This is a genomic window from Acidovorax sp. GW821-FHT09B03 (genome assembly GCF_059418305.1).
The window spans coordinates 1-55329 of record NZ_JBWKPP010000011.1; the positions used below are offsets into that span (position 1 = coordinate 1).

The following is a 55329-nucleotide window of genomic DNA, read 5'->3' on the forward strand; positions in this document are numbered from 1 at the left end:
GGGGTCGCCTTTTCTTGGCCTACCTTCTTTTGGCGAAGCAAAAGAAGGTAGGTGCGCCGCCGGGCGCACACCCCGGCCTCCGCCCTATGAAAGGGCACGGAGCAACCATCACCACCCCATCAAACCTTCAACGGCGGAATCCGATAGTGGTACTGATACACCTCCACAAACCCCAACCCCGCATACAACCGCTGAGCCACCTCATTGACCGCCCGCACCTGCAGATAGGCCGACACAGCACCCGCTTCACGCCCCCACTGCAGCAGCGCACACACCAACGCGCGTCCATGCCCCAGCCCGCGCAACTCCGGGTCGACCACGATGTCATAAAGCCCGATGGCCCCGCGCTCCAGCACCGCCAGGCCGAAGCCGATGGTCCGGCCCGAGCCGTCGCGCAGGCTCGCAAATGCACAGGGCAGGGCGATGGCATACACCATGCCGTGGTGGATGGCATGGTATTGCGCACGCACCCCATTGGCCGCGGCAAAGCCATCGAGCCAGGTGGCCGAAGGCGTGGCGTTGATCTGCACGTCGGCATGGGCCTGAGCCGCGTCCAGCCCGGCGGATGCCATCACCAGCGAAGGGTCGAAATGCGTGTAGCCGGCGTCGGCGAGTTCCCGGTCGGCGTCGGGGTGCGCCAGGGGGGACATGCGGAACACGGGCGGCAGGCCGTGGCGTGCATACAGCGCCTCGGCCGCAGCGCGCACACCGGTGAACGACGCGCCGGCCTCGACGGCATTCACCGAATTGGCGCGCTTGGTGAAGCCACCCGACAGACGGAACACCCAGCCGCCATGCAGCACGCTCTGGCGTGCGGGCCAGGCGTTGAAGGCGCGCTCTTCGAGGGTGCGGACGAGGATAGGGTTCTCGGGGCTGGCGAGATCGCCGGGAGCAGGGGTGGCCAGGGGCAATGCGAAAGACATGGCCATTTATACCAACCGCCACCGACAGCCCTGTGTCACGCGCCCAGCCGGATGCCCGCGATGCCTGCGAACACCAGCACCGCTGCCGCGATGCGGCCCGGCCCCACGCGCTCCTTGAGCAGCCAGGCCGAGACCAGCGCCACCAACAGCACGCTGGTCTCGCGCAGGGCCGATACCTGGCCCATGGGCGCGCGGGCCAGGGCCCACACGGCGGTCCAGTAGGCGCCCATCTGCATGGTGCCCGCGGCAGCGCACAGCCACAGGGCACGGCGGTCCACCACGAAGGCGCGCCGCCCCTTCCACCCCAGCACGATGAGCGCTGTGGCAATGCCGTCGCCCAGCGTGATCAGCACCGCGAAACCGATGGCCGTGCCGGACTGCCGGGCGCCGAGCGCATCCACCACCGTGTAGGCCGCGATCAGCGCGCCGGTGAGCAAGGCGTAACCCACCGCTTTTCGACTGCTGCTGGTGCCACCGCCCTTGGGTGTCTTGAGCAGCGCCAGCGACAGCACCCCGGCGCACAGGCACAGCACGCCCACCAGGGCGCCAGGCCCGGGCCATTCCCCCGCGAACAGGGCGCCGCCGAGCATCACCATCACCGGCGCAGAGCCGCGCGCGATGGGGTACACCTGCCCCAGGTCGCCGTGGTTGTAGGCCAGCGGCAGCGCGAAGTGGTAGGCAGTGTGGATGGCAATCGACAAGCCCAGCAGCGCCCAGGCCGCGGCGCCGGGCAAGTCCACCCAAGGCAGGACCAGCAGCGACAGCGCGCTGCCGAACAGCGTGGTGATGGCCATGGCGGTGATGCGGTCGCCGCCGATCTTGATGGCGCTGTTCCAGCCGGCATTGAGGGCGGCGGACAGCAGCACGATGAAAAAAACGTCGTTGGTAAGCATCCGGAGATGGTGTTGCGCGCCCAGACATCTGTAAAGTTGAATTCAATGACTGCTCGATTCAGGATTTCTGATGCGTAACCTCAACCTCGACCAGGTGCAGACCCTGGTGGCCATTGCCGACCTGGGCACCCTGGCGGCCGCGGCGCAGGCGCTGCACCTGGCGCCGCCCACGGTGAGCCTGCACATCAGCGAACTGGAGTCGCGCCTGGGGGCGCAACTGGTGGTGCGCGGGCGCCGGCAGGCCGGCCTGACGCCTGCGGGCGAGGCCCTGGTGGCTGGCGGCCGTCGCCTCCTGGCCGGGGCCGACGAAGTGCTGGAGCAGGTGCGCCGCCGCGCCCAGGGCCTCGAAGGCCTGGTGCGGCTGGGCACCACGGCGGGCGTCAGCCCGCACCTGTTGCCGCGCCTGGTGGACACGCTGGCCCTCCAGAGCCCGGGGGTGGACGTGCGGCTCGATGTGCTCGGCTCTGCCGAGGCCATGGCGCGCCTGGCGGCGGGCACGCTGGACCTGGCCATCGTCGCCCTGCCGCAGGCCGCCACCGGCCAGGTACAGGTGCTGCACTGGCGCAGCGACCCCATGGTGGCGCTGCTGCCGCCGGGCTGGAAGGCGCCCCGGCGCATCACGGGCGAATGGCTGGCCGAGCACCCCTGGATGTCGTTCGGCCCGGCCACGCAGATGCACCGCTTGATCGCGGCCTGGTTCGCCCAGGCAGGGCTGCACGGGCGCCCGCGCATGGAGCTCAACCACCCGCTGGCGTTGCGCAGCCTGGTGGCCGCAGGGCAGGGCGCGGCCCTGCTGCCGCTGGAGCAGCCCGACGTACGGAGTGGCGATCCCGACAACGCCGGCCTGCAGGTGCGCCCGCTGCACCCGCCGCTACTGCGCGAACTGGGCCTGGCCTACCGCACCGACCAGGCGCACGGCGCAGCCACGCGCGCAGTGCTGGATGCGCTGCAGGGCCTGGCGGCGCGTGGCGTCAAAGCTGCTTGAAGAAAAAGGTGGTGCCGCAGAAGGCACCGTCGGGCATCAGTGCGTAGCGCGGCACCGCGCCCACGCGCTGCCAGCCAGCGCGCTCGTACAGGCGCTCGGCATCGCCGCCGGTCACCGTGTCCAGCACCAGCACGCTCTTGCCCTCGCTGCGCGCGGCATCGTCGAGCGCGGCCATCAGGCGCTGGGCCACGCCCCGGCGGCGCGCCTTGCGGTGCACCAGCATCTTGGCCACGTCGGCCCGGTGGGGCTGGTTGTCGGGCATGGCGGTGATGAGCTGCACGGTGCCCACGATGCCCTCTGCCGCATCCTCGGCCACCAGCAGCACGCGCTCGCCCTGCGCCACACCCTCGGCCACGCCGCGCCAGAAGGCCAGGGCCTTGTTCTGCGGCAGGGGCGCCATGAAGCTCACCGACGCGCCACCGTGCACGCAGTCGATCAGCACCTCGGCCAGGGCCTGCGCGCTGGCAGCGGCTTCGTTGGCGCCCAGGCGGCGCACGGTGATGGTGGGCGTGGTGTCGGTGGTGGCATTCATGGGTTTCTCCGGGTGGGGATGGGGGTGGAGGGCAGGGTGGCCAGCGCCACCAGGTAGCGCGCGTCCTGCCCCGTGGGGTTGTGGAACACGATGGGCTGGTTCAGGCGCATGGCCAGGCAGTCGCCGGCCTTGAGGTGCCAGGTGGTCTCGCCCACGGTGAGGTCCATGGCGCCTTCGACGAGCCAGACCTGCTGGTGGATGTCGGCGTCGTGCACGGCCGAGTCCAGCGCCACGCGCTGGCCCGCGGGGAAGACCACCTCCACCAACTGCAGCGGCGATGGCGCCGGGGGCGACAGCCGGCGGCGCACATAGCCCGAGGCCGGGTCCTGCCATACCGGCTGGTCGCCGGCGCGGATCACGGGGGAAGGCGGTTCCGCGCCCGGGATGCCATCATCGAAGAACGAGGCCAGCGCCACGCCCAGGCCGATGGCCAGTTTGTCGAGCACGGCTGCCGTGGGGCTGCTCTGGCCGCGCTCGATCAGCGAGATGTTGGAGCGGCTCACGCCGCTGCGCTCAGCCAGCGCTTCGAGGGAGTAGCCGCGCACGTCGCGCAGTTCGCGCAAACGCGTGGCAATGCGGGTGTGGATGTCCATGATTCCAGTTTAATAGATTTTTATTCCAGTATGCTGGATTGATGTGCAAACATGCCTTCGCGGCGATACTTGGGTACAAGACATACCTATAAGGAGACACCGTGACGACGACGCCGCTGCCACTGCAACCGCTCGATGCCGACCTGCTGGCCCGCGCCTTGCCCCTGCTCGACGAGGAATGGCTGGCCCGCGACGCCGACCTGGCCCCCGTGCTGCCCACCGTGCTGGCGCGCAATGTGGGGCAGGACTGGCACAAGGCCGGCACCTTCCGCCACCACCTGGTGGGTGTGGCACGCTCGCTGGCCATGTGGCAGCAGCCGCGCGACGTGCGCCTCCTGGGCCTCTTGCACAGCGTGTACGGCAATGCCTTCGTGGACCTGGTGAAGTTCGACCCCGCCAAGGAACGCGCCCGCGTGCGCGAGATAGCTGGCGATTCGGCCGAGCACCTGGTCTACCTGTTCTGCACCCAGTCGCGCACGCAGTTCGTGCAACGCGTGCTGGCCGGCGCATTCGAAGCCGACGGCAGCCTGGTGCTGGAGAAGGACGGCAAGCCCCACACGCTCACGCCCTACGAGGTGGCGGCCTTCATCATCGTGAGCATGGCCGACACCATCGAGCAGTGGTTCAGCTGGCAGGACGACATCTACTCGCGCTTTCCCACGCTGCAGCAGCGGCCGCAGGCCGTGCACTGGGCGGCCTCGCTGTGGCCGGGCCCCATGCGCCCCAGTGGCCGCATGGTCAGCCAGATCAATGCGCTGGGCCTGGCGCTGCAGCACCCGGGCCTCAAGGGCTTGCTGCCCATGCCGCCCGTGTTCAACGGCTGCACGGCCGAGCTGTCGGCCACCGACGAAGCGGCGGCCACCTCGCTGTACTGGTCAGTGATCCAGCAGGACCAGCCCCTGGCCGACCTTGACGTGGCCACCGCCGTGCTGGAGAGCGCCGTGCGCCACAACCCCTGGGTGGGCGAGCCGCAGATGGTGCTGGCCCAGCTGTACCTGTCTGCCGGCCGCGATGCGGAGGCCGCCGCCGCGGCCTCCAGCGCGCTGCAGCAGTTCAGCGCCTGGGGCAACTCCTGGGACAAGCGCGTGCAGTGGGATGCCTGGGTGGCGTGGACACGCATCCTGCTGCAGTCGGCCACCGAGGGCACCTGGCCCGAGCGGCTGGACAAGCTCAACAACGTGGCCTTGCGTGGTTGACACTTGCTTGACTTCTTTATATCAATTGAACCTAAGGTAATTAAAAGTTATTCTTTTGAGTTTTAAAGGGCAAACCCTATAGTGGAAACATCTCATAACGAAAGGTGTTTTCCGTGAATAAGCGCTCCCTCCTGCAGTCCGCTCTTGCCCTGGCCCTCGCCACTGGTTTTGCCACGGGCGCCATGGCGCAGGACAAGCCCCTGAAGATCGGCGTGACGGGCGGCCCCCACGCGCAGATCTTCGAAGTGGTCAAGAAGGTCGCCGAGAAGGACGGCCTGAAGATCCAGGTCGTCGAGTTCAGCGACTATGTGCAGCCCAACGCCGCCCTGGCCTCGGGCGACCTCGATGCCAACAGCTACCAGCACAAGCCCTACCTGGACAACCAAGTCAAGGACCGTGGCTACAAGATCGTGCCCGTGGGCTACACCGTCAACTTCCCGATCGGCCTGTACTCCAAGAAGGTCAAGAAGCTCGAGGACCTCAAGGAAGGCGCCAAGTTCGGCATCCCCAACGACCCGACCAACGGCGGCCGCGTGCTGCTGGTGCTGCAGGACAAGGGTCTGATCAAGCTGCGTGAAGGCTCCGACCTCAAGGCCACGCCGCTGGACGTGGTGAGCAACCCCAAGAAGATCAAGTTCGTGGAACTCGATGCCGCCCAACTGCCCCGTTCGCTCGACGACCTGGACGCCTCGGCCATCAACACCAACTTCGCGCTCTCCGCCGGCCTGAACCCAGGCAAGGATGCGATTGCGCAAGAGAACGCCAAGAGCCCCTACGTCAACCTGATCGCCGTGCGCGAAGCCGACAAGGACAAGCCCTGGGTGGCCAAGCTGGTGAAGGCCTACCACTCGGAGGAAGTGCGCAAGTTCATCCAGACCGAGTTCAAGGGATCGGTGCTGCCAGGCTTCTGATCCTGGTGAGCAAAGGGGCGGCCTGTGCCGCCTTTTTTCATTGGCGACTCCATCGCCGGGGTCGCCCGTTCCATCCGCCTGCCGACACGAACTACAGAGACACTCCATGAACTTCCAGCAACTGCGGTCCGTGCGCGAGACCGTGCGCAGCGGCTTCAACCTGACCGAAGTCGCCTCCATCCTCTACACCTCGCAGCCGGGCGTGAGCCGCCAGATCCGCGAGCTCGAGGAAGAGTTGGGCATCGAGATCTTCGTGCGCGCAGGCAAGCGCCTCACGGGCCTCACCCCGCCGGGCGAGGCCGTGCTGCCCATCGTGGAGCGCCTGCTGCACGACGCCGACAACCTGCGCCGCGCGGGGCAGGACTACAGCGCCAGCCATGAAGGGCGCCTGTCGATCGCGGCCACCCACTCGCAGGCGCGCTATGCGCTGCCGCAGGTGGTGCGCGACTTCCGCGCCATGTTCCCGCAGGTCTCGCTGCACCTGCACCAGGGCTCGCCCAAGCAGGTGGCCGAGATGCTGCTCAGCGGCGAGGCCGACATCGGCGTGGCCACCGAGGCGCTGGCGCACTACGACGCGCTGGTCACCCTGCCGTGCTACCGCTGGACGCACAGCATCGTCGTGCCGCCCGACCACCCGCTGCTGGAATTGACCGAGCCGGTGACGCTGCAGCAGCTCACCGAGTACCCCATCATCACCTACGAGCTGGGCTACACCGGCCGGGCCCACATCGACGAGGCCTTTGCGCGCGAAGGCCTGCGCCCGGACGTGGTGCTCTCGGCCATGGATGCCGACGTGATCAAGACCTATGTGGAGTTGGGCATGGGCGTGGGCATCGTGGCCTCCATCGCGGTCGACCCCGAGCGCGACCGCCAGCTGCGCATGCTCGACGCGCGCCACCTGTTCGAGGTCAACGTCACCCGCCTGGCCGTGCGCAAGGGCACCTGGCTGCGCGGCTATGCCTACAGCTTCATCGAGACCTTTGCGCCCACGCTGCAGCGCGAGGCCGTGGAGAAGGCGGTGCGCGCCACGGGCACGCCGCTGGAGTAGGGCGGTGCTGCCGCCCACATGAAGTTGCGCATGCAGCGGGTGCGGGCCAAGGCCAGCTTTCTCATAAGTTCAGAATGATTCGTTCGTTGCCGCACGGGCCGCTGGGCGCCAGACTCAGCCCATGGCCACGGTTCGACGACAACAACAAGCATCCATCGGCGTGCACGCCCCGCAGGGCGGGGGCACGGGCGATGCCGACACCCTGCAGCTGGACCGGGTGGTGGGCTGGCTGCTCGACGGCCTGGATTGGGGCGCCCAGCTGTTCCATGTGGGGCAGTACTGCGGGCGCTGGAAGGCGTCCACCGCAGGGCATGCGCAGGCCAGCTTCCACCTGATCCTGGAGGGGCGCTGCTGGCTGCACATGCCGGGGCGCGCATCGGTGGCGCTGATGCCGCGCGACGGCGTGTTCCTGATGCGTGACGTGCCGCATTTCCTGTCACCTTATTCCGACCCCGGCATCGACTGCCGGCCGGTGGCCATGCAGGCGCTGGCTGCGGGCCCGACCCTGGGGGCCACGGCGCTGGCCTGCGGCTTCTTCTCGTTCGAGGGGCCGTTGCGCACACTGGTGGCCGATGTGGTGCCCGAGTCGCTGGTGCTGCGCGGCTCGGACGCCTCCATGGCCGCCGCCGCTTCGCTGTTCGACCTGATGCTGCTGGAGGCGCGCCGTACCGGCACCGAGCCCTCGGCCGTGATGGACCGGCTCACCGGCCTGCTGTTCTTCTACGCTTTCCGGCACGTGGCGCAGAGCGACCCCGGCGCGCGCGGCCTGTGGCTGCTGCTGCGCCGGCCGGGCTTTGCCGGGCTGGTGGCCGACATGCTGCAGGCCCCAGCGCACCCCTGGTCGGTGGACGACAGGCGCGCCGCGTGCACCTCTCGCGGGCCGCGTTCTTTCGCCAGTTCGGCGAGGCCTGCGGGCGCTCGCCGTTGCAATTCCTGCTGCTGCTCCGGATGCAGGTGGCCGCGCGCCAGCTCGAGCAGGGCGAGTCCATCGGCCGCGCCGCCGAGGCGGTGGGCTACGAGTCGTATGCCGCGTTCTCGCGCGCCTTCAAGCGGGTGATCGGCGAGCAGCCGGGTGCCTGGCAGCGCGCGCGTTCGCGCGACCCGCGGGGTGCAGCCGCCACCACCACAGCCGACGCCGTGCACGAACAGGCATAAAGCCGCGACCTTCGGTCATTGAGCGCGCGGCGCCGCACGGCAAGAATCCAGCCTCGACTCCCATCGCGTTCCGCTCCCCTTCACGCCACCCCTGCAAACACCCCGCTGCCATGCCCACCCGCCTCACATTGCACACCGAAGCCTCCGCCCCCGAGGGCAGCCGCCCCTTCGTGGCGCGGGCCCTGGCCAACAACGGTTTTCTGCCCAACCTCATCGGCATCCTGGCCAACTCGCCCGAGGCGCTGGAGACCTACCTCAGCGTCGCCAGGATCAATGCGCGCGGCACGCTCACGCTGGCCGAGCGCGAGGTGGTGCAGATCACCGCGGCGCGCATCCACGGCTGCGACTTCTGCGTGGCCGGGCACACGGCCGTGGCGCTCAAGCAGGCGGGGCTTGCGGTGGAGCAGGTGCAGGCCCTGCAGGCCGGCCAGGCCACCGGCGACGCCCGCCTCGATGCCGTGCGTGTTTTCGCCGAAGCCGTGATCGCCAAGCGCGGCGCGGTGCCCGACGCCGCGCTCGCCGCCTTCCTGGGCGCGGGCGGCTTCACGCAGCAGCAGGCGCTGGAAGTGGTGCTGGGCGTCAGCCTGGCCACCCTGTGCAACTTTGCCAACAGCCTGGCGCAAAGCCCCGTCAACCCCCAGCTGCAGCCCTACCTGCCGGGCAACCTGCAGGCCCCCAGCACACAGGTGGCACCCCATGCTGCATGAGGCACACAGCGCCTGGTTTGCCGACAACGCGCAGGCCCTGGACCAGGACAGCACCCTGGCAGCCGAAGTCGTGCCGCGCCTGGCCAGGGCCGGGGCGTTTGGGGCCGATGGCCAGGGCGGGCCGCTGTGGGACGCCGTCGAGTCGATTGCCAAGGTGGCTGGCCACTCGCTGACGGCGGCCTTCGCCTTCTGGGGCCACCGCGCGTTCATCGAGTACCTGCTGCAATCGCCCAATGCAGCACTGCGCAAGCGCTGGCTGCCGGCGCTCATCGCGGGTGAGCACGCAGGTGCCACCGGCCTGTCCAACGCCATGAAATACCTGGGCGGCATCGAGTCGCTGGGCATCCAGGCGACGGCCACGGCCGGTGGCTGGCTGCTCGACGGCAGCGTGCCCTGGTGCACCAACCTGCGGCCCGAGGGCTTCGTGGCGGCGGCGGTGGTGGCCCGCAGCGATGGGCCGCCGCTGGTCACGGCGCTGCCCTCGGGCCGGGCTGGTCTGGTGCGCAGCGCCGACCTGGACCTGATCGCCCTGCGCGGCAGCAACACGGCGTCGCTGGCCATCACGGCGGTGGAGGTCTCGCCCGACGACCTGCTGCACGACAATGCCAACGTCTTCCTGCCGCGCGTGCGCCCGGCCTTCCTGGGGCTGCAATGCGGGCTGTCCATCGGCCTGGCGCGCGCGGCGCTGGCCACGGCAGCCCAGGCGGCCGGCGGGGGCCGTGCCGGGCGCAGCGTGCTCGACGAGCCGCTGCAAACCCTGCGCGCGCGACTCGATGCCAGCGTGGCCGCGCTGCGCGAGGGCCTGGCCAGCGGGCGCTTTCTGGATCACCCGGCGCTGCTGTTCCAGCTGCGGCTGGACCTGGCCGACACTGTGCAGCAGGCGGTGCAGCTCGAGCTGCAGGCCAGCGGCGGGCGGGCCTACCACCGCGACCTGGCGCTGAGCTTCGCGCGCCACTGGCGCGAGGCGGCCTTCATCCCCATCGTCACGCCCAGCGTCACGCAGCTGCGCGGCGAGCTGGCGCGGCGGGCGCAGCAGCAGCAACAGGCCGATGCCGCAGCCACTCCTGCAACGCTGCCCCAGGCCTTTGCGGCCACTGCGGCGTGACCGGGACCACTGCCACCGCCGTGGACACGCCCGTGGTGCAGGCCCAGGGCCTGGGCTTTCGCTACGCGCAGGCCCCGGGCGAAGCGGTCTTTTCCGACGTGTCGCTGTCCGTGGGGCAGCGCGAAATCGTCTGCCTGCTGGGCGGCAGCGGCTGCGGCAAGTCGACCCTGCTGCGCGTGCTGGCCCGGCTGGAGGCGCCTGCGGACGCGGCTCACACCGCCGGCGAGCTGCACTTCATGGGCGCGCCGCATCTGCGCCCGCACCCACGTGCAGCGCTGGTCTTCCAGCAGCCGGCCCTGCTGCCCTGGCTCAACGCCGAGCGCAACGTGGGCTTTGGCCTCGACTTCGCGCACCAGAGTGCCATCACCCGCAGCGCCCTGCGCCAGCGGGTGGACGAGGCGCTGGCCGCCGTGGGGCTGCAGGGCCAGGGTCGGCTGTTCCCGGCGCAGCTGTCGGGCGGCATGGCGCAGCGCGTGGCGCTGGCCCGGGCCCTGGTGCGCGAGCCGGTGCTGCTGCTGGCCGACGAACCTTTTTCCGCGCTGGACGCGATCACCCGGGCCGAAATGCAGCAGCTGCTGGTGGACCTGGTGCACCGCTGGCAGACCGCCGCGCTGCTGGTCACGCACGACATCGACGAAGCACTGCTGGTGGGCGACCGCATCGTGCTCATGGGCGCGCGGCCCGGCCGCATCGTGCGCGAGTGGCGGGTGGACATCGCCCGCCCACGCAGGGCCGATTCGCCCGAGGCCGGCGCCCTGCGGCTGCAGATCCTGGGCGCGCTGCACGCTGCCCGGCAGGCCGACCCCACCCCCTCACCCTGAACGAACGAACCATCCTTGAAAGAGCCGATCACTATGACCGAGAGCACCACCGCGCGACCGCCCGCAGCCCCGCACATCTGTGCATCGAGCCACTGCGACTGCGGCCTGACGCGCCGCGACATGCTGCGCCTGGGCGCCCTGGCCACCAGCGGCATCGCCGCGCCGCTGCTGTTCGCCAACGATGCGCGCGCCCAGGCCTTCAAGGGCGACGACCAGCCTGTGAAGATCGGCTACCTGCCCATCACCGATGCCACGCCGCTGCTGGTGGCCCACGGCCGGGGCCTGTTCGAGAAGCAGGGCCTCAAGGCCGAGGCGCCCCGGCTCTTTCGCTCGTGGGCGCAGATCGTCGAGGCCTTCGTCTCGGGCCAGGTCAACGTCATCCACCTGCTCACGCCCGCCACGCTGTGGGTGCGCTACGGCTCCAAGTTCCCGGCCAAGATCGTGGCCTGGAACCACATCAACGGCTCCGCGCTCACGGTGCTGCCGGAGGTGAACAGCATCGCCGAGCTGGGCGGCAAGACGGTGGCGGTGCCGTTCTGGTACTCGGTGCACAACATCCTGCTGCAAGACGTGCTGCGCAAGGAAGGGCTCACGGCCGTGACGCGTGCGCGCGAAGCCGCCATAGGCCCCAAGGAGGTGAACCTGGTTGTGCTGGCCCAGGCGGAAATGGTCTCGGCCCTGGCCTCCAAGGCCATTGCCGGCTTCATCGTGGCCGAGCCTTTCAACGCCGCCGCCGAGCTGGCCGGCGTGGGCAAGATCCTGCGCTTCTCCGGTGATGTGTGGAAGGACCACGCCTGCTGCGTCACCTTCCTGGCCGAGCGCGACCTGGCCGAGCGGCCCGAGTGGTCGCAGCGCGTCACCAACGCCATCGTGCAAGGGCAGCTGTGGACGCGCGACAACCGGCTGGAGACCGCGTCGCTGCTGTCCAGTACAGGCGAGCGCCGCTACACGCCGCACCCGGCGCGCACGCTGGCCAAGGTGCTGGCCGCCACCGACTATGCCGACTACGAGGCCAAGGGCATCGTGCGCAACAAGGGCTGGCACCAGCGGCGCATCGACTTCCAGCCGTACCCCTACGCCTCGTACACCGAGCAGCTCGTGCGCTCCATCAAGGCCACCAAGGTCGAGGGCGACACCAGCTTCCTCGACAGGCTCGACCCGAAGTTCGTCGCGCAGGACCTGGTGGACACGCGCTTCGTGCGCAAGGCCATCGACAGCGTGGGTGGGCCCGGCGTGTTCGGCGTGCCGGCCGACTACACGCGGCGCGAAACCCTGATCGCCTGAGCGCCGTGGAGGCCCGCCTGCGCAGGTTCGTGCTGCCCCTGGTCGGCATCGCGCTGGTCGCGGTGCTGTGGTGGGTGGGCAGCCTGCTGCTGACCCGGCGCACTCCCATCGCCGCCGCCTTCGCGCCGCTGCCCTCGCTGGAGGCGCTGTGGCACCTGGTGACCGGCCCCGACATCTGGCACCACGCATGGCTGAGCCTGAAGCGCGTGGCCGTGGGCCTGCTGCTGGCCGTGGCGGTGGGCGTGCCCCTGGGCATCCTCACCGGGGTGTGGCGGCTGTTCGCGCAGGCCACCACGCCGGTGTTCCAGTTCCTGCGCATGATCTCGCCGCTGTCGTGGATGCCCATCGCCGTCATGGTACTGGGTGTGGGCGATGCGCCGGTGTACTTCCTGCTCGCCTTCGCCGCCGTGTGGCCGATCTTGCTGAACACCTCGGCAGGCGTGGCCCAGCTCGACCCGCACTGGCTGCTGCTGGCCCGCAGCGTCTGCGCCACCCGGCGCGAAACGGTGCTGCGCGTCATCCTGCCCGGCATCACCGCGCACATCCTGACCGGCGTGCGCACTGCCATCGGCATCCTGTGGATCGTGCTCGTGCCTGCCGAAATGCTCGGCGTCTCCGCCGGCCTGGGCTATTTCATCCTGGACACGCGTGATCGCCTGGCGTACTCGGAGCTCATGGCCGCCATCGTGCTGATCGGCGCCCTTGGCTACCTGCTGGACCACTGCGCGCGCTGGCTGCATGCGCGGTGGCTGCACGCCTGATTCAGGAGTTGATGCCGCGCTGCACCACCGACAGCGCGCGCCGGTAGGCATCGCGCAGGCGGTAGAGCTGCGCCGGCCGGTGCGCTCCACCGGTCTCCTGCGCGCCCGCGATGGGTTCGAGCATGTCCAGCTCGTCGATCTTGCGCCGAAAGCTCACCTTGTTGATGGGTTCGCCCAGCACCGCCTCGTACACCGCCTGCAGGCGCGGCAAGGTGATGCGCTCGCCGCACAGGTAGACCGGCAGCGACGAGTACTGGCTCTTGGCGCGCACGCGCTCCACCGCCAGCGTGACGATCTCCCGGTGGTCGAAGGGCAGGGCTGGCAGTGCGGCCACCGGCGCCAGGGTGAGCCCCTCGCGGTCGGCGGGCAGCAGCTCTGCCGGCACCAGCGCGTAGTAGACGACGGAGACCGACCAGCCGCGCGGATCCCGGTCGGCGCCGGAGTAGGTGGCCAGTTGTTCGAGGTAGGGGCTCACGATGCCGGTCTTGTCGCGCAGCACGCGCGCCGCCGCATGCCAGGCTGTGTTGTCCTCCTGCGCGTGGATATAGCCGCCCGGCAGGGCCAGTGCGCCGGCAAAAGGCGGGTTCTTGCGTTCGAGCAGCACGACGTGCAGGGCATCGTCCCGGAGCGCCATGAGCACCACGTCCACGGTGCAGATGACGGGCGGGAACAAGGTTTCTGCAGGGGTCTTGGGCATGGCGTTCTCCGTGGCGGTGGCTTGACTTAGTATTTTAATGAAACTATCATAAGTTTATCAATTAAACTAAGTCGGAGGACCCATGGCAGCCCATTTCAACAAGGACCTGGAAGGCCGCTACCGCGGCTGTTTCGTCGGCCTGGCCTGCGGCGATGCCGTGGGCACCACGCTGGAGTTCCGCCCGCGTGGCAGCTTCGAACCCATCGCCGACATGGTGGGCGGGGGGCCGTTTGGCCTGGCGCCGGGCCAGTGGACGGACGATACCTCCATGGCCATCTGCCTGGGGCAGAGCCTGCTGCACCGCGGCGGCTTCGATGCCGAAGACCAGATGAACCGCTATGTGCACTGGTGGCGCCGGGGCGATCCCAGCCCGACCGGCACCTGCTTCGACATCGGCATCACCGTGCGCGATGCGCTGTCGCGCTTCATGGCCAACGGCGAGCCGATGGCCGGCTCCACCGATCCCCAGACCGCCGGCAACGGCTCGCTGATGCGGCTGGCGCCCGTCGTGCTGCGCTACTTTCCCGACATGCAGGCGGTTGTGCGCCAGGCGCGGCTCAGCTCGCAGACCACGCACGGCGCGGCCGAGGCCGTGGAGTGCTGCAGCGTGCTGGCGCAGGTGATTGCCCATGCGCTCCAGGGAGATCCGTCGCGGGGCCCGGCCGGCCGCCGGGAGGTGCTGTCCGTGGCGCAGGCGGGCCTGGCCTGCCCGACTGTGCAGACCATTGCGGCAGGCGCCTACCTGGGCAAGCCGCGCGAGGCGATCCGGGGCAGCGGCTACTGCGTGGCCTCGCTGGAGGCGGCCCTGTGGTGCTTTGCCACCACCGGCTCGTTTGCCGATGCCGTGCTGGCCGCCGCCAACCTGGGCGACGACGCCGACACCACGGCCGCCATCACCGGGCAGGTGGCGGGGGCTTTCTACGGCATCGAGGGCATTCCCGCGCACTGGCGCGCCATGCTGTTCATGGGCCAGGAGATCGGCGAGATGGCGGCGGCCCTGCTGCACCGGGCCCGCACGCGCGCCGTGCCGGGATAAGCGGCCACGCCCGCCTGCTTTTCCGTCCATCGCCCGCGCGGCGCCCGGGTACGCTTGAGATGGGGGCCAACGCATGCCCCCGGCGGCCTGCAAGAGGCTGTTTTTGCGGCGTGTTTTTTTATTTTTTGTCCTTGTTTCCTGTCTATTTTTTTGGATGTGTCCCATGCGGTATCTCGCTGTTTTATTGCTGGCTGCGGTGACCCCGTTCGCCCAGGCTGCCAACTTCGTCTCGCTCCACCAGTCGGCGCTCAAGATAGCCCTGCCTCCGGCAGCCGGCTCCTACAACTACAAGTTCGATACCAGGATCGGCTTCAAGCAGCAGTACGCGCCGACAGGTGTCACGGGCTGCGCCATTGGCTACACCACAGGCGGTTGCGCCTTTCCGGGCGGCGGCTCCCTGGCTCTGCCCGAGTTCACCGGCTACCAGCTGCAGAACAAGGAATTCAAGATCTTCATCCCCGCAGGCACGCGCTCGTTCATGTTCTCGGGCTATGCGCCCCAGCGCACGCAATCGGCCTTTGCGCTGCGCTATGGCTCGGCACCGGTGCGCGAGGCGGCCCTGAGTGGCGCGGAGTACCAGGCCGCGCAGACCGGTGAGCGCATCGACAGCGCGTTCTCGCGCCTGGTCAACGAGCGCAGTGAACAACTCGTGGTGCACGACGGGGGCGGCACCCTGCGCTTCGTGGGCGGCCAGCTCGACGCCAAGCGGGGCAGCACCAAGGAAGGCAACTGGCTCTACGTGCGCCAGCTCAGCGGCAGCCCGCTGTACGACGTGCAGGGCGCCATCGACCTGGACATGGCCCAGTATGCGGCCGGGTACGCCAAGATCGTCTGGACCACCAGCGCCTACCCCGACCCGGTGGACGCACCGAGCGCGGGCGGCGGCACCGGCACGGTCACCCCGCCAGACAATGCGACGACCCTGCCGGTCCCGGCCACGGTGTCCACCTCGGTGGTGTCCGCTGCCGGCCAGCCGCTGCGGCTCGATATCACCCTGGCGCAGGCGACATCCGACGTGGCTGCCAGCCCGAAGATCAGCACCTGGGTTGCGGCACTCATTCCGGCCAACGGCCAGTCGTTCCAGGCGGATACCTGGTTCTTCCGCCTGGCCAACGGCAGCTGGGCCAGCCAGGTGCCGGCGGACCTGGAGGGCATCGCTTTCGCCAGCCAGGTGGGCAACGCCGCCAGCCTCAAGTTCACGCCTTCGCTGGACTTCACCGAGGCCGAGCTGCGCGCATTCAACGTGCAGGTCCACTTCGGCTACAAGACCGGCACCGGCAGCTTCGTGAGCAAGGGCAAGGTCTGGCCGCAGTGAGGGGCGTTCGCCGCTGAAGGGCGGGGCGGGTTTGTTTCGGCATGAGCTCATGCGAAATGCGGCGTTGGAAGAGAGCGGCCTGGCCGTTAAGCTGGCGCTTTGCCTCTTCGCCTGAGCCTGCATGCCCCATCATTTCGACACCATCGTCATCGGCCTCGGGGCCGTAGGCTCCGCCACCCTCTACCAATTGGCCCGGCGTGGGGCGAATGTGCTCGGGCTGGACCAGTTCCAGCCGCCGCACAGCCTGGGTTCCTCGCATGGCCAGACCCGCATCACGCGGCTGGCCGTGGGGGAGGGCGACGAATACGTGCCCCTGGTGCGCCGCTCGCACGAGATCTGGCACGAGCTGGAGGCCGCCACCGGCCAGTCCATCTACACCCGCACCCACGGCCTGGTGCTCGGGCCGCGCGATGGCGCGCCGCTGCACCAGGGGCGCCGCCTCGACTTCGTGCACAACACCATCGAGATCGCGCGCCGCCATGGCATAGACCACGAGGTGCTGGACCATGCCGACCTGCGCCGGCGCTACCCGCAGTTCCAGCTCAACGACAACGAGTTCGCCTACTGGGAGCGCGACGCCGGCTTCGTGCGGCCCGAGGCCGCCATCAGCGCCCAGCTGCAGCAGGCCCAGGTACATGGCGCCACGGTGCAGACAGGGGTGCGCGTGACCGGCCTCGCGCGTGAAGGCGGACATGTGCGCGTGGAAACCACCCAAGGCAACTACAGCGCCGGGCAGGTGGTGCTGGCGGCCGGCCCGTGGCTCCCGGGCCTGCTGGGCCAGGAGCTGCGGCATGCCTGGGCGCCCCAACTGGCGGTGTACCGCCAGGTGATGTTCTGGTTCGACGTGGGGGCCGCCACGCCCGCCTTCGGGCCCGGCGCCTTCCCGGTCTTCATCTGGACCTTCCGCGATGGGTCGGACGATTCGATCTACGGCTTTCCCACCGCGGATGCAGAGGCGCCGGCCTTCAAGGTGGCCACCGCACAGTACCTTGAGACCACCACGCCCGATACGGTGGACAGGGTCGTGGCCGACGCCGAGCGGGATTCCATGCTCCAGCGCCATGTGCTGCCGCGCTTTCAGGCCCCAGGCGCCCGCTGCACGGACGCGCGGGCCTGCCTGTACACAGTGACCCCGGACCACGGCTTCGTCATCGACCGCCTGCCCGGCTGGCCGGGCGTGCACGTGGCCTCGGCCTGTTCGGGCCATGGCTTCAAGCACTCGGCCGCCGTGGGGGAGGCCCTGGCGCAGCAGGTGCTCGATCTGCCGGAGCGCCTGGACCTGCGGCCCTTTGGGCACGCCTTGCGCGGCCTGGCGGCTGCAGGACTTGCCTGATCAACTCCAAGGATGTTTTGGTTTTATAGAAACCAATTTTTATTCTTTTGGGTTTTATGGGAAGGGTTTTAGAGTGGACCCATGTTCACAGCAGCTCCGCCCATGAGGGCTGCGACCACCCTCGTTTCAAGGACCCCTGCCATGTCTTCATCTGCCATCCAGGATACCCAGGACGCTGTGCTCGCACAGGAATTGGAATCTGCCCGCTCGGTCGCATTGGCGTCCGGCCTGCCCTATGCGGGCGGCGTTTCGCCCACCGTGGCGTGGAAACTCGTCCTGGCTGGCGACGCCGTGCTGGTGGACGTGCGCTCGGCCGAAGAGTTGAAGTTCGTCGGCCAGGTGCCCGACAGCCTGCACGTGCCTTGGGCCACGGGCACCGCGCTGCAGCGCAACCCGCGCTTCGTGCGCGAGCTGGAAGCCCGCCTGGCCAGCCACGGCGGCAAGGAGGCCACGGCGCTGCTGCTGTGCCGCAGCGGCAAGCGCTCGGCCCTGGCGGCCGAGGCGGCGGCCAAGGCCGGCTTCACCCACGTCTTCAACGTGCTCGAAGGCTTTGAGGGCGAGATCGACCAGCGCCAGCAGCGCGGCGGCTCCGATGGCTGGCGCTTCCACGGCCTGCCCTGGGTCCAGGACTGAAGAACCGACTGCCCGCGGCCAACCCCCTCACGACTGAACCACTGCTCTCTCTTCTTCCCATGGCCGTCTTCAACATCGAACCCATCGTGCAGTCGCTGCACGCCGTGCGCCGCGACTGGCGCAGCCTGCAAAAGCGCTCCCAGGAGCCAGGCGGGCGCGAGTTCCCATCGCGTGACGCGCTGGCCGACATTGTCGACAAGCTCAAGGGCGTGCTGTTTCCCATGCGCCTGGGCCCACCCGACCTGCGCCAGGAGAGCGAGGACTTCTACGTCGGCCACACGCTGGACGCCGCCTTGCATTCGCTGCTGGCACAGATCCGGCTGGAGCTGCGCTACGTGCTGCGCCACCAGCCGGTGGAAGAGCAGAACATCGAAAAGCGCGCCGTGCAGGCGGCCCGCAGCTTCGCCACCTCGCTGCCCGACATCCGCAGCCTGCTCGACAGCGACGTGCTGGCCGCCTACCACGGCGATCCGGCCGCGCGCAGCGTGGACGAGGTGCTGCTGTGCTACCCCGGCATCCTGGCCATGATCCACCACCGCCTGGCGCACCGCCTGTACCAGCTGGAGCTGCCGCTGCTGGCGCGCATCGTGGCTGAGCAGGCGCATGCGCAGACCGGCATCGACATCCACCCCGGCGCGCAGATCGGCGCGGGCTTCTTCATCGACCATGGCACGGGCGTCGTGATCGGCGAGACGGCGGTGATCGGCGAGCGCGTGCGTGTCTACCAGGCCGTCACGCTGGGCGCCAAGCGCTTTCCCACCGACGAGGAAGGGCACCTGCAAAAGGGCCTGCCACGCCACCCGGTGGTGGAAGACGATGTGGTGATCTACGCCGGTGCCACGGTGCTCGGCCGGGTCACGCTGGGCAAGGGCGCCACCATCGGCGGCAATGTCTGGATCACGCACGACGTGCCCGCAGGCGGCAATGTGACGCAGGCCCTGTCGCGCCACAACGGGCACCACGAGGGCGAAAAACCCGGGGTGGGCGTGGCATGAGCGAGGTGCTGGTACGCAGTTTCGGCACCGCCGTGCGGCGCCTGCGCGAGGCGCGCGGCTGGTCGCAGGAGCAACTGGCCGGGCACGCCGACCTCAACCGCTCCTATGTGGGCGAGATCGAGCGCGGCACGGCAATCGCCTCGCTGGTCACCATCGACAAGCTCTCACAGGCCTTCGGCGTGCGCAGCGCCACGCTGCTCGGGCACTGCGACGCATTGAGCGATGCGAATGCGCTCAAAGGCACGCGATTGGCGGCTATAGCATGTTGAAGCACTGAGGCCACCGGCGGAAACTGGCTGGGAGTTTTTCTCTCATCCCACCTTTTCTGATACGGAGCCTCACATGACGGCAACAGTGGGCGGCACGACCGCCCTGGGCGACAACGCAGCACGGCAACTTGCCAACGCGACCAAGACCACCGCACAACTCTCGACCATCTCGCCGCGCTGGCTCACGCACCTGCTGCAGTGGGTGCCGGTGGAGGCAGGCATCTACCGCCTCAACCAGGTCAAGAACCCCGAACTGATCAAGGTCACTTGCACCGCCCGCGAGGAAGAGAACCAGCTGCCGCGCACCTTCGTGGACTACGAAGAGAACCCGCGCGAGTTCTTCCTGAACGCCGTGAGCACCGTGCTCGACGTGCACACCCGCATCTCCGACCTCTACAGCAGCCCGCACGACCAGATCAAGGAACAGCTGCGCCTGACGATCGAGACGATCAAGGAGAACCAGGAGAGCGAGCTCATCAACAACCCCGACTACGGCCTGCTGGCCCAGGTGACGGATGAGCAGCGCGTGTTCCCGCTCACGGGCGCACCCACGCCGGACGACCTCGATGAGCTGCTCACCAAGGTCTGGAAGGAGCCTGCCTTCTTCCTGGCCCACCCGCTGGCGATCGCCGCCTTCGGCCGCGAAGCCACGCGCCGCGGCACGCCGCCACCCACGGTGAGCCTGTTCGGCTCGCAGTTCATCACCTGGCGCGGCATTCCGCTGATCCCTTCGGACAAGGTGCCCGTGGCCGACGGCAAGAGCAAGATCTTGCTGCTGCGCGTGGGCGACAAGCGCCAGGGCGTGGTCGGCCTGTTCCAGCCCGGCCTGCCGGGCGAGCAGAGCCCGGGGCTGTCGGTGCGCTTCATGGGCATCAACAACCATGCCATCGCGTCCTACCTGATCTCGCTGTACTGCTCGCTGGCCGTGCTCACGCCCGATGCGCTGGCCGTGCTGGACGACGTGGAGATCAACAAGTACCACGACTACCCCGACACCTACAAGTAAAGCGGCCGCGTGGTGACCATTCCATCCTCCCTTCCTGCCAGCGTGCCCGCCACGCTGCAGCCGCCGATCGATCCGGCGCTGCTGGCCGGGCTGGCGACGGCCCTGTTCGCGGCCCGGCCCGGCGAAGAGCCGCGCTTTGCCGGGCCGGCTGCAGGCCTGCCGTCCACGCCACCGGGCTCGCTGCCCGGGGCGGGGCAGGGCACGCCCTGGCCGCCTGGCGTGCAGGCGCCCGTCAACATCGCACCCGCCGGCTCGCCGCTGGTGAGCCCGGCGGGCTTTGGCCCCGGCGTGCCCGGTACGCCCATTCCGCAAGGGCTGGTGCCGGGTGCCAACCTGGTGCCGGCATCGCCCACGCCGCTGGCCTCGCTGGCGCACCGTGCGCCGGCGCTGCTGCCGCATGCGGTGGCCGGCAATGGCGTGCCCGACTCGGTGGTCAGCACCTTGCCGGCCTACGAGCCGCGCTTTGGCAGCGGCGTGCTGGGTGTGCCAGAGGCAGCGCCCGCCCAGGCCGCTCCTGCGGTGGCGCAGGGCGCTTCGCCGTACTACTTTCTCGGTGAGCGCCACGGCCACCCCCTGGCGGCCGACCGCCTGCCCCAGGTGACCCCGCCCGACGGACATGGCGCCGCACCTGGCGGGCTCGATGCCCTGGCGCGGCTGCCTTTTGCCGCACCCGAGGTGCCGCGCGTGGGCTCGCCCACGGCCGGCACCGGCGTGCCCAGCACGGTGCCATCGACCGAACCGCGCTTTTACTTTGCCGACGCGGTGGTGCTGCCCGGCGGCTACACCACGCCCGGCCATGCCCCGGCTGCCGGCAGCGTCCCCCAGGCCGACCGCAGCGCCCACCCGGCGTTCGACGTGCATGCGGTGCGCCGAGACTTCCCGGTGCTGCAGGAGCGTGTGAACGGCCGCCAGCTCGTCTGGTTCGACAACGCGGCCACCACGCACAAGCCGCAGTCGGTCATCGACCGCATCAGCTACTTCTACGCGCACGAGAACTCCAACATCCACCGCGCAGCACACGAGCTGGCAGCACGCGCCACGGACGCCTATGAGGGCGCACGCCAGCGCGTGCAGCGCTTCATCAACGCGCCCGATGTGAACGAGGTGATCTTCGTGCGCGGCACCACCGAGGCCATCAACCTGGTGGCCAAGAGCTGGGGCGCGCAGCATGTGGGCGAGGGCGACGAGATCATCGTCAGCAACCTCGAGCACCATGCCAACATCGTGCCCTGGCAACAACTGGCCGCCGCCAAGGGCGCGCGCCTGCGCGTGATCCCGGTGGACGACTCGGGCCAGGTGCTGCTCGATGAGTACCAGAAGCTCCTGAACGACCGCACCAAGATCGTCGCTGTCACCCAGGTCTCCAACGCCCTGGGCACGGTGGTGCCCGTCAAGGAGATCGTGGCCCTGGCCAAGCGGGCCGGCGCCACGACCCTGGTCGACGGCGCGCAGTCGGTCTCGCACATGCGGGTGGACGTGCAGGACCTGGGGGCCGACTTCTTCGTGTTCTCGGGCCACAAGGTCTTCGGGCCCACCGGCATCGGCGTGGTCTGGGGCAGGCGTGCGGTGCTCGAAGACATGCCGCCCTGGCAGGGCGGCGGCAACATGATTGCCGACGTGACCTTCGAGAAGACGGTGTTCCAGCCCATCCCGAACAAGTTCGAGGCGGGCACCGGCAACATCGCCGACGCCGTGGGCCTGGGCGCCGCCATCGACTACGTGAACCGCGTGGGCATCGAGAACATCGCGCGTTATGAGCACGAGCTGCTGGTCTACGGCATGCGCCACCTGGGTGCCATCCGCGGCGTGCGGCTCATCGGCACGGCCGACGACAAGGCCAGCGTGATGTCCTTCGTGCTCGCGGGCTACACCACGGAAGAGGTGGGCAAGGCGCTGAACGAGGAGGGCATCGCCGTGCGCACCGGCCACCACTGCGCCCAGCCCATCCTGCGCCGCTTCGGCGTGGAGACCACGGTGCGGCCTTCGCTGGCGTTCTACAACACCTTCGACGAGATCGACCGTCTGGTCACGGTGGTGCAGCGCCTGGCAGGGCAGCGCCGGGCGGGATGACGCCGGCCGCCAGCCCTGGCGAACTTCCCGGCGCAATCCGCTATACAAAATATAGCAATTGCGCCGGGTGAGCAGGCCATGGCGTCACGGTCTGTGGCTATCATGGCGAGTGCTTCGCGCAGCAGGGCCTGGAGACCATTCCTGCAGCGCCTTTCTCCGTGTCGTCCCCTTCACAAGGAGTTTCCATGAGCAATGTCCAGATCGCCGTCATCGTCGGCAGCCTTCGCAAGGATTCGTTCAACCGCAAGCTGGCCACCGCCATCGAGCGGCTGGCCCCTGCCGACTTCCAGTTCACGCAGCTGCGCATCGACGACCTGCCCCTGTACAACCAGGACGACGACGGCCAGCAGGCCGCCTCGGTGCTGCGCCTCAAGAGCGAGGTCAAGGCCGCCCAGGGCCTGCTGTTCGTGACGCCCGAGTACAACCGCTCCATCCCCGGCGTGCTCAAGAACGCGCTGGACCATGCCTCGCGCCCCTACGGCCAGAGTGCCTGGGGCGGCAAGCCCGCGGGCGTGATCGGTGCCTCGGTGGGCGCCATCGGTACCGCGCTGGCCCAGCAGCACCTGCGCAACGTGCTGGCCTACCTCGACGTGCCCACCCTGGGGCAGCCCGAGGGCTTCATCCACGCCAAGGAAGGTTTGTTCGACGCCGACGGCAACGTGGGCGAGGGCAGCAAGAAGTTCCTGCAAAGCTGGGTCGATGCGTATGCCGCATGGGTCAAAAAGCACATCTGAGTTTCTGACCGCACCAAGCAAAACGCCGCCCGATGGGCGGCGTTTTGCTGGGCTGACCAGAAACTGGATCAGGCCACTTGTGCGATCTGTGGCTGGTTGGCCGGCACGCTGGCGTGGGCCTGGATGTCCTTGTCGGCGCTGGCGATGGCCAGGGCCTTGGCGTCAGGGCCCATGCCCACGCCTTCGGCACGCACGAAGCGCACGTCGGTGATGCCGAAGAAGCCGAACACTACCTTGAGGTAGCTTTCCTGGTGTTCCATGGCCTGGCCACCTTCGCTGGTGGAGTACACACCGCCGCGGGTCGAGGCCACGATCACGGTCTTGCCACCGGCCAGGCCCACGGGGCCCTTGTCGGTGTACTTGAAGGTGCGGCCAGCCTGGGCGATGCGGTCAATCCAGGCCTTGAGCTGGCTGGGGATGGTGAAGTTGTACAGCGGGGCGCCGATCACGATCACGTCGGAGGCCAGGAACTGGCTTACCAGGGCTTCGGACAGGGCGTTTTCCTGGCGCTGCACTTCGGTCGCGGCGGCCTGGCCGGTGCGAAAGCCCAGGGCATCGGCGCCCAGGTGGGCCGGGGCCTGTACGGCCAGGTCCAGGTGCTGCACCGCGGTGTTGGGGTGGCCGGCCTTCCAGGCGGCGACGATGCGCTTCGTGAGTTCGCGGGAAACGGATTGTTCGCCGGTGATGGCCGAGTCGATGTGAAGCAGTTGCATGAGTGGATCTCCTGTGGGTGGTAGCCACAGCGTGTGGCCATGGGATGAATTGTGGAGACGCACTCAATTGTTGATAAGGTGTTGAACTTGCGATAGATTGTCCTATCAGTAGAACGATGTACTTTATGCAAGACCTCAACGACATGCTGTATTTTGCGGAGGTGGTCGAGCGCGGTGGCTTTGCCGCCGCCGGCCGCGCCCTGGGCATCCCCAAATCGCGCCTCTCGCGCCGCGTGTCTGACCTGGAGGCGCAGCTGGGCGTGCGCCTGCTGCAGCGCACCACGCGCAAGCTCTCGCTGACCGAGGTGGGCGAGGCCTACCTGCGCCATTGCCAGGCCATGCGCGAGTCGGCACAGGCCGCCGCCGACACGGTGGCCCAGGTGCAGACCGTGCCGCGTGGCACCGTGCGCGTGAGCTGCCCGGTGACGCTGGCGCAGACGGTGCTGGCCGAGATGATGCCGCCCTTCCTGGCGCGCTACCCCGAGGTGCGGGTGGACATGATGGTCAGCAACCGGGCGGTGAACGTGGTGGAGGAGGGCATCGACGTGGCCCTGCGCGTGCGCCCCACGCTGGAGGACAGCGGCAGCATGGTGGTCAAGCGGCTGGACATGACCAGCCAGATCCTCGTGGCCAGCCCCGACCTGCTGATACGCCAGGGCACGCCCAGCACGCTGGAAGACCTCTCGCGCATGGACAGCGTGGCCATGTCGGCCCCCGACGGCCGTGCCACCTGGAACCTGATGGGCCCGGGCGGCGCGCACCAGGTCGTGCACCACACGCCGCGCTACGTGGCCGACGACCTGCTGACCCTGAAGTTCGCGGTGCTGGCCGGCATCGGCATGGGCTGGATGCCCGACTACATGTGCCACGAGGAGATGCGCGAGCGTCGCCTGGTGCGCGTGCTGCCCGAGTGGGTGCCGCCTCCGGCCATCGTGCACGCGGTGTTCCCCTCGCGGCGCGGCCTGTCGCCCGCCGTGCGCGCCTTCCTGGATTACCTGGGCGATGCCATGCCCGGGCGCAACAGCCTGGCCACGCGCGATGGCGGGGCCGGGCTGGACGGGGCGGGCATCTAGTGTCAATACGCCGTGCGGTGAAGGCCGCTCTGGCCTGAGGTCACTTCGCCCCGCGCGTTTTCAGGCCACAATGCAACCAGTTGCAACTGACCGGATTGCCTGCGTGCCACCCCTGCGCAGGTACCCCGGGGCGCGCCGTGAAAAACCCCCACCCTATTGATACCGACCTCCAGAAGGCCCGCACCCACCCCTCCGTGCGGGCCATCGTGATCCCGCCGTGCCCGGAGTCGCTGCTGCGCCTGCAGCAGATCGTGGCCGCACCCGAGCTCGATTCGGGCGCGCTGGAACAGCTGGCCTCGTCCGACGTGGCCCTGGCGGCCGCCCTGATCCGCCAGGCCAACAGCCCGCTGTTCGGCCTGGCCCAGCCGGTGCAGACCATCGGCATGGCGCTCACCGTGCTCGGGCTCAACCCGGCGGTGGAATTGCTTTCGGCCTTCATCACGCGCAATGCGCTCATGGTGCGCTCGCCGCTGCTCGAGCATTTCTGGGAAAGCTCGCAGCGCCGCGCCATTGCCTGCGAGCACATCGGCCGCCAGCTGTACAGCTTCGACCCCGGCCTGGGCTACAGCTTCGGCCTGTTCTGCCACGTGGGCATGCCGGTGCTGGTCAAGGCCGTGCGCGGCTATGGCTCCACCGTGACCGAAGCCCTGGCCCGCAAGGACCGCACCTTCACCCAGACCGAAAACGCCAACCACCACACCGACCACGCGGTGATGGGCGCCCTGGTGGCGCGCACCTGGCACCTGCCCGGCGACGTGGCCCAGGCCATCTGGCTGCACCACGACTTCACCAGCCTGGGCGACGAGCGTTTCAACCCCACGGTGCGCCACCTGGTGGCCCTGGGCCTGCTGGCCGAGTACCTGGTGAACCACCACGACGGCCTGCAGCCCACGCGCGACTGGCTGCAGCACGGCCAGGCCTGCATGGACCACCTGGCGGTGTCGGAAGAGGAGCTGGACCACTGGGTGGACGAGTTGCACCCCGCCTTCGAGGCTGTGCGCTTCTGATCCCCTCCCTGGCCGTTAGCATGGCACCCCATGCTGCCCGCCAAACCCTATCTGCAAAGCGTCTGCATCCGCCCCGATGCCGAGGTGGATTTCGGCCGATATCCCTACAACATCCCCGCCATCCGGGAGATGGGGCGGATGGAATTCCACCCGGACGTGACCTTTCTGGTGGGGGAAAACGGCTCGGGCAAGTCCACTCTGCTGGAGGGCATTGCCCTGGCCCTGGGGTACAGCCCGGAGGGCGGCACACGCAACTTCAGCCTGTCTTCTGCGGGTTCGGAATCCTCCCTGCATGAAGTGCTGCGGCTGGCGCGCAGCTTTCGCCAGCCCAAGGATGGGTATTTCCTGCGGGCCGAGAGCTTTTTCAATGTGGCCACCTACATGGACGAAGTGGGCTACCTGGACGGCTATGGCGGCAAGTCGCTGCATGCACGCTCGCATGGCGAGGCTTTCATGGCGCTGCTCACGCACAAGTTCGAGGGCAAGGGCCTGTACCTGCTCGACGAGCCCGAAGCGGCCCTGTCGCCCAACCGCCAGCTGGCAGCGCTCTCGGCCATCCACCAGCTGGTGGAGGACAAATCGCAGTTCATCATCGCCACGCACTCGCCCATCCTGCTGTCCTACCCGCACGCGAAGATCATCCTGTTCGACGGTACAGGCCTATCCGAAGTGGCCTATGAGGACACGGAACACTATGCGGTGACGCACGATTTCCTCAACAACTACCGGGCACGACTGGACCGCCTGTTGGACCAGGACTGAGCTTTTTGGCGCCTTGATAGACGTTTTTGCGATTAAGTCAGAACAATATATTCGTTTGGGTTTTAAAGCGCGGCTCGCAGAATGGCTTCATCAGACATTGACGGAGCACATCCATGGCCACCTTGCGACTCGGCGACACCGCCCCCGACTTCACCCAGGAATCCACCGCCGGCCCCATCCATTTCCATGAATGGGCAGGCGATTCGTGGGTGGTGCTGTTCTCGCACCCCGCCGATTTCACCCCCGTCTGCACCACCGAGCTGGGCAAGACGGCGGCCCTGGCCACCGAATTTGCCAAGCGCAAGGTCAAGCCCATCGCCGTGAGCGTGGACCCCGTGGATTCGCACAACCGCTGGGTGGGCGACATCAACGAAACGCAGAACACCACCGTCAACTTCCCCATCCTGGCCGATGCGGACAAGAAGGTGGCCGACCTGTACGACATGATCCACCCCAACGCCTCGACCACGGTCACGGTGCGCAGCGTGTTCATCATCGACCCCAAGAAGGCCATCCGCACCACCTTCACCTACCCCGCCAGCACGGGCCGCAATTTCGACGAGATCCTGCGCGTGATCGACTCGCTGCAGCTGACCGACAGCCACAAGGTGGCCACGCCCGCCAACTGGAAGGACGGCGACGACGTGATCATCGTGCCCAGCCTGCAGGACCCGGCCGAGATCGCCCAGCGCTTCCCCAAGGGCTTCAAGGCCGTGCGCCCCTACCTGCGCATCACACCGCAGCCCAACAAGTAAGCCAGCCATCAAGCCAGGCGGTGGCCTGCGGCGCGTGCCCCTGCTGCAACCAGCAGGGCAGGGCGCTGCCGGGGCCATGCCGGGCGGTACCAACGTGAACCCCACTTCCATCATCATCGTCCCCGGCTGGCGCGACTCCGGCCCCGGCCACTGGCAGAGCCTGTGGGCCGAGCGGCTGCCCAACGCGCGCCGCGTGGTGCAGGACGACTGGATCACCCCTACCCGCAACGCCTGGGTCGGCACGCTCGAAAAGACCGTGCTGGCCGCGCCCCATCCGGTGGTGATCGTGGCGCACAGCCTGGGCTGCATCGCCACCACCCACCTCGGGCCCGAGGCGGCGGCCCGCATCCAGGGCGCGCTGCTGGTGGCCCCGGCAGACCCGGAGCGCCGCGCCATCCTCAACGACTTTGCGCCGGTGCCCTACGCACAACTGCCTTACCGCAGCGTGGTGGTGGCCAGCAGCAACGACCCCTATTGCCCGATCCGCCTGGCCGGAGCCTACGCCCGTGCCTGGGGCAGCGAGTTCGTGCGCATGCAGCAGGCCGGCCACATCAATGTGGAATCGGGCCATGGCGAATGGCCCCTGGGCTGGGCGCTGCTGCAGTCGCTGACGGGCGAGCAGGCCGGCGCCGGTGTTGCGCCATCCGCCGCATCGCCCGCACCGGCACCTGCCTGGCAGGCCTCGGCCTGAGCGCATCCGCGCCCGCACCTGGCTGCCGGCGTCGCAGGCCGGTGCTGCCAATGCGACTACATCTTGTTTCTTTATTCCAAAATCCGATTAATTAACAAGAATGTATTCTTTTGAGTTTTAAGGCGCTGTGCGCACAATGTGGCATCTTCCGCTTTTCCTTACGGGCTACGCCACATGACTTCTTTGAAACTCAAGACTCTCCTGGCCACTCTGGCATTGACCGCGAGCGGTATGGCGCTGGCCCAGGACTCGTTGCTCAACGTGTCGTACGACGTGGCCCGTGAGTTCTACAAGGACTACAACGCCGCGTTCTCGGCACACTACAAGAAGACCACCGGCAAGGACGTGAAGATCGACCAGTCGCACGCCGGCTCCAGCGCCCAGGCGCGCGCCGTGAACGACGGCCTGGCGGCCGACGTGGTCACCATGAACACGACCACCGACGTGCAGTTCCTCGCCGACAGTGGCGTGGTGGCCAAGGACTGGGCCAAGAAATTCCCGCACGACGCATCGCCCACCACCTCGACCATGCTGTTCCTGGTGCGCAACGGCAACCCCAAGGGCATCAAGGACTGGGACGACCTGATCAAGCCCGGCGTGCAGGTCATCGTGGTCAACCCCAAGACCGGCGGCAACGGCCGCTATGCCTACCTGGCTGCCTGGGGCGCCGTGCGCGAAAAGGGCGGCACCGAGGCACAGGCCGCCGAGTTCGTGGGCAAGCTTTACAAGAACGTGCCCATCCTGGCCAAGGGTGGCCGTGACGCCACCGCCACCTTCCTGCAGCGCAACCAGGGCGATGTGCTGATCACCTTCGAATCCGAAGTGGTCTCCATCGACCGCGAGTTCGGCGCCGGCAAGGTCGATGCGATCTACCCGTCGGTCAGCGTGGTGGCCGAGAACCCCGTGGCCGTGGTCGAGCGCACCGTGGCCAAGAAGGGCACGGCCGCACTGGCAAAGGCCTACCTGGACTACCTGTACTCCGAAGAAGCCCAGGAGATCGCGGCCAAGCACGCCATCCGTCCGCGCTCGGAAACCGTGCTCAAGAAGTACGCCGACACCTTCAAGCCCTTGAAGCAGTTCACCGTGGCCAAGTACTTCGGTTCGCTCAGCGATGCCCAGAAGGTGCACTTCAACGACGGCGGCCAGTTCGACAAGCTCTACACGCCTGGCGCCAAGTAAACCATGACCGCTGCGACCTCTGTGGCCGCGCGGGGTGCCCTACAGGCCCCTGCGCCGGCCGGCCGGCGTGCGTCCAAACGGGTGCTGCCCGGCTTTGGCCTGACGCTGGGCTACACGCTGTTCTACTTGAGCATCATCGTGCTGATCCCGCTGTCGGCACTGATCTTCAAGACCTTCACCCTCACCTGGGACCAGTTCTGGGCGGCCATCAGCGCGCCGCGCGTGGTCGCCTCGTACCGGCTGACCTTCGGCGCCTCGTTCCTGGCGGCCATCGTCAACCTGTTCTTCGGCCTGCTCATCGCCTGGGTGCTGGTGCGCTACAAGTTCCCCGGCAAGAAGATCGTCGATGCGCTGGTGGACCTGCCGTTCGCGCTGCCCACCGCTGTGGCCGGCATCTCGCTGACGGCGCTTCTGGCCAGCAACGGCTGGGTCGGGCAGTACCTGGAGCCGCTGGGCATCCAGCTGGCCTTCAAGCCTGCGGGCATCGTGATCGCGCTGATCTTCATCGGCCTGCCCTTCGTGGTGCGCACGGTGCAGCCGGTGCTCGAAGACGCCGAAAAAGAGCTCGAGGAAGCCGCCACCTGCCTGGGCGCCACGCGCTGGCAGACCTTCACCAAGGTCATCCTGCCCTCCATCACCCCTGCGCTGCTCACCGGCTTTGCCATGGCGTTCGCGCGGGCCGTGGGGGAGTACGGCTCGGTGATCTTCATCGCCGGCAACATGCCCATGGTTTCTGAAATCACGCCGCTGATCATCATCGGCAAGCTCGAGCAGTACGACTATGCCGGCGCCACCGCCGTGGCCGTGGTCATGCTGGTGATCTCGTTCATCCTGCTGCTGGTCATCAACGCGCTGCAGGCCTGGCAGCGCCGTCACGCAGGAGCACCCGCATGAGTGGCAACAACTCCCGCACGGTGCGCCGTGCGCGCGCCGGCACGACCGAGGCGCCCTGGGTGCGCTACACGCTGATCACCGTGGCACTGACCTTCATGCTGCTGTTCCTGGTGCTGCCGCTGGCCGCGGTGTTCGCCGAGGCGCTGCGCAAGGGCTTTGGCGCCTACCTCGATGGCCTGCGCGAGCCCGATGCCTGGTCGGCCATCAAGCTCACGCTGATCACCGCACTCATCGCCGTGCCGCTGAACCTGGTGTTCGGCGTGGCGGCGGCGTGGTGCATCGCCAAGTACGAGTTCAAGGGCAAGGCCTTTTTGACCACGCTGGTGGACCTGCCGTTCTCGGTGTCGCCCGTGGTGGCCGGCCTGGTCTACGTGCTGATGTTCGGCGCGCAGGGCTGGTTCGGCCCCTGGCTGCAGGCGCACGACATCAAGATCATCTTTGCCGTGCCCGGCATCGTGCTGGCCACCGTGTTCGTGACCTTCCCCTTCATCGCGCGCGAGCTGATCCCGCTGATGCAGGCCCAGGGCAACGACGAGGAGCAGGCCGCCATCGTGCTCGGCGCCACCGGCTGGCAGACCTTCTGGTACGTCACGCTGCCCAACATCAAGTGGGGCCTGCTGTACGGGGTGATCCTGTGCAATGCGCGCGCCATGGGCGAGTTCGGTGCGGTGTCGGTGGTCTCGGGCCACATCCGCGGCCAGACCAACACCATCCCGCTGCACGTTGAAATCCTCTACAACGAATACCAGTCGGTCGCCGCCTTTGCCGCCGCCTCGCTGCTGGCGCTGCTGGCCCTGGTCACCCTGGTCATCAAGTCGATTGCCGAATGGCGCAACGAGCAGGACATGAAGGCCGCGGCCGAATTGCCGCCCGAGCGCCCCGCGCCCGCCGTGGCACCGTCCACGCGCTGAAGCAAGCAAGAAAGCACACACCATGAGTATCGAAATTCGCAACGTCAGCAAGCAGTTCGGCGACTTCCATGCGCTGCGCGACGTGAGCCTGGACATCGCCTCGGGCGAGCTGATCGCACTGCTCGGCCCCTCGGGCTGCGGCAAGACCACGCTCTTGCGCATCATCGCCGGCCTGGAGACGGCCGACGTGGGCACCATCCACTTCTCGGGCGAGGACACCACCGACGTGCACGTGCGCGAGCGCAACGTGGGCTTCGTGTTCCAGCACTACGCGCTGTTCCGCCACATGACCGTGTTCGAGAACGTGGCGTTCGGCCTGCGCGTCAAGCCGCGTGGCGAGCGCCCGAGCGAGGCCCAGATCAAGAAGAAGGTCACCGACCTGCTCAAGCTGGTGCAGCTCGACTGGCTGGCCGAGCGCTACCCCTCGCAGCTGTCGGGCGGCCAGCGCCAGCGCATCGCGCTGGCCCGTGCCCTGGCGGTGGAGCCCAAGGTGCTGCTGCTCGACGAGCCCTTTGGCGCCCTCGACGCCAAGGTGCGCAAGGAACTGCGCCGCTGGCTGCGCCGCCTGCACGATGAACTGCATGTGACCAGCATCTTTGTGACCCACGACCAGGAAGAAGCCCTCGAAGTGGCCGACCGCGTGGTCGTGATCAACCAGGGCCGCATCGAGCAGAGCGGCTCGCCCCAGCAGGTCTGGGACCACCCGGCCAGCCCCTTCGTCTACGGCTTCCTGGGCGACGTGAACCTCTTCCAGGGCCGCGCCCATGAGGGCCTGGTGCACCTCGACGGCATGCAGCTCGATGCCCCCGAGCACGCCGACGCGCAGGACACCAAGGCCTTTGCCTATGTGCGCCCGCACGACCTCGATGTGCAGCGCTACTCGCCGGGCGTGGGCGTCGATGCGGCGGGTCGCCCGACCGGCATCGTGGCGCAGCTGAGCCGTGCCATCGTGGTCGGCCCGATCGCGCGGCTGGAACTTATTCCGTCCGACGATCACAAACCAGCGGACAATTCGAATCCCGAGACGCTGATCGAGGCACAGATCCCCGCGCAGCAGTTCAAGGAGATGGGTTTCAAGGAGGGTGAGACGCTGGTGGTGACACCACGCCGCGCCAAGGTTTTTCTGGACCACGCCGCCAACATCTGACGCTTGCCGCCCCATGCCCTGTGCGGGCCGGCGCAAGCCGGACGCCGGGGCATTAGGGGATGACAAGAATGATGGTGTTCAACTGGATCGACAACGCGCCGCGCCGCCTGCTTGCGCTGATCAGCTTTGCCTGCGTGGCCATGCTTGCATTCGGCATGTATTTGCAGCATGTGGTGGGGCTGGAGCCGTGCCCCATGTGCATCGTGCAGCGCTACGCACTGATCGGTGTGGCCATCTTCACCGGCCTGGCCGCCGCACGCGACTCGCGCGGCTGGTGGATGTCGCTGGCCGGCATCGCCGTGCTCATCGCCGGCTTCGGCGCCTTCGTGGCCGCACGCCAGAGCTGGCTGCAGTGGTACCCGCCCGAGGTCGCCACCTGCGGGCGCGACTTCTACGGCATGATCGAAAACTACCCCATCAGCCGCGCCATCCCCATGATCTTCCGCGGCTCGGGCGACTGCGCGGCCATCGACTGGACCTTTCTGGGCGGCTCCATCGCCAACTGGTCGTTCATCTGCTTCGTGGGCTTTGGCCTGGTGATGCTGGTGCTGCTGGCGCGCCACCTCAAGGGCGGCCGCCGCGGTGGCACGGGCTACTCGATGGCATAAACGCCACCGACCCACTATGCAAAAAGGCGCTCCTCTGAGCGCCTTTTGCTTTTTGGGGGCGGGTCTTACTCCGCCTTGATCCCCGCGTCTTCGATCACCTTCTTCCAGCGCGCCGCCTCGCTTCGGGCATAGGCCATGGCCTCTTCGGGCGTGCCGCCTGCGGGCTTGATGCTCAGCTCGGCCAGCTTGTCGGTGGTCTGCTTTTCCTTGAGCACCGCGTTCAGCGAGGCATTGAGCTTGGCCACCACATCCTTGGGCGTGCCGGCAGGGGCCAGCAGCGTGTACCAGACCACCAGCTCGAAGTCCTTGACGCCCTGTTCCGAGGCCGTGGGCAGGTCGGGGAACATGGGCGAGCGCTGCTGCGTGGTGATGGCCAGGTTGCGCAGCTTGCCCGACTTGACCAGCGGCATGGCCTCGGGTGCCAGGATCAGCATGAACTGCACCTGCCCGGCCATGACATCCTGCACGGCCGGTGCGCCGCCCTTGTAGGGCACGTGCAGGGCCTCGACTCCGGCGGCGCGCTTGAAGAGCTCGGTGGCCAGGTGGTTGGGCGTGCCGTTGCCGGGCGAGGCATAGCTCTTGTCCGGGTTGGCCTTGAGGTAGCGCTGGAACTCCGGCAGGGTGTTGGCGGGCACGCCAGGGTTCACCACGATCATGGCCGGCACATCGGCCACGCGGCCAATGGCCGTCAGCTCCTTGGTCGCATCGAACGACAGCTTGGGAAACAGCGTCGGGTTGATGGCCTGGGTGGTCATGGTCGACAGCAGCAGGGTGTAGCCGTCGGCCGGCGCCTTGGCCACCAGGCCTGCACCCACGGCCTCGGCGGCACCGGGCTTGTTGTCCACCACCACGGACTGGCCCAGGTTCTCGGACAGGCGCTGCCCGATGAAGCGGGCCAGCACGTCGGTGGTGCCGCCGGGCGCATAGGGCACGACGATCTTGACGGGCTTGGTCGGAAAGTCGGCGCCGTGCGCGGGCAGGGTGGCTGCGCACAGTGCCGTCAGGGCCAGTGCGATCTGGTGGAACACTTTCTTCATGGCTTTTGTCTCCTTGTGGTAATTGCTTTACTTGGCTCGGCTTGCTTCAGGCGGCTTGTCCCTGCCGCACGATCTGGTCGATGAGCCGGTGCGTGGCCAGGGCCTCGGCACCCGTCACCGTGGGCGCCCGGCCATCGGCCACGGCGCCAAAGAAGTCCCGGTGCAGGGCGATGTGTGCATCGGGCGAGAAGTCCATGATCGAATCGCCGCTGCCCGATTTCGCCTCGCCTTCCACGGTCTCCGAACGCCCGTCGTGGTACTGCACGCGCAGGTTCCCACCCTCCAGCGTGGCCGTGGCATGGCGACACACCAGCTCCAGCACCTCGGCCCGGCCCGGGTACATGGCCGTGGTGGCCACCAGCACACCCGGCGCGCCATTGCCCAGGGTGAGCAGGGCGCTGGCAAAGTCTTCGGTCTCCATCTCGTGGATGGCTGTGGTCGCAATCTGCGAGGCCACCACGGCGCGCACGCCCACCAGGCTGCGGAACAGGTCGATCGCATGGATGGCCTGGGTCAGCAGCACGCCACCGCCATCGCGCGCCAGCGTGCCGCGCCCGGCCTTGGCGTAGTAGCCCTCTTGCGAGCGCCACCAGGGCACCTGCAGCACGGCGCTCTGCACGGCACCCAGCGTGCTCGCATCCAGCATTTGCTTGAGGCGCTGCGCCCCCGGCCGAAAGCGGTGCTGCAGCACCACGCCCAGCTGCACACCACGGGCCGCTGCCACGCCCACCAGTTCTTCGGCCCGGGCCAGGGTCACATCGAGTGGCTTTTCCACCAGCGTGTGCTTGCCGGCTGCGAGCGCGGCCGAGGCGATCTCCAGGTGGGTATAGGCCGGCGTCGCCACGATGACCGCCTCGACCAGCGGGTCGCCCAGGATCTCCTGCAGATCGCCCGTCACCCGGGTGCTCGGCGGCACCGCCGCCCGGGCCTTGTCGGGGTTGCTGCGGGCCAGCGCCCAGCGCAGGTCCACGCTGTCCGCCAGCGTGGCCAGACTCTGCAGGTGCGGCTCGGAGCCCGGGCCCACGCCCAGGAGTGCAATGCCCAGCTTCTTCATGGAGTGGTGCTCCCTGATGTAGCCAGTGCATCCGCTTCCAGCGCCAGCCGGCTCACGGCAAACACATGCTCCTGCGGCACGGCCTTGTCCGTGCGGTTCTGTACATCGGCCACCAGATCGCGGAAGAAGGTGATGGGCTCCCGGCTGCAGTCGATGTGCCGCGTGCCCTTGCGGTCGCACAGAAACAGGTGCTCGCCGCCGGCGCGGCCCTCGATGTCCACGTACTTGCGGATCTCGATGGAGCCCTCGGTGCCCCCGATGAACAGGCGGCCATCGCCCCAGGTGGGCAGCCCATCCGGCGTGAACCAGTCCACGCGGATATAGCCACGCGCCGTGTTGTCGCGTGAGGCCAGCGCGATCTCGCCAAAGTCCTGAAAACTCACGGGCGTGGCCTGCCCGATGTGCGAGTGCACGGCATGGGCCACCGTGGCATCGGTCGAGCCGGTGAGCACCAGGAACTGGTCGATCTGGTGTGAAGCAATGTCCACCAGGATGCCGCCGTAATAAGCCTTGTCGAAGAACCAGGCCGGCCGGGTGGCCGCGTTCAACCGGTGCGGTCCCATGCTCAGGGTGTGGAACACCTTGCCCAGCGCGCCGTCCTGCACCAGCTTTTGGGCCATGGCCACTGAGGGCACGATGTGCCGCTCGGAAAAGCAGATCGCAAAGATGCGCCCGGTCTCGCGCACGGCGGCCTGCACCGCTGCCAGTTGCGCAAAGCTGGTCACGCCCGGCTTGTCGGTCAGCACGTCCTTGCCGCGCCGCATCGCATCGACGGCCAGCTCTGCGCGTCGTACTGGCACATCGGCCGTGACGATCAGCTGGATGGAGTCGTCATCGAGCAGCGCCTCTGCCGACTCCACGGCCTTCAGGCCGGGAAAGCGCGACTGCACGCCCTGCAGCACCAGCGGGTCGGCGTGCAAGGTGGCATAGCCGGCGCAGGTTGCGCCCGCGTCCAGCAGGCCCTGGATGAGGTGGTAGATATGGCGGTGTTCGATGCCCACCACGCCAAAGCGGATCGTCATTGGGGCACCTCGGGCAGGGTTTCAAAAGGACCGCGGACCACGAAGGACCCGCCTTGGTAGCGCGCCTCCGGCGAGCCGGGCAGGGCGGCCGGCAGCGCGCTGGCGCCCTCGAACGCTGCGGACGTATCGCGTGGCTCGAAGCCCAGGCGCGCCGCCTTCGCATTGCTCCACCACACCGACGGGTTGGCCGACATGCCGTAGGCGATCAAATGACCGACCTCGGGCGCCAGCAGCGACCGGCCGACCAACGCTTCAAGGTCGCCAAAGCTCAGCCAGGTCGACAGCATGCGCTGGTCCTTGGGCGCGGCATAGGCGCTGCCGATGCGCAGGCACACGGTCTCGATGCCATAGCGGTCGAAATAAAAACGCGACAGGTCCTCGCCAAACGCCTTGGAGATGCCGTAGTACCCATCGGGCCTGCGCTCGCAATCGGTCTCCAGGTGCTCGTCCTGCCGGTGGAAGCCCACCACATGGTTCGAGCTGGCAAACACGACGCGCTTCACGCCATGCCGGCGGGCGCCTTCGTAGAGGTGGAAGGTGCCCCGGATATTCGACTCGATGATTTCCTCGAACGGCCGCTCCACCGAAATGCCGCCCAGGTGCACGATGGCATCGCAGCCCGCCACCAGCGCATCGGTGCCCGCCTTGTCGGCCAGGTCGCAGACGACGACCTCGTCACTGCCTGACGCCTCCATCGGCTGGATATCTGAAACGCGCAGGACCGAGGCATGGCCCCGCATGGCCGGCCGCAGAACGCGGCCGAGCGCGCCGGCTGCGCCCGTCAAAAGCAGGCGCTTGAAAGGACGTGAACTCAATGTTGTCTCCGTGTTCTTGTGTGACCTGCAGCGCAGTGTTCACCCGTCCACGAGAAACGTCCATTCCCAATTTCGTTCAACTCCATACCTTTTCGGTAAGGAGTTTCTGAGAGTCAATCTGCGCCAGCGGCGCTGTAGGTTCGCACTGTCTCTAACATCCGCGCCAACAGCGGCGATGCCTCCTCCTTGCGGTAAAAGCAGTACAGGTCCATGGTGGCCTCGCCCCGCGCCGCCACCAGCGGCACATAGCGCACGCCGGGGAATTGCACGCTCAGCATGGAGTAGGGCACCACCGTCAGGCAGTTGCTGAAGGCGGTCAGCATCGTCGCCATGACCACATCGCTGGTCTGCGTGGCAATCTGCGGCTCGAAGCCTTCCTCGGCGCACAGCCGCAGCAGCGTGGCCGTGGCGGAGGGCGACGAGCCCACCGCCAGCGCATGGTTGCGCAACAGGGACACAGGGACCTTCTTGCGCCGCGCCAGCGGGTGGGTGTCCGACATCGCCACCCACAGCGGCTCGCTGGCCACGCGCTCCACCTGCAGGTCGCTGTCGGCCGGTAATAACCGCTCGAACACGATCAGCACCCGGCCCTGCCGCAGCGCAGTTACTTGCTGCGGCGTCTGCGCGTGGTACAGGGATATCTCCACATCGGGGTTCTCGCGCGAAAACCGCGCCAGGATGTTCGGCACGATGCCGAAGATGGCCGAGCCATACACCCCCACATCCAGCCGCCCCAGCTTGCCACGCGCCGCCCGGTGCGCCCGGTCCGCCGCCTGGTCCACCATGCCGAAAATGGCCCGCGCATCGCGCAACAGGGTCTCGCCCGCGTGGGTCAGCACCATGCCGCGGGGCGTGCGCTCGAACAGCTGGGCGCCGACTTCGGCCTCCAGGGCCTTGATCTGGCGGGTGAGCGGCGGTTGGGACAGGTGCAGGCGCTCGGCGGCGCGGCCCAGGTGGCGTTCTTCCGCTACGGCTATGAAGTAGGTTAGGCGGCGGAGGTCCATGGGCAGTTCAAGCGGCAAGATGTTGCAGCATTCTGACTGGCGTGAGTCCCGGTCGCCGGTAGGAAGCCGACTATGACGATGATACGAAGACTGCCAGTGGCCACAAGCAATGGTGGGCATGTGAAAGCCATGACTACTATAGGCTGGTACCTGCAAAGCGCGACAGCCTCGATGGCTGGCAGCTTTCGCTATTAGAGCGCTCACTTGGCGGGGTCTGTTCACTTGGCTCGGTGACGCTAAACGTTTCTGTTCCTTCACCCAACCTGTCCGCTGCAATCGTTTGGGAGAGCACAATGGCGCTCAAGCGGCTCGTTACCTGTGCGCAACGGTTCATGTGAGACGTCCGACTTAGCGCGGGTAACATAGAGAATCCAACACGAAGAACACGCGACGATCAGTAGCATTGGTCGGCGTGATCCTCAGACACTTGCAGTCATAGCGCTAGGCAAGCGCTAAAGTAAACGTGCCATAAAATGGAAAATGAATGCTAAACATTATCTGGGGCTCAAACAAAGACAAGCCTGAGGCCGCCAAAGCCTTGGCCAGCCTCCTCTCTGCAGATGCCTTTCACGCCGATGGTTATCTATATATCGGCTATCCAATCATGGGATCCCCACTTGGACCAGTGAAGTTCGACGCGCTGCTTCTCAGCAGGCAGCACGGGCTTATCGCATTCGATCTGGTGGAAGGGCTCGACTTTTCTGGGTTCGAACAACGCTTGGATGATATCGCGTCCATGCTTGAAGTGAAGCTAAAGCCCTATCCTGCGCTGAAGGTTGGGAGAGCACTCCAGTTCGCTATTCATACGTTCACATTCGCCCCTGCAAAGAAGAGCCTCCCTGACAGCGTTGAACCGTACATATTGACGAATCGGGATAACATACTGGCATCAATAGAAAGTTGTGAAGGATTATCGGAAGAGCTCTTCGCAAATTTACTAGCCGCTGTTCAAGTTGTGACATCGATACGTTCAGGAAGGCTCAAGAGGGAGCCGAAAAATGCGGCATCCAGGGGAGCTCGTCTTAAACGAGTTGAAGAATCAATCGCAAACTTGGATCAACATCAGTCGCGCGCAGTTATCGAGACCGTTGAAGGTGTTCAAAGAATTAGGGGCCTCGCCGGCTCTGGGAAGACCATTGTACTTGCGTTAAAGGTTGCTTACCTTCACTCGCAAAATCCTGACTGGAAGATTGCTGTCACATTCAATACCCGCTCTTTGAAAGAGCAGTTCAAAAGACTAATAAATAGCTTCACGATCGAGCAAACAAGCACTGAGCCAGACTGGGATAGGATTGACATTATTAATGCTTGGGGCGGTCCTGGTGATAAGGAGCAAGATGGCATTTATCACAAGTTCTGCCGTGCACATAGTATCGATTTTCTCGATTTTGGAGCAGCCAAGGCGCGCTATACGTCAAACGGTGCTTTTGGCGGCGCAGTTCAAGAGGCGCTAAAGTACGCGGGTCCTATCAATCCGTTATATGATCTGATCCTCATCGACGAAGCTCAAGACTTTCCGCCAGAATTCCTCCGTTTATGTCATCGCTTTACATCTGAACCAAAACGTTTGGTGTACGCGTATGACGAACTGCAATCACTTACGGGCAACGCAGTCTTACCGCCAGAGCAGTTATTCGGCAGCGATGCCCAAGGAAAACCAGTAGTTGAATTTGACTACTCGACTAGTGCAATCCCCCGTCAAGACATTATTTTGGAGAAGTGCTATCGCAATCCGCGACCAGTGCTGGCGGCTGCTCACGCACTTGGTTTTGGCATCTATCGTAATGGTGGGCTAGTGCAGTTTTTCGATCAGGACAAGCTATGGACTGACGTTGGATATACGATTGAGGAAGGAAATCTCGAACCTGGTCAGGAAGTTACCTTGGCACGCACTCCGGAAACATCGCCGTTGTTCCTTGAAGATCACTCACCCCTTGACGATTTACTGAGGTTCGTCACTTTCCAGGATGGAGAGTCCCAAGCACAATGGCTATTTGAAAGCATCCGAAATGATATTGAGTCCGAGGAGCTGAGACCTGAAGACATTGTTGTTATCAATCCTGATCCTATAAAAACACAGGAGGCTGTTGGGAAAGTTCGCCGGCTCCTTTTCAGTGCTGGCATCAATAGCGAGATTGCTGGTGTCAGCACTTCGCGCGATGTATTCAGCAAGGATGGCGCAGTAACTTTTACCGGTATCTTTCGCGCAAAGGGCAATGAGGCCGGTATGATCTATGTTCTGAACGCGCAAGATTGCTATTCCGCATTCACAAAATCTCAACTGGCGTTGATTCGGAATCGGCTCTTCACCGCCCTTACACGCTCCAAGGGCTGGGTGCGGGTACTTGGTGTAGGTCCTAAAATGGATGCGTTGACGGAGGAGTGCTCCAGGCTAAAGGCACAAGACTACAAGCTTAAATTCAAATATCCAACAGAGCAAGAGAAAAAGCTTTTGCGCCTAATAAACGTTGATGCTCCTGAAAAGCAAAATGCACGAGAGCGCAGGTTGCAAAGGCAGCGAGACGAACTCATGCAGGCTATCCGCGCAGGTGACATCGATGTTGATCAGTTGCTCAGCGATTTTAAATCGGCAAGTAAAGGGGCGACGGAGAAGTGAAATTCAATGACGTAAAGCGTCAGCTAGACGCAACATTTGGTAGGGTGATAGAAACTGGTGTCTCAGTGCAGCAGAGGTTTCCGATAGTTTCCAACGATGGAAATGGCCCGACCCTTGGTTCGTTGGCGGGGTCCTCAATTGCGCTTAGAGATGTTGCCTATGGTGACATATATACGGAACTTGAATCGAACGAACTCTTTCACATTAAATTGCCGGATGGAGGCCTCTTAGTCTTTCAATACGCATTTGACGCTGGAGGGGATTTGCGAAAGCATCGTTTGGGCTTCTTCCCTTCGCCAAAGCTTCCGACTGTGGAGGAAGCTCCGGAATTGTATCGATACGACGAATTGTACGGGGACATCCTCACTAAGCAAATCGTAAGATTTCCTGTTCGATTCGATTTCGACCCCAAGAACTACCGCCCCAGATATCATGCTCACTCGCATTTAACGCTGGGGCAGTTCCAAAACTGCCGAATCCCCTTGACACATGCGGTGTCACCAAACGGATTCATGCTATTTGTGCTCAGGAATTTTTATCATCAACTCTATTTGCGCCATTCGAACGTCTTCAAGAAGAGGCTGGCGATTTGCATGACCGCCCCATGCATCACAGCTGAGGAGAGACGCGTCCCGCACTTCGGCTTTTCAGAGTGACGTACAGAGGCCCACCGGCTCACAAGCGAACTTTGTAATCCACCAATAGCGTCGCGAGCAACCGGATAGATGCGAGGAGTAAAGGATCGTAACACCCCGGACTGCCGCTCACGGCGCTGCCTTAGGGGCTGAGTTGACTCCGAAGCTGACCTGCGACGGCGACTTAGAAAAGCGCTCCTAGGAGCGCAATGCTTCTTTGAGGTGCCAACCGCTTACCGCTCAAACGCCGCCTGCAACTCCGCCTTGCTAGCCTTCCCCTGGTGCAGCATCAACATGAGCAGCAGCCGCGCCTTCTGCGGGCTCAGGTCGCCCGCCATCACGGCACCCGCGTCGAACGTCGTCTTGCCGCCGCCCTGAAAGCCATACAGCGGGTAGGTGCGGCCGTTGTGCACACGCGTAGAAATGACCACGGGCACACCCTTGGACAGGGCGTACTTCACCGCCTCGAACATCGAGACATTCATGTTGCCCATGCCCACGGCCTGCACCACGATGCCTTTGGCGCCCTGGTCCACGGCGTAGCGCATCAGCGATCCGTCGGCGCCGCCGAACATGGCCAGGATTTCCACGCGGGGCATTTCGGCCGTGCCGATGGCGATGTGCTGGCGGCGCAGCGGGGAGCGGGAGAAGACCACCTTGTCGTCCCACACCTCGCCCAGGAAGCCGAAGTCGCCGGACTTGAAGGTTTCCACATTGCCGGTGTGCGTCTTGGTCACGCTGCGCGCGGCGTTGATCTGGTTGTTCATGGCGACCATCACGCCTTTGCCCGTGGCCTCGGGCGTGGTGGCGATGCGGATGGCGTTGAGCAGGTTGCGCGGGCCGTCGAAGTCGGGCGACGAGGCGTTGCGCTGGGCGCCGATCATGACCACGGGCTTGTCGGACTTGACGGTCAGGTCCAGCCAGTAAGCCGTCTCTTCCATGGTGTCGGTGCCCTGGGCGATCACCACGCCGCTGACCTCGGGGCGGGCCAGGGCATCGTCCACGGCCTTGGTCAGGCGCGTCCACCATTTGGCTTCGACGTAGTTGGCCGACATGGCGGAGAAGTTGTTCACCTCGATGGTGGCGTACTTGCCGGCATCGGGCACGGTCTGCATCAGGTCGTCGCCCGAGATGGCGGGCACCACGCCCTTGGTCACCGGATCGACCTTCATGGCGATGGTGCCGCCAGTGGCGATGAATTGCACTACCGGGCGGGCGGGGGCCTGTGCCTGCGCCAGCGCGGCACTGCCGGCAAGGCACAGGGCCGCGAGCGCGGCGAGGGAACGAGGGACGCTCAGTTTCATGGTTTTGTCTCCAGTCTGTTGTCGTAAGGCTGCTGCCGCAGCAGGGCTCTTTGAAAGGGCTTGGTAATTCTGCCGGGGCAGACTGCCTTCGCAAACGCCATGCCAGCATGCGCGCCAGCGTTACGCCGCGCCTGGGGCGTGCTTGTGTATCGAGGTCTGTCGGGAGAGGAAGCGCCCGGATTTCCTCCGGACCAGGGGCCTTCAGTCACAGTGAATGGCGCCCCCACTGGTGGGAAAACCGCCATACAGCGCCGGATCTGTGCGGAATTCCAGAATGCTCAGCTGGCGGGTAAGGTGTGCTGGAACGGAAAGTGCACGCCTTCAGTTCCATCCACCCAGGCGTCCAGCTTGGGCATCACGCTCTCGAACAGCGCACTGGCCTGCCACTTCGCCAGCCACGCCTGCAGCTTGGGCCATGGCTGCGCCGCCCACCAGTCCGCATCGATGCCCGCGAACTGCCGCACAAACGGCGCAATCGCCATGTCGGCCAGCGCCGCATGGTCGCCAAACAGAAACGGCTGGCTGGTGAGCCGCGCCTCCAGCCCCTGCAGCCAGTCCACAGCCTGCACACGTGCAAGTGCGCCATCGGCCTCGGGATACCGGCTCGGGTACTTGCACCGGTCCAGCGCCTGCTTGAAGGGGCCGTCGCATTCGGCGATCAGCGCCAGCATGGCGGCCTCGTCGCCCTGGCTGGGGCGCAGCCAGCCGGCGGGGTCGTTGTGGGCCAGCGCCCAGCGCATGATGTCCAGGCTTTGCTCCAGCACCGTGCCATCGGTCAGCACCAGCACGGGCACCGTCGCCTTGGGCGATGCCTGCAGCAGGCCCTGGGGCTTGGCGCGCAGTACCACCTCGCGCAGTTCGCAGACCTGGCCGCTCACGGCCAGGGCCAGGCGGGCGCGCATGGCATAGGGGCAGCGGCGGAAGGAGTAGAGGACGGGGAGGGGAGACGTCGCGCTCACGGGGATTCGTCCCCGCCACTGGCCGTGGCGCGTGCGGGTGCGCCCGGCTGGCGCGCGCCGATATGCTCTTCGCCGCGCGCCTTGGCCAGTTGCATCTGCCGTTCGCGCTCGGCCAGGGCCTGCTCCTGCTCGGGTGTGCGCGTGCCGTGGCAATAGGGGCAACTCACGCCGGCCACGTAGTGGGGCGAGGCAAGCTCGGCTTCGCCCAGGGGCATGCGGCACGAGCGGCACAGCTGGTGGTGGCCGGGCGCCAGGCCGTGGCCCACCGAGACGCGCTCGTCAAAGACAAAGCAGTCGCCATGCCACAGGCTGTCTTCCTCGGGCACCGTCTCCAGGTACTTGAGGATGCCGCCTTGCAGGTGGTAGACCTCGTCGAAACCCTGAGACTTGAGCAGCGCGGTCGATTTCTCGCAGCGGATGCCACCGGTGCAGAACATGGCCACGCGCGGCTTGCCGGCCAGGGCGCCGCCGGGTTGCGACTGCTGCTCCACCCAGGCCGGAAACTCCGCAAAGCTTTTGGTGTGCGGGTTGATGGCGCGCTCGAAGCTGCCGATGCCCACCTCGTAGTCGTTGCGCGTGTCCACCACCACCACGGCGGGGTCGGCGATCAGGGCGTTCCAGTCCTCGGGTTTGACGTAGGTGCCGGCGTTGCGCGCCGGGTTCAGGCCGGGCACGCCCAGGGTGACGATCTCGCGCTTGAGGCGTACGCGCATGCGGTAGAAGGGCTGGCGCTCGCCCAGGGCCTCCTTGTGCTGCAGGGCGGCAAAGCGGGCATCGCCGCGCAGCCAGGCCAGCACCGTGTGCACGCCTTCGGGTGGGCCGGCAATGGTGCCGTTGATGCCCTCGGGCGCCAGCAGCAGCATGCCGCGCACGCTGTGGGCGTCGCACAGCGCCTGCAATGGGGCGCGCAAATCCTCGAAGTCGGGCAGGTCGACGAACTGGTACAGGGCGGCGGTGAGGATGGGGGGCGTGACGGACTGCACGGAGGCGGGTGTAAAACTGGACAGAAAGGACTGATGATAGCGGTCACTTTTGGTTACGATGGGTGGTCGCCAACGTTGCAGCCAGGGTCGCTTCATGAGCAAGGAATCCACCGTCCACCTTTTTCGCCGGCTCGAGCAGCTCAACGGCATCGGTGCGGCGCTTTCGCGCGAGCGCGACATCGACCGGCTGCTGGAGAACATCCTGGAGGCCGCCAAGGCCATCACCGGGGCCGATGGCGGCACGCTGTACAGCGTGACGGAGGAGGGCGATGCGCTGAAGTTCGAGATCGTGCGCACCGATTCGCTGGACATCCGCCTGGGCGGCACCACGGGCCGGCCCATCGATTTTCCGCAACTGCCGCTGCGCAATGCCGATGGCTCGCCCAATGATTCGCTGGTGGCGGCCTATGCGGCCATCCACGACCGCACGGTGAACGTGGGCGATGCCTACAGCGAAGAGGGCTTCGACTTTTCGGGCACGCGCCTGTTCGACCAGCGCACGGGCTACCGCTCCAAGTCGTTCCTCACGGTGCCCATGCGCAACCACGACCGCGAGCTCATCGGCGTGCTGCAGCTCATCAACGCGCGCGACCCCGAGACGGGCGAGGTCACCGAATTTTCCGTGGCCGACCAGAGCCTGGCCGAGTCGCTGGCCTCGCAGGCGGCCATTGCGCTGACCAACCGGCTGCTGATCACCCAGCTGGAGCGGCTGTTCGAGTCATTCGTGAACCTGATCAACCTGGCCATCGACGAAAAGTCGCCCTACACCGGCGGCCATTGCCAGCGCGTGCCGGCCCTGACCATGATGCTGGCCGAAGCGGTGAACACCACGCGCGAGGGGCCGCTGGCAGACTTCACCATGACCGAGCGCGACCGCTACGAGCTCAAGATGGCCGGCCTGCTGCACGACTGCGGCAAGATCACCACGCCCGTACACGTGGTGGACAAGGCCACCAAGCTGCAGACCCTGTACGACCGCATCGGCTTGGTGGACACGCGCTTCGAGGTGCTCAAGCGCGATGCCGAGCTGGCCGCCCTGCGCCGCCAGCTGGCGCTGCGCCCCGTGGTGGATGCCGCGGCCGAGGCGCAGGAGCTGCAGGGCCTGCAGCAGAGCATCCACACGCTGGAGGAGGAGCGCGAGTTCATGCGCCGCTGCAACCAGGGCGCCGAGGCCATGCGCGCCGAGGACCAGCAGCGCGTGCGCGACATCTCGGCCGCGCGCCAGTGGCGCAACCCGCAGGGCGTGCAGACCAGCTTTCTCACGGCCGAGGAGCTGGAGAACCTGACCATCCGCTCGGGCACCCTCACGCAGGCCGAGCGCGACACCGTCAACTACCACATCGTCGCCACCATCAAGATGCTGGAGACGCTGCCCTGGCCGCGCCACCTGAAGAACGTGCCCGAGTACGCGGGCGGCCACCATGAGCGCATGGATGGCAAGGGCTACCCGCGCGGCCTCACGCGCGACCAGATGTCGGTGCAGGCACGCATGATGGGCATTGCCGACATCTTCGAGGCGCTCACGGCCGCCGACCGGCCGTACAAGAGCGGCATGACGCTGTCGCAGGCCCTGGCCATCATGTGCAAGATGCGCGACAACGGCCATATCGACCCGGACCTGTTCCAGGTGTTCGTGCGCGAGGGCGTCTATGCGCGCTACGGCCAGGAGTTCCTGGAGCCGGCCCAGGTGGACGAGATCCCCGCTGAAGTAATCGCCAAGGCCTTGGGCTGAAGCTTTGTTTATGGCGCTTGGGCGCTGCCCACCTGCGCCATCAGCCAGCCGTGGAAGGCTTCCATCGCCGGGCTGGGTATGCGTGACTTCAACCGCGTGAGCCAGTAGGCCCCGTGCTGTAGCTCCAGCGCAAACGGGCGCACCAGCCGGCCTTGCTGCAGCTCGCGCGTGAACATGCTCACCGGCAGCAGTGCCACGCCCGCGCCCTGCACGGCCGCCTCGGCCAGGGTCAGGGACGAATCGAACACGGCGCCGCGCACCACAGGGCACGGCGCGCCGGCGGCCTCGAACCAGGCCGCCCACTCGTCCACGCGGTAGGTGCGCAGCAGCGGCTGGCGCGCCAGGTCGGCCGGGTGGCGCAGGTGGTGGGCCAGGGCCGGGGCGCACATGGCGGTCATGGGGGCGTGCAATATGCACTGCGCCTCGGTGCCGTGCCAGGCACCGTCGCCAAAGCGGATCGCATAGTCCAGCCCTTCGCCGGCCATGTCCACCCGGTTGTTGTGGGTCAGCAGGCGCAGGTCCACGAAGGGGCAGGCCTGCTGAAAGTCGCGCAGCCGCGGCAGCAGCCAGCCCACGGCGAAGGTGCCGACCACGCCCACGGTCAGCACCTCGCGCGGGCGCGCGTCGCTCACATGGTCCAGGGCGGCTGCAATGCGCTCGAAGGCCTCGCTGAGCACCGGCAGCAGCGCCTGGCCCTCGTCCGTCAGCGCCAGGCCACGGGGCAGGCGGCGAAACAGCGGCTTGCCCAGCCGGTCCTCCAGGTTGCGGATGTGCTGGCTCACGGCCGTCTGGCTCACGTTGAGCTCGTCGGCGGCGCGCGTCAGGTTCAGGTGGCGGGCCGACACCTCGAAGGCGCGCAGGGCGTTGAGCGGCAGGTGCATGGCATATCCATAAGTTTTTCTGGGGTCTCGTGCCGATTATTGTCGATGGTGCGTTGGGCCTGCCACCGGTATCGTTGCGCCTGTTCCGACAACAACCCTACAGGTAAGAGAATGCAACGACGCAACTTTGTGGCCGCCATCGGCCTGATCCCCTTGGCCACCCTGGCCCAGACCAGCCCGCAGAAAAACAGTGGCTCTGCGGCCGATGCCGCCTGGCTGGCCGAGCTCCAGCGCATCGAGGCCAGCGTGGGCGGCCGCGTGGGCGTGGCCGCGCTCGACACCCATACCGGCCGGCAGATCGCCCACCGCGGCGGCGAGCGCTTTCCCATGGCCAGTACCTTCAAGCTGCTGCTGGCCGCGCAGACCCTGCGCCGCGTGGACCAGGGCCACGACAAGCTGGAGCGCCGCGTCACCTATGCCAAAAAGGACCTGGTGGCTTACTCGCCCGTGACCGAGCCGCACGCCGATGGCGCTGGCCTCACCGTGGAAGAGCTGTGTGCGGGCACCATGACCTGGAGCGACAACACCGCCGCCAACCTGCTGCTGGCCAGCAATGGCGGCCCACCGGCACTCACGGCGTACGTGCGCTCGCTGGGCGACAGCATCACCCGGCTGGACCGCAACGAGCCTTCGCTCAACGAGGCAAAACCCGGCGACCCGCGCGACACCACCACGCCCGTGGCCATGGTGCACTGCATCCAGGCCCTGGCGCTGGGCCAGGCCCTGTCACCGGCTTCGCGCGAAAAGCTGCAGGGCTGGCTGCTGGCCAACAAGACGGGCGACAAGCGCCTGCGCGCCCGCCTGCCCGAGGGCTGGAAGGCGGGGGAGAAGACCGGCACCGCATCGCGCGGCACCAGCAACGATGCCGGCGTGTTCTGGCCGCCCGAGCGCAAGCCCGTCGTGGTGAGCTGCTACCTGACCGGTGGCGAGGCCCCGCCCGAGCAGCGCGATGCGGCCATGGCCGAGATCGGCGCGCTGGTGGCGCAGTGGGCGCTGGCGGCGTAAGGCGGGATCAGGACTGGGCCTGGAGGAGTTGCTTGGCGTGCAGCGCCATCATCTTCTCCTCGTTGGCCTCGATGACCAGGGTCTCGAAGCGGCCCAGCATCTGCAGCCGCGCCAGCACCGCAGCGCGGACCGGCTCGGCGTTCTCGCCGATGCCGCCGGTGAACACCAGCGCGTCGAGCCCGCCCAGGGAGACCGTCAGCATGGCCGTGTACTGCGCCACCTTGAGCGCGAAGTAGTCAATGGCAAAGGCCGCCTGCGGGTCCGTGCTGGCCTGCAGAGTCTGCATGTCGCTGCTCACGCCCGACAGGCCCTTGAGGCCCGACTCCTGGTACAGCAGGTGTTCGACCTGGTTCGCATCCATCCCCAGCTCGCGCTGCAGGTAGATCACGGCGCCGGCATCGATGGCGCCGCTGCGCGTGCCCATGGGCAGGCCGTCCAGCGCGGTCATGCCCATGGTGGTGTCCACGCTGCGGCCTGCGTGCATGGCGCACAGGCTGGCGCCATTGCCCAGGTGGGCGGCCACCACGCGTGCCCCGCGCAGATCGGGCCGGGTGCGGGCGATTTCGTGCGCCAGCCATTCGTACGACAGGCCGTGGAAGCCATAGCGGCGCACGCCCTGGTCGCGCAAGGCCTGGGGCAGGGCAAAGGCCTGGAACAGCGGGTCCATGCGCGCATGGAAGGCCGTGTCGAAGCAGGCGATGTCCAGCGCATGGCTGGCCAGGCGCTGCGATGCCGCAATGCCGGCCAGGTTGTGCGGCTGGTGCAAGGGGGCCAGCGGGCTCAGCGCCTCCAGCTGGGCCAGGATCTCGGGGGTGACGACCACCGGTGCGTGGAAGGCAGCACCGCCATGCACCACGCGGTGCACCACGGCCGCCAGGCGCCAGCCATCGTCGTGCTGGTCGATCAGCGCGATCACGGCCGCCATGGCGCTGTCGTAGTCGGCTGCGGGCAGGGCGGTGCGCACGGGCGCCTCGGCGCCGGCCAGCCTGGCCGACAGCTGGGCGCTGGTGCCGATGCCCGTCACCTTGCCGGCCATCAGTACCGACAGCGACTCGCGCTCGAACACCTGGAACTTGATGCTGGACGAGCCGACGTTGAGCACCAGCAGCACGGGGACCAGGGGCTGCGTCATTTGATCTGCCCCTTGCTGCGCGCATGGGCCAGCAGCAGGGCCACGGCGCAGGACAGCAGGCGCGCGCGCTGGCTGTCGGCCCGGCTGGTCAGGATGATGGGCACGCGCGCGCCCAGCACGATGCCGGCGGCCTCCGCCCCACTGAGGAAGATGAGCTGCTTGGCCAGCATGTTGCCTGCCTCGATGTTGGGCACCACCAGGATGTCGGCGTTGCCCGCGACCTCCGAGACAATGCCCTTGGTGCGGGCCGCCTCCACGCTGATCGCGTTGTCGAAGGCCAGCGGTCCGTCGATCAGGCAACCGGTGATTTGGCCCCGGTCAGCCATCTTGCACAGCGCGGCGGCATCGAGCGTGGCGACCATCTTCGGGTTGACGGTCTCCACCGCCGCCAGCACCGCCACCTTGGGCAGTATGTCGGCGCCGAACAGCGCATGCCAGAGATCGACGGCGTTCTGCACGATGTCGACCTTGGTGGCCAGATCGGGTGCGATGTTCACCGCTGCGTCGGTGATGAGGAAGGCCTTGGAATAGCTCTCCTGGTCGATCAGGAAGGCGTGGGAGATGCGCCGCTCGGTGCGCAGGCCGGCGTCGCTCTTCACCACCGCGCCCATCAGCTCGTCGGAGTGCAGCGAGCCCTTCATCAGCGCATCGATCTCGCGCGCCGCCGCCAGGGCCACGGCCTTCGCGGCCGCATCGTGGCTGTGCTCGGCATCGATCAACTGCCAGCCCGAGATGTCCACCGAGGCGGCTTCGGCCGCCTCGCGGGTGCGGGCGGCGGGGCCCACCAGCACGGGGGTGATCAGCCCTTGCTGCTGCGCCTCCTGTGCGGCCTGCAGCACGTTGGCGGTGACCGCATGGACGATGGCGGTGCGCGCCGGCGCCAGCGTGCGGCAGTGGGCGAGCAGGGAGTCGGTGTCAAAACTGTTCATCGTCCATCACGGAAGTTGAGGTAGGCAACAAGCGTACAGGGCCAGGTCTCACCGGTGGCCCAATACCCATTCGGCAATGCCCGGCCAGGCCGCCTTGAGCGTACCGCTGCCCATGAACAGGCCGATGTGCCCGCCCGGCACCAGCTTGCGCGCGATGCCGTGCCTGGGCGTGCCGATCAGGTCGGCGGCGGCGAACACCTGCTCGGGCGTGGTGATGTCGTCCGCCTCGCCGCCCAGCAGGTAGGTGGGGATGGTGATGTCGCGCAGCGCCAGCGTGCGGCCCAGCCCGACAAAATGCCCCTTGGCAAAGCGGTTCTCCTTGAACAGCTGTTCGATGGCCTGCAGGTAGTAGGCGCCGGGTAGGTCCACCGGGTTCTCGTACCAGCGCTCGAACTGCTCGGTGCGGGCCACTTGGCTCTTGTCCTCGATGTTGCGGTACAGCGTGGCGTACTTGTTGGCGTACTGCTCGGCCGGGTGCATGTTCTTCCAGCCGGCCAGCATCAGGCTGCCGCGCATGAGGCCCTGGCCTGCGGCAACCATGTCCCGGTAGGTCTGCAGCGGCAGGCTGTGCGCCAGGCGCTTGATCGGGCCGTCGCCGGCATCGGTGTCGATGGGCGAGCCCGCGAGCACCAGGCTTTTGACCTTGCCCGGAAAGCGCGCGGCAAACATGGCGCTCAGCCAGCCGCCCTGGCACAGGCCGACCAGGTGGACCTGGCCGCCCAGGTCGTCCACCGCCACGTTGAGCTCGGCCAGGTAGGTGTCGATGTCGAAATAGCGCATGGTCGGCGTGGCGCTCTTCCAGTCGGTGACCAGCACGCGCGGCGCACCGGCGGCCATGAGCACCTGCACCAGGCTCTGGCCGGGCGCGTAGTCCGCAATGGTGGAGCTGTGCCCTGCAAAGGGCGCATCGACCAGGATGGGGATGCCCTTGGCCGTGCTGTCGGTGAACTCGCGCAGCCGCAGGGTGGCCAGCTCCAGCCGCACCTGGTTGGGCGTGGCCCATTCGGGCTGGGGTGGGTGGTCGATGACGGCCGCCTCGGTGGCGAAGTCTGCGCTGCGCTGCATCAGCGCAAGCGCCTGCTCACCCAGGTGCCAGGCGGCCGCCATGGGCCAGAAGAGCGGCACGCTGTGCTCGGCGGGCAGGGGTGCCGCAGCGCCCGCGCCGTGTGAAACCTTGCCGTGGTCGGACATGGAAAGCTCCCAGTAGGGTGCCCGGCTGGTGGCGCCCCCTAGGCCTGGGGAACGCGGACACGGGCATTCTGTTGCGGTGCAGCAATCAGCTTACCATGTGCATGTGGCGCTTTTTCGGGCGCCGCAAGCCCTACTGGAGGAGAACACCGCATGGACCACGAAGAGCGATTCACCGCGTCCCATTGGGAAGAGCTGCTGCAGGAGATCGACCTGGAGGTCGACCAGATGGCCATCGTCTGCCAGGTACCGCTGGCCGCGCCCGGCGTGGCCGAGCGCGTGCTGGCGAACGACGGCTACGTGGCCGGCCACGACAACCCGGCCGCCTTCAAGAAGCTGCGCGGCCTGCTGGCCATGCACTACGCGGTCACGCGGCAGATGGTCGGTGAACTGGGCGGCGATGCCACGGTGGCCATCGCCGAGCATGTGCGCCAGCACCTGGCGCCGCGCATCGGGCACCAGCTCGACGCGCCGGAGAAAAGAGAAAACTAGAGTTACTAGAGTTTCTTGACCAGCACCTGGCTGCGCCGGTCCCAGTTGTACTTGCGCTTGCGCGCATCGGGCAGCCAATCGGGGTCCACCGGCTGGAAGCCGCGCTTGATGAACCAGTGCATGGTGCGCGTGGTCAGCACGAAGATGCTGTCCAGCCCCGCGGCGCGGGCGCGCTGCTCGATGCGCTTGAGCAGCTTTTCGCCATCGCCCGTGCCCTGGCTCTGCGGCGACACGGTGACGGCGGCCATCTCGGCCGTCTTGGCTTCGGGGTAAGGGTACAGCGCCGCGCAGCCGAAGATCACGCCATCGTGCTCGATGATGGTGTAGGCGGCGATGTCGCGCTCGATCTCGGTGCGGTCGCGCTTGACCAGGGTGCCGTCCTTCTCGAACGGTTCGATCAGCTGCAGGATGCCGCCCACGTCGTCGATGGTGGCCTCGCGCAGCTCCTCGAGCTTCTCGTCGATCACCATGGTGCCGATGCCGTCGTGCACGTACACCTCCAGCAGCAGCGAGCCGTCCACCGCGAACGGCAGGATGTGGCTGCGCTCCACGCCGGCCTTGCAGGCCTTCACGCAGTGCTGCAGGTAAAAGCCGGTGTCGGTGGGGTTCTGCGCGGTGGGCAGCGTGGCCAGCAGCGCCTGGGCCGCTGCCAGCGGCAGCTCGGTATCGATGGGGTTGTCCTCGCCCTCGGGCTCGCCGGGCTGCATGCGGATGCCGGGCACCTCGGTCAGGAAGATCAGCTTGTCGGCGCGCAGCTCGATGGCCACGCTGGTGGCCACTTCTTCCATGCCCAGGTTGAAGGCCTCGCCCGTGGGCGAGAAGCCGAACGGCGAGAGCAGTACCAGCGCGCCCATGTCCAGCGTGCGCTGGATGCCGGCCACGTCCACCTTGCGCACCAGCCCCGAGTGCTGGAAGTCCACCCCGTCCATGATGCCCACGGGCCGTGCCGTGAGGAAGTTGCCCGAGATCACGCGCACCGTGGCACCGGCCATGGGGGTGTTGGGCAGGCCCTGGCTGAAGGCCGCCTCGATCTCGTAGCGCAGCTGGCCCGCGGCCTCCTGCGCGCAGTCGAGTGCCACCGAGTCTGTTATTCGGATGCCATGCGAGTACTTCGCCTCATGCCCCTTGGCGGCCAGCTGCTCGTTGACCTGCGGGCGAAAGCCGTGCACCAGCACGATCTTCACGCCCATGGCCTGGATCAGCGCCAGGTCCTGCGCAATGCTGTGCAGCTTGCCCGCAGCGATGCCTTCACCCGTCAGCCCGATCACGAAGGTCTGGTTGCGGAACTTGTGGATGTAGGGCGCGACCGAGCGGAACCAGGGCACGAAGGTGAAGTTGAAGACGGCGGACATGGGCAGCGAGGGGTGGGGCGACCGGTGTAATAAGAGTATCGGCAGGCGCGCATCATAAGGGCGTACCCCGCCCCATGCTGCAAGGCGCCTCACACGCCCCTGCGGAACGCTCCCAGTTTGGCTGCAAACGGCTCCAGCACCAGGCCTTCGTCGGGCAGGCCGACTGCCGCCGGTGCTGCCAGTGCAATGCCGCAGTCCCGGAGCAGGGCCACCATCTCCACCGGGGCGATGGTGCCCTGGCGCAGCAGCGCGTCCACCGTGCGGCCCAGGGCTTCGCGGTGGGTCTGCAGCAGCACCTGCGCGCGCCGGTACTGCTCCTGCATCAGTGCCTCGATGGCCTCGTTGCTCGGGCCGATGTCGGTGTTGACGTGGTTGTCCATCTCCACCGTGACGTCGGTGCGCGCCAGGCGTGCGCCGAAGCCGTGGTGGCGGATGTAGCGCGCGGCCTCGGCCGTCACCTGCTTGTAGTCCTGCTCGGCGCCGGTGGTGCAGGCCATCTCGCCGAACACCAGCTCCTCGGCCACGCGGCCGGCCAGGCCCACGCACATCATGTCCAGCGCGTTTTGCCGGGTGGTGGCCTTGAGGCTGGAGAAGCTGTTGTACCCGCCCTCGAAAGAGGCGATGTTGATCTTCACCTCCTGCGGCGCATGGCCGAACAGCACGCAGTACGCCAGGCCGTGGCCGGCCTCGTGCACCGCCAGCAGGGCGCGGAAGTCGGCGTTGGCGCGCTGCTTGAGCCGGTTGAGTTCCAGCACCACCGGAAAGCGGGTCTCTGCCGATCCCTGCGGCCCCAGGCCCTGCACCCGCAGGTGGCGCTTGTCCGCAGCCAGGCCGATGGCGAACTCCTGCGCCAGCGGCAGTTGCTCCTGCATGACCCACAGCGCGGCGTTGACCAGGTTGGCGCTCAGGATGGCATGCACCGACGAGAACAGCGGCCGCGTGCCCTGCGCCGGGAAGACGGCGTTGGCATACAGCTCGTCGAGCACGTCCTGCCCGATGGCGAAGCGCACGCCGCACTGTGCGGCGATGTCGTCCACGTAGCGCGCGCACAGGTTGCGGATGAGTTGCTCGTAGGTGGCCTTGCTGAACGAGGGGTAGATCACGTGCTCGTTGCCCAGGCGCGCGATCTGTTCGGGCTTGAAGCGCTCGCCCAGGGCCTTCTTCACGTCGATCAGCGAGAGCTTGCGCGTGAGGCGGTGGAAGATGTCGGCGTCGGTATCGCAGTCCTCCACGCGCTGGGCGGTCTCGTGGTACATCTCGTCGAGGTTGCCGCAGACGAAGACCAGGAGCTTGCTGTAATCGGTCTCCCAGGAGTGGTGCGACTGCTGGAAGCGCGTGAACAGTGCCTGCACCTTGGCCGGCGGCCACTGCATGATCTCGGCCAGCGGCTCCTGCAGCTTGAGCATGCGCTTGAGCTCCTGCGCATCCCAGGCGTCGAGCTGGAAGCGGTAGGGCGCCTTGCCTGCGCGCGCGTCGTCGTCGCCGTCCTCGGCGCGCTCGGCCTCGTAATGGGCGTCGGCCAGCTTGCGCTCGATGTTGGACAGCGCGCTCAGCGCGGGCGGCAGGCGCCCGTCGGAGAGCAGAGTCCACACGTCCTGGTAGCGCTCGACCTTCACGTCCTCGCCCTTGCGGTCCATGGTGCGAAAACGCTGGAACTCGTCGAGCACCAGGATGCCGGGCGCACCCTCGGTGATGCCCGAGTCGCCCAGCATGCCCGAGATGGTGGAGCTGCGGTAGCTGGCGCCGTGGCTGAAGCCGTCCATCTGCACTTCCACGAAGCGGTCGTAGTAGCCTAGAAGCTGCGCCAGGCGCCGCGTGAGCTGGGTCTTGCCCGTGCCCGTGAGGCCCCACAGGCAGACGATGACCGGGCGGCTGATGAGCTGGGGCAGCACGTACCAGGCGCGCACGGCATCGATCACGCGGTCGATCACGTCGTCGATGCCGAACAGCTCGGCCTTGAGCTGCACGGCCGCCTGGGCCAGCGCCTGCTGGCGCACGGCCAGCTGTGCCGCGCTCACGGCGGCGGGCGCCGCGTCGCCATGGGCGTGCACGGGTGCCGGTGCGGCGGGCACAGTGGGTGCGGTGCTGGCAGGCACGCCGCCCGCGGCCAGGGCCGCGGTGGGGTGCAGGGTGTGCCGCGGCTGCGGCGGCACGTCATTGGTGAAGGGATTCATATCGGTCAATCAATCGCTTTGTAGCTTGCCTTGGGTCGCCTTGCGCAGGGCGACGTTGTCCGCGCGGCGCTGGGCCCCGCGGCTGCGTATGTGCTTGCCTGCCGCGCTGGACAGGCTGCGCTGGGCCAGCGCGGTGGCCACAGGATTTCGGGGCGGGCCCGAGGCTTCGAGCTTCAGCACCAGGGGCTGCTTCATGCGGCGCAGCTTCTTGATTTCACCCTGGGCGTAGGCGCGGGACAATTTTTGGGCACTCATGTGCACTCCACAAACAA

55 protein-coding genes and 1 pseudogene are annotated in these 55329 nt (G+C 67.0%); 35 read left to right on the forward strand and 21 right to left on the reverse strand.

The window, feature by feature from the left end; translation table 11 throughout:
• Positions 1 to 119: 119 nt before the first annotated feature.
• Together AC07PA_RS19325 and AC07PA_RS19330 are read right to left on the reverse strand one after the other, a co-directional pair.
• Entirely contained in the window at positions 120 to 929 is an 810-nt protein-coding gene (locus AC07PA_RS19325; RefSeq protein ID WP_494607266.1) for a GNAT family N-acetyltransferase, read from the reverse strand.
• Positions 930 to 958: 29 nt separating this feature from the next.
• Positions 959 to 1816: an EamA family transporter gene (locus AC07PA_RS19330; protein ID WP_494607264.1), complete on the reverse strand. Its 858-nt coding sequence runs from the start codon at positions 1814 to 1816 to the stop codon at positions 959 to 961.
• A gap of 70 nt (positions 1817 to 1886) precedes the next feature.
• Here AC07PA_RS19330 and AC07PA_RS19335 point away from each other — a divergent pair, with 70 nt between their 5' ends.
• A complete protein-coding gene (locus AC07PA_RS19335) occupies positions 1887 to 2801 on the forward strand; it encodes a LysR family transcriptional regulator (protein WP_145699069.1) in 915 nt (304 codons plus the stop codon).
• On the opposite strand, the gene AC07PA_RS19340 is transcribed toward AC07PA_RS19335, so the two are convergent.
• Positions 2788 to 3333: a GNAT family N-acetyltransferase gene (locus AC07PA_RS19340; protein ID WP_494607262.1), complete on the reverse strand. Its 546-nt coding sequence runs from the start codon at positions 3331 to 3333 to the stop codon at positions 2788 to 2790. The two genes, AC07PA_RS19335 and AC07PA_RS19340, sit on opposite strands and share 14 nt — an antisense overlap.
• Positions 3330 to 3926 carry a helix-turn-helix domain-containing protein gene (locus AC07PA_RS19345; protein ID WP_494607260.1) on the reverse strand — a complete coding sequence of 199 codons (597 nt, stop codon included), beginning with the start codon at positions 3924 to 3926 and terminating at the stop codon, positions 3330 to 3332. The genes AC07PA_RS19340 and AC07PA_RS19345 overlap by 4 nt, the downstream gene beginning before the upstream one ends.
• Before the next feature lie 101 nt (positions 3927 to 4027).
• On the opposite strand from AC07PA_RS19345, the gene AC07PA_RS19350 reads away from it, so the two are divergent.
• The 10 genes and pseudogenes from AC07PA_RS19350 (at position 4028) to AC07PA_RS19395 (ending at position 12914) form a co-directional block, all read left to right on the forward strand.
• Positions 4028 to 5122 carry a DUF6817 domain-containing protein gene (locus AC07PA_RS19350; RefSeq protein ID WP_494607258.1) on the forward strand — a complete coding sequence of 365 codons (1095 nt, stop codon included), beginning with the start codon at positions 4028 to 4030 and terminating at the stop codon, positions 5120 to 5122.
• A gap of 113 nt (positions 5123 to 5235) precedes the next feature.
• The gene (locus AC07PA_RS19355; RefSeq protein WP_007857251.1) at positions 5236 to 6033 is read left to right on the forward strand and encodes a MetQ/NlpA family ABC transporter substrate-binding protein; all 798 of its coding nucleotides are present in this window, start codon (positions 5236 to 5238) and stop codon (positions 6031 to 6033) included.
• Positions 6034 to 6139: 106 nt separating this feature from the next.
• Positions 6140 to 7081, forward strand: coding sequence for a CysB family HTH-type transcriptional regulator (locus tag AC07PA_RS19360; RefSeq protein ID WP_007857252.1), 942 nt, complete (start codon positions 6140 to 6142; stop codon positions 7079 to 7081).
• Between the two features lie 121 nt (positions 7082 to 7202).
• Positions 7203 to 7763 (forward strand): annotated as a pseudogene (locus AC07PA_RS19365) (cupin domain-containing protein); the annotation flags it as partial.
• Between the two features lie 182 nt (positions 7764 to 7945).
• Entirely contained in the window at positions 7946 to 8236 is a 291-nt protein-coding gene (locus AC07PA_RS19370; RefSeq protein ID WP_494655384.1) for a helix-turn-helix domain-containing protein, read from the forward strand.
• 110 nt (positions 8237 to 8346) lie between these two features.
• Positions 8347 to 8943 carry a carboxymuconolactone decarboxylase family protein gene (locus AC07PA_RS19375; protein WP_494607255.1) on the forward strand — a complete coding sequence of 199 codons (597 nt, stop codon included), beginning with the start codon at positions 8347 to 8349 and terminating at the stop codon, positions 8941 to 8943.
• Complete coding sequence (locus tag AC07PA_RS19380) at positions 8933 to 10048, forward strand: acyl-CoA dehydrogenase family protein (RefSeq protein ID WP_494607253.1); 1116 nt, start codon at positions 8933 to 8935, stop codon at positions 10046 to 10048. Before AC07PA_RS19375 ends, AC07PA_RS19380 begins: the two co-directional genes overlap by 11 nt.
• Positions 10045 to 10869 (forward strand): ABC transporter ATP-binding protein, encoded by an 825-nt coding sequence (locus AC07PA_RS19385; RefSeq protein ID WP_494607251.1) that lies wholly within the window; start codon positions 10045 to 10047, stop codon positions 10867 to 10869. The genes AC07PA_RS19380 and AC07PA_RS19385 overlap by 4 nt, the downstream gene beginning before the upstream one ends.
• A gap of 33 nt (positions 10870 to 10902) precedes the next feature.
• Positions 10903 to 12153, forward strand: coding sequence for an ABC transporter substrate-binding protein (locus tag AC07PA_RS19390; protein WP_494607249.1), 1251 nt, complete (start codon positions 10903 to 10905; stop codon positions 12151 to 12153).
• 5 nt (positions 12154 to 12158) lie between these two features.
• Positions 12159 to 12914, forward strand: coding sequence for an ABC transporter permease (locus AC07PA_RS19395; protein ID WP_494607247.1), 756 nt, complete (start codon positions 12159 to 12161; stop codon positions 12912 to 12914).
• 1 nt (position 12915) lies between these two features.
• Here the strand turns inward: AC07PA_RS19395 and AC07PA_RS19400 are convergent, their stop codons facing one another.
• On the reverse strand, positions 12916 to 13611 hold the full coding sequence (locus AC07PA_RS19400) for an NUDIX hydrolase (RefSeq protein ID WP_494607245.1): 696 nt from the start codon (positions 13609 to 13611) through the stop codon (positions 12916 to 12918).
• Positions 13612 to 13693: 82 nt separating this feature from the next.
• Here AC07PA_RS19400 and AC07PA_RS19405 point away from each other — a divergent pair, with 82 nt between their 5' ends.
• The 9 genes from AC07PA_RS19405 to AC07PA_RS19445 all read left to right on the forward strand — a co-directional run bounded on the left by AC07PA_RS19405 (position 13694) and on the right by AC07PA_RS19445 (position 23002).
• Positions 13694 to 14647, forward strand: a complete 954-nt coding sequence (locus AC07PA_RS19405; RefSeq protein WP_494607243.1) for an ADP-ribosylglycohydrolase family protein — start codon at positions 13694 to 13696, stop codon at positions 14645 to 14647.
• A 163-nt stretch (positions 14648 to 14810) separates the two neighbouring features.
• Positions 14811 to 15962: a hypothetical protein gene (locus tag AC07PA_RS19410; RefSeq protein ID WP_494607241.1), complete on the forward strand. Its 1152-nt coding sequence runs from the start codon at positions 14811 to 14813 to the stop codon at positions 15960 to 15962.
• Between the two features lie 121 nt (positions 15963 to 16083).
• On the forward strand, positions 16084 to 17295 hold the full coding sequence (gene solA, locus AC07PA_RS19415) for an N-methyl-L-tryptophan oxidase (protein WP_494607239.1): 1212 nt from the start codon (positions 16084 to 16086) through the stop codon (positions 17293 to 17295).
• Positions 17296 to 17436: 141 nt separating this feature from the next.
• The gene (locus AC07PA_RS19420) at positions 17437 to 17928 is read left to right on the forward strand and encodes a rhodanese-like domain-containing protein (protein ID WP_145699058.1); all 492 of its coding nucleotides are present in this window, start codon (positions 17437 to 17439) and stop codon (positions 17926 to 17928) included.
• 59 nt (positions 17929 to 17987) lie between these two features.
• Positions 17988 to 18923 carry a serine O-acetyltransferase EpsC gene (epsC, locus tag AC07PA_RS19425; protein WP_145699057.1) on the forward strand — a complete coding sequence of 312 codons (936 nt, stop codon included), beginning with the start codon at positions 17988 to 17990 and terminating at the stop codon, positions 18921 to 18923.
• Positions 18920 to 19192 carry a helix-turn-helix domain-containing protein gene (locus AC07PA_RS19430; protein WP_494607236.1) on the forward strand — a complete coding sequence of 91 codons (273 nt, stop codon included), beginning with the start codon at positions 18920 to 18922 and terminating at the stop codon, positions 19190 to 19192. Before epsC ends, AC07PA_RS19430 begins: the two co-directional genes overlap by 4 nt.
• A 73-nt stretch (positions 19193 to 19265) precedes the next feature.
• Positions 19266 to 20198 carry a family 2A encapsulin nanocompartment shell protein gene (locus AC07PA_RS19435; protein ID WP_007857268.1) on the forward strand — a complete coding sequence of 311 codons (933 nt, stop codon included), beginning with the start codon at positions 19266 to 19268 and terminating at the stop codon, positions 20196 to 20198.
• A gap of 9 nt (positions 20199 to 20207) precedes the next feature.
• On the forward strand, positions 20208 to 22268 hold the full coding sequence (locus tag AC07PA_RS19440; protein WP_494607234.1) for a family 2A encapsulin nanocompartment cargo protein cysteine desulfurase: 2061 nt from the start codon (positions 20208 to 20210) through the stop codon (positions 22266 to 22268).
• 185 nt (positions 22269 to 22453) lie between these two features.
• Positions 22454 to 23002, forward strand: a complete 549-nt coding sequence (locus tag AC07PA_RS19445; RefSeq protein WP_494607232.1) for an NADPH-dependent FMN reductase — start codon at positions 22454 to 22456, stop codon at positions 23000 to 23002.
• 68 nt (positions 23003 to 23070) lie between these two features.
• Here the strand turns inward: AC07PA_RS19445 and AC07PA_RS19450 are convergent, their stop codons facing one another.
• Positions 23071 to 23715: an FMN-dependent NADH-azoreductase gene (locus AC07PA_RS19450; protein WP_007857271.1), complete on the reverse strand. Its 645-nt coding sequence runs from the start codon at positions 23713 to 23715 to the stop codon at positions 23071 to 23073.
• 125 nt (positions 23716 to 23840) lie between these two features.
• Here AC07PA_RS19450 and AC07PA_RS19455 point away from each other — a divergent pair, with 125 nt between their 5' ends.
• From AC07PA_RS19455 to AC07PA_RS19500, 10 genes are all read left to right on the forward strand, one after another.
• The gene (locus AC07PA_RS19455) at positions 23841 to 24788 is read left to right on the forward strand and encodes a LysR family transcriptional regulator (RefSeq protein ID WP_494607333.1); all 948 of its coding nucleotides are present in this window, start codon (positions 23841 to 23843) and stop codon (positions 24786 to 24788) included.
• A gap of 137 nt (positions 24789 to 24925) precedes the next feature.
• Positions 24926 to 25795: an HDOD domain-containing protein gene (locus AC07PA_RS19460; RefSeq protein ID WP_494607229.1), complete on the forward strand. Its 870-nt coding sequence runs from the start codon at positions 24926 to 24928 to the stop codon at positions 25793 to 25795.
• A 30-nt stretch (positions 25796 to 25825) separates the two neighbouring features.
• On the forward strand, positions 25826 to 26557 hold the full coding sequence (locus tag AC07PA_RS19465; protein WP_494607227.1) for an AAA family ATPase: 732 nt from the start codon (positions 25826 to 25828) through the stop codon (positions 26555 to 26557).
• A gap of 113 nt (positions 26558 to 26670) precedes the next feature.
• A complete protein-coding gene (locus AC07PA_RS19470; RefSeq protein ID WP_145699050.1) occupies positions 26671 to 27312 on the forward strand; it encodes a peroxiredoxin in 642 nt (213 codons plus the stop codon).
• 76 nt (positions 27313 to 27388) lie between these two features.
• Positions 27389 to 28003, forward strand: a complete 615-nt coding sequence (locus AC07PA_RS19475) for an RBBP9/YdeN family alpha/beta hydrolase (protein ID WP_494607331.1) — start codon at positions 27389 to 27391, stop codon at positions 28001 to 28003.
• Positions 28004 to 28177: 174 nt separating this feature from the next.
• Positions 28178 to 29182: a sulfate ABC transporter substrate-binding protein gene (locus AC07PA_RS19480; RefSeq protein WP_007857277.1), complete on the forward strand. Its 1005-nt coding sequence runs from the start codon at positions 28178 to 28180 to the stop codon at positions 29180 to 29182.
• 3 nt (positions 29183 to 29185) lie between these two features.
• Positions 29186 to 30076: a sulfate ABC transporter permease subunit CysT gene (cysT, locus tag AC07PA_RS19485; RefSeq protein ID WP_007857278.1), complete on the forward strand. Its 891-nt coding sequence runs from the start codon at positions 29186 to 29188 to the stop codon at positions 30074 to 30076.
• Complete coding sequence (gene cysW, locus AC07PA_RS19490; RefSeq protein WP_007857279.1) at positions 30073 to 30987, forward strand: sulfate ABC transporter permease subunit CysW; 915 nt, start codon at positions 30073 to 30075, stop codon at positions 30985 to 30987. The genes cysT and cysW overlap by 4 nt, the downstream gene beginning before the upstream one ends.
• 22 nt (positions 30988 to 31009) lie before the next feature.
• Positions 31010 to 32134, forward strand: coding sequence for a sulfate/molybdate ABC transporter ATP-binding protein (locus tag AC07PA_RS19495; RefSeq protein WP_007857280.1), 1125 nt, complete (start codon positions 31010 to 31012; stop codon positions 32132 to 32134).
• 71 nt (positions 32135 to 32205) lie between these two features.
• The gene (locus tag AC07PA_RS19500) at positions 32206 to 32742 is read left to right on the forward strand and encodes a disulfide bond formation protein B (protein ID WP_494607329.1); all 537 of its coding nucleotides are present in this window, start codon (positions 32206 to 32208) and stop codon (positions 32740 to 32742) included.
• A gap of 65 nt (positions 32743 to 32807) precedes the next feature.
• On the opposite strand, the gene AC07PA_RS19505 is transcribed toward AC07PA_RS19500, so the two are convergent.
• The 5 genes from AC07PA_RS19505 to AC07PA_RS19525 all read right to left on the reverse strand — a co-directional run bounded on the left by AC07PA_RS19505 (position 32808) and on the right by AC07PA_RS19525 (position 37674).
• Positions 32808 to 33779, reverse strand: coding sequence for a Bug family tripartite tricarboxylate transporter substrate binding protein (locus AC07PA_RS19505; RefSeq protein WP_494607223.1), 972 nt, complete (start codon positions 33777 to 33779; stop codon positions 32808 to 32810).
• A gap of 46 nt (positions 33780 to 33825) precedes the next feature.
• Positions 33826 to 34833: a Gfo/Idh/MocA family protein gene (locus tag AC07PA_RS19510; protein WP_494607221.1), complete on the reverse strand. Its 1008-nt coding sequence runs from the start codon at positions 34831 to 34833 to the stop codon at positions 33826 to 33828.
• A complete protein-coding gene (locus tag AC07PA_RS19515) occupies positions 34830 to 35855 on the reverse strand; it encodes a Gfo/Idh/MocA family protein (protein ID WP_494607219.1) in 1026 nt (341 codons plus the stop codon). Before AC07PA_RS19515 ends, AC07PA_RS19510 begins: the two co-directional genes overlap by 4 nt.
• Positions 35852 to 36670, reverse strand: a complete 819-nt coding sequence (locus tag AC07PA_RS19520) for an NAD-dependent epimerase/dehydratase family protein (RefSeq protein ID WP_494607217.1) — start codon at positions 36668 to 36670, stop codon at positions 35852 to 35854. The genes AC07PA_RS19515 and AC07PA_RS19520 overlap by 4 nt, the downstream gene beginning before the upstream one ends.
• A 113-nt stretch (positions 36671 to 36783) precedes the next feature.
• On the reverse strand, positions 36784 to 37674 hold the full coding sequence (locus AC07PA_RS19525; RefSeq protein ID WP_494607215.1) for a LysR substrate-binding domain-containing protein: 891 nt from the start codon (positions 37672 to 37674) through the stop codon (positions 36784 to 36786).
• Between the two features lie 484 nt (positions 37675 to 38158).
• Between AC07PA_RS19525 and AC07PA_RS19530 the strand changes: the two genes are divergently transcribed.
• Together AC07PA_RS19530 and AC07PA_RS19535 are read left to right on the forward strand one after the other, a co-directional pair.
• Entirely contained in the window at positions 38159 to 40291 is a 2133-nt protein-coding gene (locus tag AC07PA_RS19530) for a DEAD/DEAH box helicase (RefSeq protein WP_494607213.1), read from the forward strand.
• A gap of 65 nt (positions 40292 to 40356) precedes the next feature.
• Positions 40357 to 40947: a DUF2290 domain-containing protein gene (locus AC07PA_RS19535; RefSeq protein ID WP_494655388.1), complete on the forward strand. Its 591-nt coding sequence runs from the start codon at positions 40357 to 40359 to the stop codon at positions 40945 to 40947.
• A 212-nt stretch (positions 40948 to 41159) separates the two neighbouring features.
• Here the strand turns inward: AC07PA_RS19535 and AC07PA_RS19540 are convergent, their stop codons facing one another.
• The 3 genes from AC07PA_RS19540 to trhO form a co-directional block, all read right to left on the reverse strand.
• On the reverse strand, positions 41160 to 42230 hold the full coding sequence (locus AC07PA_RS19540; RefSeq protein WP_494607209.1) for an asparaginase: 1071 nt from the start codon (positions 42228 to 42230) through the stop codon (positions 41160 to 41162).
• Positions 42231 to 42508: 278 nt separating this feature from the next.
• Positions 42509 to 43132 carry a glutathione S-transferase gene (locus AC07PA_RS19545; protein ID WP_494607207.1) on the reverse strand — a complete coding sequence of 208 codons (624 nt, stop codon included), beginning with the start codon at positions 43130 to 43132 and terminating at the stop codon, positions 42509 to 42511.
• A 53-nt stretch (positions 43133 to 43185) separates the two neighbouring features.
• Complete coding sequence (gene trhO / locus AC07PA_RS19550) at positions 43186 to 44172, reverse strand: oxygen-dependent tRNA uridine(34) hydroxylase TrhO (protein ID WP_494607205.1); 987 nt, start codon at positions 44170 to 44172, stop codon at positions 43186 to 43188.
• Positions 44173 to 44266: 94 nt separating this feature from the next.
• On the opposite strand from trhO, the gene AC07PA_RS19555 reads away from it, so the two are divergent.
• On the forward strand, positions 44267 to 45904 hold the full coding sequence (locus tag AC07PA_RS19555) for an HD domain-containing phosphohydrolase (RefSeq protein WP_494607203.1): 1638 nt from the start codon (positions 44267 to 44269) through the stop codon (positions 45902 to 45904).
• 8 nt (positions 45905 to 45912) lie between these two features.
• Here the strand turns inward: AC07PA_RS19555 and AC07PA_RS19560 are convergent, their stop codons facing one another.
• Positions 45913 to 46785: a LysR family transcriptional regulator gene (locus tag AC07PA_RS19560; RefSeq protein ID WP_494607201.1), complete on the reverse strand. Its 873-nt coding sequence runs from the start codon at positions 46783 to 46785 to the stop codon at positions 45913 to 45915.
• Between the two features lie 111 nt (positions 46786 to 46896).
• Here AC07PA_RS19560 and bla point away from each other — a divergent pair, with 111 nt between their 5' ends.
• Positions 46897 to 47790 carry a class A beta-lactamase gene (bla, locus tag AC07PA_RS19565; RefSeq protein ID WP_494607200.1) on the forward strand — a complete coding sequence of 298 codons (894 nt, stop codon included), beginning with the start codon at positions 46897 to 46899 and terminating at the stop codon, positions 47788 to 47790.
• A gap of 7 nt (positions 47791 to 47797) precedes the next feature.
• On the opposite strand, the gene AC07PA_RS19570 is transcribed toward bla, so the two are convergent.
• The 3 genes from AC07PA_RS19570 to AC07PA_RS19580 are packed head-to-tail and all read right to left on the reverse strand — an operon-like array spanning position 47798 to position 51042.
• Complete coding sequence (locus tag AC07PA_RS19570; protein WP_494607198.1) at positions 47798 to 48922, reverse strand: acetate/propionate family kinase; 1125 nt, start codon at positions 48920 to 48922, stop codon at positions 47798 to 47800.
• Positions 48919 to 49851 carry a bifunctional enoyl-CoA hydratase/phosphate acetyltransferase gene (locus tag AC07PA_RS19575; RefSeq protein ID WP_494607196.1) on the reverse strand — a complete coding sequence of 311 codons (933 nt, stop codon included), beginning with the start codon at positions 49849 to 49851 and terminating at the stop codon, positions 48919 to 48921. The genes AC07PA_RS19570 and AC07PA_RS19575 overlap by 4 nt, the downstream gene beginning before the upstream one ends.
• Positions 49852 to 49899: 48 nt before the next feature.
• Positions 49900 to 51042 carry an alpha/beta fold hydrolase gene (locus AC07PA_RS19580; RefSeq protein WP_494607194.1) on the reverse strand — a complete coding sequence of 381 codons (1143 nt, stop codon included), beginning with the start codon at positions 51040 to 51042 and terminating at the stop codon, positions 49900 to 49902.
• A gap of 150 nt (positions 51043 to 51192) precedes the next feature.
• Here AC07PA_RS19580 and AC07PA_RS19585 point away from each other — a divergent pair, with 150 nt between their 5' ends.
• Complete coding sequence (locus AC07PA_RS19585) at positions 51193 to 51531, forward strand: hypothetical protein (protein ID WP_007855128.1); 339 nt, start codon at positions 51193 to 51195, stop codon at positions 51529 to 51531.
• 5 nt (positions 51532 to 51536) lie between these two features.
• Here AC07PA_RS19585 and argA read toward each other — a convergent pair whose 3' ends face one another.
• From argA to AC07PA_RS19600, 3 genes are all read right to left on the reverse strand, one after another.
• The gene (argA, locus tag AC07PA_RS19590) at positions 51537 to 52883 is read right to left on the reverse strand and encodes an amino-acid N-acetyltransferase (protein WP_494607192.1); all 1347 of its coding nucleotides are present in this window, start codon (positions 52881 to 52883) and stop codon (positions 51537 to 51539) included.
• An 89-nt stretch (positions 52884 to 52972) separates the two neighbouring features.
• On the reverse strand, positions 52973 to 55057 hold the full coding sequence (locus AC07PA_RS19595; RefSeq protein ID WP_494607190.1) for an AAA family ATPase: 2085 nt from the start codon (positions 55055 to 55057) through the stop codon (positions 52973 to 52975).
• Positions 55058 to 55066: 9 nt separating this feature from the next.
• On the reverse strand, positions 55067 to 55312 hold the full coding sequence (locus AC07PA_RS19600; protein WP_007855131.1) for a hypothetical protein: 246 nt from the start codon (positions 55310 to 55312) through the stop codon (positions 55067 to 55069).
• Positions 55313 to 55329: the final 17 nt, after the last annotated feature.

What these genes read in the sequence shown, in the direction of transcription:
- bla (WP_494607200.1), top strand. Translation starts at nt 46,897, where the DNA reads ATGCAACGACGCAACTTTGTGGCCGCCATCGGCCTGATCCCCTTGGCC.
- AC07PA_RS19375 (WP_494607255.1), top strand. Translation starts at nt 8,347, where the DNA reads ATGCCCACCCGCCTCACATTGCACACCGAAGCCTCCGCCCCCGAGGGC.
- AC07PA_RS19575 (WP_494607196.1), bottom strand. Translation starts at nt 49,851, where the DNA reads ATGAACAGTTTTGACACCGACTCCCTGCTCGCCCACTGCCGCACGCTG.
- AC07PA_RS19345 (WP_494607260.1), bottom strand. Translation starts at nt 3,926, where the DNA reads ATGGACATCCACACCCGCATTGCCACGCGTTTGCGCGAACTGCGCGAC.
- AC07PA_RS19335 (WP_145699069.1), top strand. Translation starts at nt 1,887, where the DNA reads ATGCGTAACCTCAACCTCGACCAGGTGCAGACCCTGGTGGCCATTGCC.
- AC07PA_RS19400 (WP_494607245.1), bottom strand. Translation starts at nt 13,611, where the DNA reads ATGCCCAAGACCCCTGCAGAAACCTTGTTCCCGCCCGTCATCTGCACC.
- AC07PA_RS19525 (WP_494607215.1), bottom strand. Translation starts at nt 37,674, where the DNA reads ATGGACCTCCGCCGCCTAACCTACTTCATAGCCGTAGCGGAAGAACGC.
- AC07PA_RS19455 (WP_494607333.1), top strand. Translation starts at nt 23,841, where the DNA reads ATGCAAGACCTCAACGACATGCTGTATTTTGCGGAGGTGGTCGAGCGC.
- AC07PA_RS19340 (WP_494607262.1), bottom strand. Translation starts at nt 3,333, where the DNA reads ATGAATGCCACCACCGACACCACGCCCACCATCACCGTGCGCCGCCTG.
- AC07PA_RS19475 (WP_494607331.1), top strand. Translation starts at nt 27,389, where the DNA reads ATGCCGGGCGGTACCAACGTGAACCCCACTTCCATCATCATCGTCCCC.
- AC07PA_RS19405 (WP_494607243.1), top strand. Translation starts at nt 13,694, where the DNA reads ATGGCAGCCCATTTCAACAAGGACCTGGAAGGCCGCTACCGCGGCTGT.
- AC07PA_RS19500 (WP_494607329.1), top strand. Translation starts at nt 32,206, where the DNA reads ATGGTGTTCAACTGGATCGACAACGCGCCGCGCCGCCTGCTTGCGCTG.
- solA (WP_494607239.1), top strand. Translation starts at nt 16,084, where the DNA reads ATGCCCCATCATTTCGACACCATCGTCATCGGCCTCGGGGCCGTAGGC.
- AC07PA_RS19530 (WP_494607213.1), top strand. Translation starts at nt 38,159, where the DNA reads ATGCTAAACATTATCTGGGGCTCAAACAAAGACAAGCCTGAGGCCGCC.
- AC07PA_RS19480 (WP_007857277.1), top strand. Translation starts at nt 28,178, where the DNA reads ATGACTTCTTTGAAACTCAAGACTCTCCTGGCCACTCTGGCATTGACC.
- AC07PA_RS19560 (WP_494607201.1), bottom strand. Translation starts at nt 46,785, where the DNA reads ATGCACCTGCCGCTCAACGCCCTGCGCGCCTTCGAGGTGTCGGCCCGC.
- AC07PA_RS19495 (WP_007857280.1), top strand. Translation starts at nt 31,010, where the DNA reads ATGAGTATCGAAATTCGCAACGTCAGCAAGCAGTTCGGCGACTTCCAT.
- AC07PA_RS19430 (WP_494607236.1), top strand. Translation starts at nt 18,920, where the DNA reads ATGAGCGAGGTGCTGGTACGCAGTTTCGGCACCGCCGTGCGGCGCCTG.
- cysT (WP_007857278.1), top strand. Translation starts at nt 29,186, where the DNA reads ATGACCGCTGCGACCTCTGTGGCCGCGCGGGGTGCCCTACAGGCCCCT.
- AC07PA_RS19470 (WP_145699050.1), top strand. Translation starts at nt 26,671, where the DNA reads ATGGCCACCTTGCGACTCGGCGACACCGCCCCCGACTTCACCCAGGAA.
- AC07PA_RS19380 (WP_494607253.1), top strand. Translation starts at nt 8,933, where the DNA reads ATGCTGCATGAGGCACACAGCGCCTGGTTTGCCGACAACGCGCAGGCC.
- AC07PA_RS19330 (WP_494607264.1), bottom strand. Translation starts at nt 1,816, where the DNA reads ATGCTTACCAACGACGTTTTTTTCATCGTGCTGCTGTCCGCCGCCCTC.
- AC07PA_RS19515 (WP_494607219.1), bottom strand. Translation starts at nt 35,855, where the DNA reads ATGACGATCCGCTTTGGCGTGGTGGGCATCGAACACCGCCATATCTAC.
- AC07PA_RS19510 (WP_494607221.1), bottom strand. Translation starts at nt 34,833, where the DNA reads ATGAAGAAGCTGGGCATTGCACTCCTGGGCGTGGGCCCGGGCTCCGAG.
- AC07PA_RS19465 (WP_494607227.1), top strand. Translation starts at nt 25,826, where the DNA reads ATGCTGCCCGCCAAACCCTATCTGCAAAGCGTCTGCATCCGCCCCGAT.
- AC07PA_RS19420 (WP_145699058.1), top strand. Translation starts at nt 17,437, where the DNA reads ATGTCTTCATCTGCCATCCAGGATACCCAGGACGCTGTGCTCGCACAG.
- cysW (WP_007857279.1), top strand. Translation starts at nt 30,073, where the DNA reads ATGAGTGGCAACAACTCCCGCACGGTGCGCCGTGCGCGCGCCGGCACG.
- AC07PA_RS19580 (WP_494607194.1), bottom strand. Translation starts at nt 51,042, where the DNA reads ATGTCCGACCACGGCAAGGTTTCACACGGCGCGGGCGCTGCGGCACCC.
- AC07PA_RS19600 (WP_007855131.1), bottom strand. Translation starts at nt 55,312, where the DNA reads ATGAGTGCCCAAAAATTGTCCCGCGCCTACGCCCAGGGTGAAATCAAG.
- AC07PA_RS19555 (WP_494607203.1), top strand. Translation starts at nt 44,267, where the DNA reads ATGAGCAAGGAATCCACCGTCCACCTTTTTCGCCGGCTCGAGCAGCTC.
- AC07PA_RS19570 (WP_494607198.1), bottom strand. Translation starts at nt 48,922, where the DNA reads ATGACGCAGCCCCTGGTCCCCGTGCTGCTGGTGCTCAACGTCGGCTCG.
- AC07PA_RS19325 (WP_494607266.1), bottom strand. Translation starts at nt 929, where the DNA reads ATGGCCATGTCTTTCGCATTGCCCCTGGCCACCCCTGCTCCCGGCGAT.
- AC07PA_RS19595 (WP_494607190.1), bottom strand. Translation starts at nt 55,057, where the DNA reads ATGAATCCCTTCACCAATGACGTGCCGCCGCAGCCGCGGCACACCCTG.
- AC07PA_RS19390 (WP_494607249.1), top strand. Translation starts at nt 10,903, where the DNA reads ATGACCGAGAGCACCACCGCGCGACCGCCCGCAGCCCCGCACATCTGT.
- AC07PA_RS19545 (WP_494607207.1), bottom strand. Translation starts at nt 43,132, where the DNA reads ATGCGCGCCCGCCTGGCCCTGGCCGTGAGCGGCCAGGTCTGCGAACTG.
- epsC (WP_145699057.1), top strand. Translation starts at nt 17,988, where the DNA reads ATGGCCGTCTTCAACATCGAACCCATCGTGCAGTCGCTGCACGCCGTG.
- argA (WP_494607192.1), bottom strand. Translation starts at nt 52,883, where the DNA reads ATGTCCGCCGTCTTCAACTTCACCTTCGTGCCCTGGTTCCGCTCGGTC.
- AC07PA_RS19450 (WP_007857271.1), bottom strand. Translation starts at nt 23,715, where the DNA reads ATGCAACTGCTTCACATCGACTCGGCCATCACCGGCGAACAATCCGTT.
- AC07PA_RS19410 (WP_494607241.1), top strand. Translation starts at nt 14,811, where the DNA reads ATGCGGTATCTCGCTGTTTTATTGCTGGCTGCGGTGACCCCGTTCGCC.
- AC07PA_RS19435 (WP_007857268.1), top strand. Translation starts at nt 19,266, where the DNA reads ATGACGGCAACAGTGGGCGGCACGACCGCCCTGGGCGACAACGCAGCA.
- AC07PA_RS19445 (WP_494607232.1), top strand. Translation starts at nt 22,454, where the DNA reads ATGAGCAATGTCCAGATCGCCGTCATCGTCGGCAGCCTTCGCAAGGAT.
- AC07PA_RS19540 (WP_494607209.1), bottom strand. Translation starts at nt 42,230, where the DNA reads ATGAAACTGAGCGTCCCTCGTTCCCTCGCCGCGCTCGCGGCCCTGTGC.
- AC07PA_RS19360 (WP_007857252.1), top strand. Translation starts at nt 6,140, where the DNA reads ATGAACTTCCAGCAACTGCGGTCCGTGCGCGAGACCGTGCGCAGCGGC.
- AC07PA_RS19585 (WP_007855128.1), top strand. Translation starts at nt 51,193, where the DNA reads ATGGACCACGAAGAGCGATTCACCGCGTCCCATTGGGAAGAGCTGCTG.
- AC07PA_RS19505 (WP_494607223.1), bottom strand. Translation starts at nt 33,779, where the DNA reads ATGAAGAAAGTGTTCCACCAGATCGCACTGGCCCTGACGGCACTGTGC.